Origin of the sequence: Borreliella californiensis (genome assembly GCF_014205885.1) — a bacterium.
Taxonomy (GTDB): Bacteria; Spirochaetota; Spirochaetia; order Borreliales; family Borreliaceae; genus Borreliella; species Borreliella californiensis.
The window spans coordinates 1-57,671 of the sequence record NZ_JACHFB010000004.1 but is presented as its reverse complement, the minus strand read 5'-3'; the positions used below and the strand labels follow the sequence as shown (position 1 = coordinate 57,671).

Below are 57,671 nucleotides of genomic sequence, written 5' to 3'. Positions count from 1 at the left end.
TAAAGCCAATAAACTCCGTGTTTAAATTTATTATTTTGCTCATTTTTTAACCTACTAAACAACTTAATCAGTTCTTTAGATCGCTCAGAGCCTAAATCTAAAAAGAATTTATTCAAATACACCTCATTATAGTCAGGCACTGGAGGTACATCGTGATAATTAGGATCTTTTAAACTAATTATAGTATTTTTTATATCGACTAACAAACGATGTTCAGCCGCATATAATCTTAAATTAGAAAATACACCTTCAGTAATAATCTCATCAGGCTCTTTATCATAACTTTCCATTTCCAAATTTTCAATCTCAAAAAAAGTTTGAACAGCTTGTTCCTGCTTATCAGGCAAATAACAACCCAATAAAGCTAATGTTATTATGCAAACGCCAACCAAAATCCCCATATATGCTTCTCCTCCATCTTACTGCTAAGGTAATCTATAAATATATAAGTTAACCCAAATACTATTTTACTAAACTCAAAAAGCTCTACTAAAATAGATTTTTCTAAAAAAACAAGCATATACCAATTTTATCTTTTCTCAAGAATTGTTAAATAACAAATCATTATATTGATTTATGAAAAATAAATATTTAAATAATCTCCTTATAAAATATATTTATAAATAAATATATACATAAAAATTAAATTATATGATTCTCACAAACTTAATGTTTATATTAAAAAATTATATAGATGTAATGGCGCTTGCTTTCAAGCATACTTATTGATTAGATTCTCAATTAATTGAAAAAGCTTTAAAGTAAACTTGCTTTAAAATACTATTCTTGGTATACCGCCATTTATTAATGCCTTATTTATATTCAACAAGCTTTCAAGTTTCATTAATTAACTAAAGAGATTTGCTCTTTTCTGTTTTAATTTCTTGGTTAAAAAAATCCCAAAGAGCATCTATGTATAACTGGTAGATAGTACTATTTCATAAAATAGTTTAAATAACCTCCTATATTTGTCCAGCTCATTTAAGAATCTTTTTTGTGCTTAAAATTATTAACTTGCCTTTCAATCTCGGGTTTGGCTTTTTAAAGGTCTTCTTTTGATTTTAATTAATCTTCATTTAGCTAAATCAGAACAATTACTAAAATCATTTTAGACTCAAACTTATATAAATCTAAGTAACTTTAAAACCTAATTTATCTTTAAACCCTTCAATATATTAAATATTAAAATTTGAGCTTCAAAACAAAAAATTATTAAGTGCTTACTTACAACTTAAAAAATTAATTTCTATAAAAATAGAATCTTTTTTTGATTACAACAAGCTAATATTAATTTATTATTAATTGCACGAATATTTTACTTATCAAAACTTATTATTAAGAGATAACAAAAAATATGATATTAATATTAATTTTTGGTTTGACAATTCAAATTTTTGCCACAAAAGATAAGCAAGATAGAATTGAAAAAGTATTGTAAGTTCTCTTCAATACGATAAATATATTAGAAAAAGAATAAATCCACTCGTACCGTTACTTTTAAATTCATTTTTGTTTTTAGGAATAGAATCCTTTATACAAGAAGATTATATTGGTAGTGACACAGTGCTTAGATCTTCAGTTATTGGAAAGGAATCCTTTGGCTAACTGGAAATATTATTGGTAATACTGCACAAAACGCAACAACAATAACCGGGATTCACACTAATAGGGATAGGAGCGGAGTGGACACGATTGCAGCATCCCACATAACCTCGCTTATTATTCCATTCAAAGGCACAAATAAGTATAATGAAAATCTTAAAAAAAGACTTGGCATTGATCTTGCAGGTTTTAAACCCAATTTTGATATTGGAATAAGCGGATTTAAACTGTCGTTTAAAAAAAGTTATTAAATAAATATAAAACAATAAATTCTACGAGCTAATAATAAATAGGCTTCGCCGAAAACTTTAAATTTTAAAAATGATCAACAAAACTTATTACCGGGTTTTTAAATTGACAATTAAGGTCGTATTAGTACGAAAACACAATCACTGATAATTGTATAAAAATTGTTTAAATTTTGAGAGTAATTACTTATATGCTTTGCTTTGTTTTTTTAAAATTTAAATCAGAATATTCTTTAAACACCTTTTTTTAAACAATCTTTATCGTTCAAAAAAATCTTGTCTAATAAATTCCCTATAAATTTTTTATTATCTCCTTTAATATCCTATTTAATTAGCTCAAAATTCAAAATTCTAGTCTTAATACTTTTTTAAAAGTATGGCACCAAAAAACCAAAATAAAAAATAATATAAAGAAAAACATATTTAAAATACTTATATTTTTTTCATAATTTTTTTATTTTAAGTAATTTTTAAAGCCCTTCCCATTTCCTTGATGTCAAAAATTCATAAAATATTTTCTCATTATATCAAAAAAAGTATTTACGGCTCACAAAACAAATATTTTATAACGCTTAAGATGCTTATTAATAACTTATTTATATAATTATCAATAAAAATATATTGATGCTATCTTTTTTAAAAAAAGATTATAGAAACAGCAGTTCGCTTTATTTATTTTACAATTTATTCAATACATAAAAGAATAGACTAACCAAAATGCCTATTGCATCTTGAGAAGCTAATGCAATTCCTATCATCCAATTATTAAGTTTTAATTTGCTATCGAATTCGATTTTTAAACTTTTAATTTCTCCTTTTACAATACTAATTTCATCTCTTACAAAACCTTGAAGCTCTAGTTTAACAATCTCTGAATCTTTTATTGTTATTTCATTATGATAAAATCTAGTAGCTAAATCACTTGCTAATATTTTATTCATGCCTAATCTAACAAGCTCATTATATAGATCATTTTCATTCATTTTGTCTCTAATATATACTTATTATACCCCTATCTATAGAAATTTAGAAATAGCAGTTCACTCGGACCTAGCAGGCACAAAAAAAGCCCTTATGGGCAAATATTTTACTACTGAAAACGGAGAGAGAAAAGTTCTCTAACCTAATTTAATAATAATATATTATACAATTATTATCAAGAGTTCACTTTTTTCTTTTATCTTTTCTATGATTTTCATAATCAATCATAAGATCTGACAAAATATTTTTTTTATCTTTAATCAGCCTCTCTAGAATAAAATAGATCCTTTTAGTATCTTTTTTGCAAAAATCATAAACTTCTTTGTCTTTCATTAAAATTCTAATGGGTATATTTGGGTTATCATCCTCTTTTTCTACATTTTCTTCAATCATATCTCCTTTATATACATATGAAGAGTTGTTTTTTAGTATATCTTTATATGTAGCTACAAAACCCATTTCTTTAACTTTTTCAATAGAAATAGCCCCTTCTAAAACTTTCTCATAAATTTTCAAATACATATATGCTTGGCTTCTGGCAATTACATAAGACTTTATAAACTGTTTAAAGCTTTTAAAACCATCATATTTATAAAGTTCTTTTTGCTTAATTTCATATAGAATTTTCATTCTTTGAATTTTATTATTAATATCGGATTTTAAATTTAATTTCAACTGTTCTTTCAATTCATTGTAATTTCTCAATTCTTCATCTTGATTGTTATCTAAATTTAATTCTTCGCCAGTAGAGATTTCTACCCTTTTATATAAAGTTACTTGCTTTTTATTTTCTTTTTTCCCCATTTATATCTCCTATTTTCAGGTAATTTTTGGCAAAATTACCTGTCCGATATCGAACAACTCTAGATAAGTAATATTATGGCTAACAAAAATGTTAACTATAAAGAAAAAATATTTTTTAAAGTATCTTTTATTTCTTTATGATACATTTCTTTTGCAGAGGGTTCTAATCGTCCATTTATAAGAACTTTTATGCTATTTGAAAAATGGACCTTGCCTTTAATATATTCTCTATATTCTTTATAAAGCAAATCCTCCACTTCTTTTATAGTATTTCTATTTTTTATAAACTGATTCTCCACAATAGAAATATTGTATATTTTCTTTCTAAACTTTGTAATATCATTAACTGCATTAATCAAAATGGTAAAACTTTCTATTGACCATATTTCCACCTGAACCGGAATTACAATATAATTCGTAACATTTAAGGCATTCTTTAAGAGAAAATCTAAACTAGGAGGAGTATCTAGTAAAACATAATCAAAATTATAATTTTGAATATTTTCATTTAAATGATGTTCTAAAATAATTTCTTTATAATCAATGGCTTCCGAATTAAATTTTCCTAAAATGGGATGAGAGGGAATTATAGAGATATAATCATTAATCTTGTAAATGCATTCATTAAAATGGAAATCTCCTTTTAACATACTGTAAACATTGTATTTTTCGATATTTGAAATATATCCATTAAAATAAGAAGTTAAAGAATTTTGTGGATCTAAATCAATTAATAGTACTTTTTTGCCTAATTCTTTTAATACATAAGAAAAAAGTATAGAAAGTGCACTTTTTCCAACTCCTCCCTTAATTGAAGCCATTGTTATAATATCTGATTTTTTAATATCCATTTTTTTAAAATTCCTCCATCTGGTAATTTTTTATTGTAAAACTTATATACTTTGCTTTCCATTTTTTCTAAATGATTTAGTGTAAACTGATAGTACTCGGTGGTTTCTTTTTCTTTTTTTCTCAACAAAGTTCTTAGAGGCAATATGTAAGACTTGATAGATCCTTTTTTAAACCTAAATTCTATGTGATATAGTTTTTTTATTGCATAAATTTTATTATCTTCTTTTTTAAGAAATAAAGGTTTTTCAAGACGATCCCATCCATATTTTATTCCTAAAAATTTATCATTTTTGTCTAATGCAAAAAGATTAAAAAAATAATAACCTTTATTATTAAATTTTTGAAAAACAAGCCTAAATCTTTGTTCTTTGTTGGTAACTCTGAAATTAATTAGATGTTTAAATATTTTTGTGTAGTATGTTTTTTTGCCGTCTATTTCTTCTATTTTACTAAAAGCATCTTTCTTAATTAAAATGTCACTAATCTTTATTGAAGCTTTTTTTTGTTTTAGTTTTTCAAGTAATCTACTCAAATTTTAATCCTTTTGTCAAAATGTTAGCTAAAATATTATTGGCTACTATGGCAGCATGTCCTGAAAAGCTAGTTGTTTTATTTTTCTTCCATTTAGTAGTGTATACATCTTTAAATTCTCCTGCAAGGATGTAGAAATCAGTTTTATAGGGTGCGGTTTTTCTCATAAAATGGATTTTATCTTTATAAAGATTTAGTTTAGATAAGAAAAATTCTTTAATATCTTCAATCATATAATCATATTTTAGATAATTTTTAAAATCTTTATAGTTTAATAAAGCATTTTTTAGTGTTGCAATTGGTTTTTTAGTGTTAGAAGCTATTGATTTAATTCTTTTAAAGAAAGGGTTTTCTATAGAATTCTTATTATATATATTTATATATCGTTTATTATATACAGTGATATTTTCAGTGATATTTTGAGGTTCAAAATATCCTTTTTCTTTTTTAAAAACATCTTTTTCTTCCTTTACTTTCTTAATTAAGTCTGCTTTAGTGCTACTAAAATATGCATCAATCAATTTATGTGCAATAGGGACACTTTATATATACAAAGCTTTCCTTTAAATTCTCCAAAGTTATTTGAAAATGTTAGTATTCTTTTTTCTAATGCTTTTAGTTTAACTAAAAACCTTAAATCTGGTCTTAGAGTATTAATTGTGGTTTCTTTTTTATTTTCTTTACATATATTTGAGTTTAGTACACGAAGTATATCTCCTTGATGATGAACCCCAAGTTCTTTTACTTTTTCGGAAGTAAAGTGTTCTTTATTGATTGAGGTACTGTATTTTCTTTCAAACTCTTTATTTAAGTAAATAATAACTGAAATAATTTTTTTCAGCCTACAAATTTTACTAAGTAGTTTGTTTTTATAGGCTTGGTGTTTGTGGTTAGATATAACTGATTTCATTTTTAATCTCCATTTCCAGTGTATTATTATTAATAATTTTATTATAACCAAAATATTTGATTAATTTCAACCCATGAACTATTTATTTTTAAATCAAAAATTATAGAAATAGCTTTTTGCTTTATCCTATAATAGCTTTTTAGATTCTACAAGAACGGGTAGCCCCCATAGCATGATCCACGAGCTTTACTTCAGGCTGTTCTTGCCTTAGTTTTTATTTTTTTATAATAATAAACCTTAAGATTTAGGGATGTATTTTTGATACCATAGTTGCTATATAGTTTACTTGATGAGGAATATCTATCTACTTTATATAAAGAGGATCCATGTCACTCTGATTTATATGATAATTGTATTACAATCGCATATCGTTCGTTCTAAATCATTAATACTTTCTTTAAACATCCTTTTTGCATGCCCTGAGTTGACAAGTTTTTTATTGCTATATTTTTATATTTAGCTACAAAGTAATAAGATAATTTATGTAAAAAATCTTTTCTTTGATTTGAAATTTTCTTATATGGCTTAGTAACTTTTAATCCAGATTAATTATATTAAAGAGCCTTTTTGTTTTTTTGATAGTTTCCTTTAGTTTATTTTTATTTTTTAGCAAATGTTTAGGATTATTGGTTTTCTCCCTTCCCCCGCTACTTGCTAAAAATTGTAAATAAAGAACTTTGATTTATTTTTTAATTTTAGAAGGGGATAATTATGAACAAAAAAATGTTTATTATTTATGTTGTTTTTGTACTGATAAATTATTGCAAGGATTTTTTACATCTTTATTACTTGGATAATTCCGAACAAGATGTTTCTAAAGAATTAATTAACAAAAGACTAGATAATTATGATTTTGAAAATGAAAATGAAAATGATATAAACTTTTTTTTGCCCATGCTTCACAAATTAGAGGGTGTTTAAGAAAAATTAGGATTAAAGAAAAAAGTATTTTAGATGCCCTTGATGTCATGGGTTGCCTCATAAAAAATAAATTAATAACTCTAATATTTATTAAGCTTAAGATAATAATTTGTCTTATAGCTGGTTATTCAGATCAAATTTTTGATTATTTAATACAATTAGACTTGTATAAAATTGATTTTGCTGAGAAATATGGAGAAAAAGCTAGCAATAGGTTTGAACAATTTTATTTTAGAAATAAAGTATTTATAGTTAAACAAATATTAAAACAAATTTTGGCCAACTTGTCTAAGATTAGTTTTTTAACTTTTAAAAAAAACCAATCTTAGGATATGCTGTGAGTATTAAGAAAAGCTAAAAAAGATTTATAAATAACATAAATGGTTTCTATAAGCATAAATAATGAAAAATAATAACATTATAAAAACAAATGATCCAAACATATCTCTTTATAAAGAACTATCAAAAGATTTTATAAAAAAAGAGAATATTAATAAACTAAAAGACCTTTTTATTCTTATAAAAAACAAACTTTCTTCAATAGACGACAATTCAACAGAAGCAAATATAGAGTCTTTATTAAGATCTATATTTGAAAAACTAAATTATTCAGTAGAACAACAAAAAGTCGGGCAAATAGAAGGAGTGGATTCCAGAGTAGATATACTACTTTTTGAAAATGATAAAGACAGAGTAGATTTTAATAATAAATTAGAAGAAGCTAAAAAAAATAATGAGCCTATTTTAGCCGAAGATATCTTACTTATAGTAGAAGTTAAGCGTCCATCATTTAGTTTTGACACTAAAAATAAAGTAAAAGAAGCAGAAGATCAGCTATATAGATATATAAATCAATATCAAAAACATTATGGGATACTTTCAAGTGGAAAGATATGGAGATTATATGACAAATCAAAAGTCCTTTATGGAGAAAAAAGATATATTGAATTTAATTTTTCTAAAATTAAAGAAAAAGAAGAATACAAAGAACAAGAATGGTTTATTTTATTCATCTACCTTATAAGAAAAGCAAGATATCTAAAGACAAGCAATATAATAGAGATTGAAAAAGAACAAATATCTAAAGAAAAAGAGATAATCCAAAAAACTCTAAGAGAGATGCTTTATGAGAGGCCCGATGACTCTATAGTATTTAAAATTGCAAAAAATATATATGACAAAGAATTAAAAGTATCAGGCAAAGAAATTACTCAGCATATTTTAGCTAGCATTCTTGAAGAATCAATTATTTTTATTTTAAGAATATTTTTTATTGCATATATTGAAGATAATGACATATTTAAGAAAATATTAAAAGAAAATAAGCTATACAGATCTTCTATATCTTTTAGGTATTTTTTTTATGATAAAAATACAAAAAAGAAATTAGGATATAAAAAAATAATAACAATTTTCAATTTACTTGATAAAGGAAGTGATGCAATAAAGTTTCCTGTATTTAATGGAGGGTTATTTTCAGAAGATAAGGTTAAATATTTAAATAATGAAAGTTTGCTCAGCATTAGTGAACTTGAAGAAATACTAGTTAAAATACTTTTCTTTGAAGAAAAAAATATCAAAGATAAAAAATTTGTAGAGTATTCAAGGTTAGATCCCAAAAGTTTTGGAGAATTATACGAAACCCTGCTTGAATATGACCTAAGAATTGCAGATACTACTGTTCATCGTATTATTGAAGACGGAGTTTATCTCATTCGTACCGAAGAAGAGCTTGCAAACAAGCAGGTAAACAAAGTTGCTACATACTATCAAGGCAATATTTATCTTACATCTAGATCGCTTGATAGAAAGAAAAGTGGGGCATATTACACCCCAGATGACCTAACTGATTTTATGGTTACATCTTCAATTGAAGAACAGCTTAAAACCAAGTCTCCTTTAGATATAAAAATCATTGACAACTCTTGTGGTTCGGGGCATTTTTTAATTTCTTGTCTAGATTACTTAACAGAAAAAGTATGGTACGAGCTAGATAAATTTGAAGATGTAAAAAAAGAACTCGATAAAGAATATAGAGCTATTCTAAAAGAAAGTGAAGAATATGATGTTCAAGATAGTATAAGTAAAGAATTAGTACTTAAAAGGATGTTACTAAAGAAGTGTATTTATGGTGTTGATATTAATCCTATTTCAGTTGAAATTACTATGTTAAGTTTGTGGATTAATACCTTTATTTTTGGAACACCACTAAGCTTTATTGAACATCATATAAAAGTAGGAAATGCCTTATTAGGATATGCCAAAGACGAATTTTTTAATATTGTAAAAAAGAAATTTGAGAGCGGATTTTCTTTGTTTAAAAAAAGAATTAAAGAAATTACAACTATTTTAGAAGATATCTATCAAAAAATTAAAGGTATTAATGATACTACTAAAGAAGATATAGAAAAATCTAAAAAGATATACAAAGAATATGAAGAAAGTAAAGATATAGATAATTTAAGAATAATATTTTCTTTAATTAAACTTTATTCATTGTCTTTTGATAAATCTTTAAATATGAAATTTAGCGATATTGTGTCTGTAATTAGGTTAATTGAAAATATTTTGAGCAATAAAATTTCTAGTGAAGATAAAGAAAAAATAGAAAAAATTAAAAAATTGAGTAGCTACTATAAATTTTTTCACTATGGAATTGAGTTTCCAGATATTCAGGAAGGATTTGATATTGTAATTGGAAATCCACCATGGGAGAAAACCAAGTTTAATGAAGCAGAGTTTTTCTCAAAGCATATTCCTAACTACAGAAAGCTAAGCATAAAAGAACAAAATAAAATAAAGCAAGAAATACTTAATAAAGATAATCATCCTTTGAGCATTGAATATAATGAAGAAAAAAACAGCATAAGTACTATTAACAATATTTATAAAAGTGATTTTAAAGACTTTACCAGTGGTGGTGATCCAAATCTTTTTAGATACTTTGTTACATTTAATTTAAACCTAATAAAAGAAAAAGGCAATTTAACTTATTTGGTTCCTTCAGCTATTTGGAATGAATCTAGTTCTAGAATACTAAGAAAACATATATTTGCTCACTATAAACTTAACTATATTTATCAATTTGAAAATAAAAAAAGATTTAAAGATGTGGATTCTCGTTTTAAATTTGTAATATTTCAACTTAGCAATATTAAAGAATCTACATCAAGCTTTAAGGTAAAATTCATGATTCAGAGTAGTGATAATATTTTAAAAGAAATAACTAGGGATTTAAAAGATAGTAAAGACGATGCTTATAAGGGAGTTGAATTAAATATAAATCAAATTAAAAAACTATCTCCTATACAAGAATCAATAATTGAATTTAAAGATAATGAAGAATTTAGCTTAATTAACAAAATGTTTAGCAAATTTAGTACTCTTGGTGAAGAATATGTTGATTTTAAAAAAGGCTTAGATCCAAGCATTAAGAATCGTAAATCTTTATTAAAAGAATATAATAATAGAAATCTTATATTTCTTTATTCTGGAGCTAATATCCATCAATTTAATTCAAGATTTTTTGAAGATAAAGATGCAAAAGAAAGCTCTAAATTGTTATGGATAGATAAAGAGGATTTGGAAAAGGTATTAACTAAAGATAACCAATATCAAACTGAAAGAGTATTTTATAGAGCAATTGCAAGCAACACAAATGAAAGAACCATGATTAGTACTTTATCTCCTGGAAATTGTTATTGTGTGAATTCAATGTATATAAATTATGAGAAAACACCAATATCACTTTATAAAAAATTATTTATTATATCTATTTTCAACTCATTTGTATTTGACTTTTTGTTAAGGAGATTTGTTGATTCAAATGTGCTAAAATCATGCCTTTATCAATGCCCAATGCCTCAACCCGAAGAAAAAGAAATTTTAAGTAATCCTTTATATTTAAATCTTGCAAAAAATACTTCTTTACTAATAGCCAAAAATGATCCCGAGAACTTTAAATATTTACTTTACTTAGAATATTTTGAGTTTGATAAAGAAAAAGTTAATAAAATACTAAATCTAAATGCGGAAGATGAATTTTTTAAAGAAAAAGAAAGTGAAAATAATTTTATTGTAGCTCGTCTTTATTCACTGACCAAAGAAGATTTTAGGATTTTACTTAATGACTTTGAGGTATTAAAAAATAAAAAAGGAGAAGTCTATATTTCGTCTTTAATAAAAGGATATGAGAATTATTTAAGAATAAATAAGCTTAACAATTCAAGTTTAGTTAATTACTATAAAGAGATTTTATTTACTTAATAAAATATATGTTTTTACTAAAAATATTACTATAAAATTATGAAAAAGTTATTTTTAGCGAAGTTGTTCTTAAAGGAAGCAGTAGATAAACTAAAAAACTTTTAAAAATAGAAGAAAATAATGTTTATATATTTTAAAATGCAGAAATGTATCATTTTAGTTGTTTTTTAAAGCCAAAGAAGATTATTAGAAATAAAGAGTTTGTAATCCATATAGAAAGTCATATAGAAGTATGTATTAGTGACATTTCGTAATTTTTTTTGCGATGCGTATATGGGGCCAAAGAAGATTATTTAGTAAAAATTATTGGTAATTTATAAAAAGAGTTTTTATAGTTTTTTATATTAATTAACTAGAAATATATTTTTTTTAAAAAGCATCTTTTTTATAACATGTTTTAATAATATCTTCTTGATTTTTTTATATTAATAAATCAATTAAGTATTATTTAGGACAATATATACTAAATACTCCACATTTTATAACTTTAGAAGTTATCTCTTCTTTTTTAGAATTTTCAAGTTGTCCTTTAATTTCTTTTAAATAACTTTTTAATCTTTCTAAATTATTCCCAATATCACTAACTTCTACAGTATTTTATTTTCGTTATCATCTTTTATTTTGCTTCTTGAAGTGCTTCTAGTATTTTCTAAGAAATAAATCTATTTATTAAAAATTTCACTAGGGTATTTATTATTCATCAAATCAATAGGAAGCTTTAATTTTTCTTTTGATAAATCTGGATACTTGGCAAATATTAGCTTAACAACATCATTAAATAGCTTTAGATCTAATACAATTTCATGGGTTTTATCCTCACTAGTTTGCCTATCTTTTATAGTAAGATAGGCAAGTATATAATTACATTTACTCTTTTTTATAAAAAGAGTAAAAAAATCTGTTAAAGCATCATTAAAAACCCCAAAATTATATGAATTAATATATCCAGCCTCTCTTGAAACTTCTTTCAAAGTAATTTTAGCAAAACCATCAGTTCTATATTTCTCAAAATCAAAATTCACTCCTTCAAAAATTAACTTTAGATTTTTAACTTCATATCTTTTTTCAAACTCTTTGGTTGACTCAAATGCTATTATTTTAGCTATTGGAACCTTTATACCCATTATTTTATAGTTATCATCATTGATATGATAAGTGTAGCCACTAAACAATGACCAAGAAAAAGTTTTAAGTCGAATGGGCGAAAAAATATACGAATATTTAAGCCCTTTAAGATCTTCAATTAAATTATTATATCTGTCTTTTATAGCCCTTAAATTATTAGGTTTTATCCATGTAACACTTTTTGCGAATAGTCCACCCTGAACTTCTCCTTCTTTTATTTCGCTTGACCCAAATTCTTCATTAATACAGGAAATATTTTTAATATCTTCTTCATTATCTTCTTTAATATCTTTTTCATTATTCTCTTCACTTAGCTCAAAGTCCAAACCTTCAGTTTTGATGTTTTTTAAAGAATTTGATCCTACAACACAAGAATAAAAAAATGATATAATGAAAAATATATTCAAAATACTTATACTCTTTTTCATAAAATTCTTCTTGTTTTAATTAATTTCTAAAGCATTACTCCATTAATTTAATATTAAAAATTCATAAAACATTTTTTTATTATACCCAGAAGAGAGTTGGCTAAAAAAAATGAACTACTTATTCTATAATCTTTAATTTAGAAATAGTAGCTCATCTAAGTAATTTTACTAGTATTAAAATGAAAAATTAATCATATATTTATTATTTCTATTTTTAGGTTAAAAATATTTACAAATATTTATACTTAAAGCTTGATTTTTTGCCAAAAACGAATCTTGGTTTTATTCAATAACTAGGAAGAAACTTTTTAATAAACTCGATTAAGAATAGAATAATTTTTGACACCTTGGGTGTCAAAAATTAAAAAAATATATTTTTAAATACTAATCAGGATAAAAATCTAGTAATCTAAAGCGAATTAAAAGAACAATTAAAATTAAAGTTATAAGATGCTATTAATAATAAAGTTAAAGAAAAAGACCTTTATAAATATGATGGTTTCAAAAGTTTTGAACAGTTTATAAAATCTTTTGTAGTAGTAAAAACTCAGGCCTATATGTATTTAAAAGTTTATGAAAAAGTTTTAAAAAGTGCTATTTCTATTGATAATATTAAATAAATAGCATTTATCAACTTTTATCAATATTTACAAAAAAATGATTTTATTGATATCCATAAAGCTACGCAAGAAAAAATAATTTAAATGGTGTAAAGATTTAAAAAAAACAAGTTAAAGGATTTCTATATACAAAGGATAAGATAAAAGAAGAAGAGTGGCCTGGAGTTTTTGGAAAATTTGGATCAGGAATTTATCTAAAAATAGGAATTAATGTAAGCTTTATGGACATCTATAAGGGCAAGTTGAAGATCTAATAAAATTAAAAGAGATTGATAAAAAATCAAGAATTAGAGGATAAAATAGAGAAAATGATCCCAAACCTCTCTTTTAGAATATATTCTAAGTATGAAAAAGAAATAAAAGAATTTAAGAAAAAACTTAAAAGATAGATAATGGCGACAAGGCAATAAGCCAAGGGCAAGTTGCAGCCAAAGTGTTTATTTTTTAGAAGATACACTCAGCTCTAGGCTTCTTTCTATCAATTCTTTTATTGTCCTTATTATATTTGAAGAAAAACTAGCAAGCTTTTCTGTATTTTAAATTTGCTGAGGTACAACACTAAAAAATTCCTAAAAACGCCTATAACATTATTTATTTTAGTATTATTAATAATAAGTTTTAGTTTTTCAAGACCAGATTTAAATAAGGTTTGTTAATTTTCTTAATTTCAATATAGCCTGCTTTTATTTGTTTTAAATACATAATCATGTGATTCAGTCTCCTATTTTTATTTCACTTTGACTCATGTTGATTACTAATACTTTAATTTTGATTAATTTTATTAAAGTCATTAAGTAGATTTTTAAATTTAGTTCTATTGGTATGCTTAGTTTTTACATCTTGTGAGGGTTTTTCAAGATTATCTATATTTTTTTAAATAAAGAGCCCATCTTTAAAGAATATATCATTAATAATATTAAATCTATTGAATTAATATTATTAAATTAAAGATTGTAGAAATAGCAGTTTGATTATTACTAGAATTTAATCATAATATTGGCTTTTAAATTTATTAACAATCTAAAATAGCATCTTCAAGGCATCTTATTTCTGCTAGAAGGGAGTTTCTATAAACATCATAAAGGAGCATATTTATAAAACTAATAAATCAATTTGACAAAGCTTGTTTCCACCTAAAGTTTATGTAAATTATAGATGGAAAATTCTTTGTAATCTTTAGTTAAAATATTAAGTCTGCCTTTTGTTGAAGATAGTTTTTTGCATTATAACAATTTCAATACATAACCTTTAAGGTATGTATTGAAAATATGTCGCTTTTTATCTTTTCTGATTCTTCCCTTTTTTTTATAAGTTGTTTGTAAAGTTCAATTACATGAGATTTGAGCTTAGTGGAATTTGTTTTTATAAAATTTTTATTATTTTGATAATCTAATAAAAGTTGGTTTAACATTTCTGAAACGATTGTTTTTGTAGATAATAATTCCTCAAATGAATTTTTAAGCTTCTCTAAGTCTAAAGTGTCTAGTTTATCTATAGTGTTTTTTTTGGAATATAGATAAACAATCACGTCGTCAATAGCACTTCCAAATCCGTTAAAGATACTAAATAGGCTTTGTGTTTGTTCTGATAATATTATAATTTCTGAAAGTTCCTTTAATTTATTAGTGTCAATAGCATTTAAGGTGGCATAAATATATTTTCTATATTTTTTAGATTTCTCGCTATTATTGGCTATCTTTTCACCTGATAAATTTTCCATCCAAACTAATTTTTTGAAAGCCAATATTCCATATTGGTCTGAAGGTTCTTTTTCTAATTTTTTTACATATTTTTCTCTATCTATATTAGCTATTTCTATTAAATTTCTTAGATCGTCAATCGGTGTGTTTTTTATTCTTTTATTAGGGACTTCTTCTTGATTTAGATTTACTTCTTGATTTAGATTTACTTCTTGATTTAGGTTTACTGCTGTTTTAGTTTCTAATCCCTCTTTATTGGATTTTAGTTTTTTTTTATTAGATTGATCCTTCATATCTTTTTGATTGGTGTTAAAATCTGGATTGCAAGCATTTAAAAATAAAAAAACAAATATGCTTACAATTATATTATATTTCACAAATATTCTCCTTATTTATAATCTTACATTTAATATAATAAAATAATCAATATAAGATTATAATATAATTATATTACAATCTTATATTGATTATTTTAGTATTCATAATAATATTTTCATTACCAGAAGTTTTATATTATTTTGAGCTTTTTTAAAAAATTTATTTTGATATAAATTTAATTAAATTTGTTTATTTTAATAATAGTATGTGTTATTTGTGAATAGATTTTAATAATTATTGTGTTAAAGATTTAAAAACTTTGAAATTGTAAATAATTTGTAGAGTATTTTAAGGTATTATCGAATGGTTCTGTGAAGTTATTCTAATGAAAGTATTTAAACAAATAAACCGAAAGGTAACTACCATGTTGATGTAATATGAATTTATTTGTAGATTTAGTATCTATGGTCGTTGTTTAGTATAGATCTATTGAAAAATAAGTGAATTCTAGTTTTTAAAAGGTATAGCAACATTAAAATGATCAAATAATCCACCCAGGTGCTTTATTAAAGATCTTGAAGGACGGTCATCTTTAGTACATTTTTAGTAAATAAAAGGGAATAATTTCTGGACTAAATAAGGTTTTTAGCAATACTTGTCTAAATAAGTAAAATATTTTTTTGTTATAAATCTTAAAGTTACTGTTTTTAGAGTATTAATAAATTTAGAAGGGTGTATATCGGGAGCAAATTCTAGTAATAAATGAATATGATCTTTATCATTGTTGAATTTATTGAAAGTTATTTTGTCAACCGATTTATCTAGAAATTAAGTTTTTAATTAAAAACTTAATTTTTTTAGAATATATTGTTAGTATTAATAATATATGGAAAAGATTTGTAAACAATGTAAATGGATTTTTTATAAAGCATAGATAATGAAAACTAATGATATCGTAAAAACAAACAATCCTAATGTATCTCTTTATAAACAATTATCAAAGGACTTTATTAAAAGGGAAAATACTAATAAACTAAAAGACCTTTTTATTCTTATAAAAAACAAACTTTCTTCAATAGACGACAATTCAACAGAAGCAAATATAGAGTCTTTGCTAAAGTCTATATTTGAAGAGCTAAATTATTCAGTAGAACAACAAAAAGCTGGGCAAATAGAAGGAGTAGAGTCTAGAATAGATATACTACTTTTTGAAAATGATAAAGACAAAGTAGATTTTAATAATAAAGTAAAAGAAGCTAAAAAAAATAATGAACCCATTCCTGTTGAAAATATCTTGCTTATAGCAGAAATTAAGCGTCCAGCATTTAGTTTTTATACTAAAGATAAAGTAAAAGAAGCAGAAGATCAGCTATATAGATATCTAAATCAATATCAAAAACATTATGGAATACTTTCTAATGGAAAGGTATGGAGATTGTATGACAAATCAAAAGTACTTTATGGAGAAAAAAGATATATTGAGTTTAATTTTTCTAAAATTGAAGAAAAAGAAGAATATAAGGAACAAGAATGGTTTGTTTTATTCATCTACCTTATAAGAAAAGAAAGATTCTTAAAAAAAAGTAACATAATAGAAGTTGAAAAAGAACAAATAAACAAAGAAAAAGAGATAATTCAAAAAACCTTAAGAGAGATACTTTATGAGAGACCCGACGATTCTATAGTATTTAAAATTGCAAAAAATATATATGACAAAGAATTTAAAGTGTCAGGCAAAGAAATTACCGGGCATATTTTAGCTAGCATACTTGAAGAGTCAATTATTTTTATTTTAAGAATATTTTTTATTGCATATATTGAAGATAATGAAATTTTTAAGAAAATTTTAGAAGAAAACAAGTTATACAGATCTTCTATATCTTTTAGGTATTTTTTTTATGATGAAAATACAAAAAAGAAATTAGGATATAAAAAAATAATAACAATTTTCAATTTACTTGATAAAGGAAGTGATGCAATAAAGTTTCCTATATTTAATGGAGGGTTGTTTTCAGAAGATAAGGTTAAATATTTAAATAATGAAAGTTTGCTTAGCATTAGTGAACTTGAAGAAATACTAGTTAAAATACTTTTCTTTGAAGAAAAAAACATTAAAGATGAAAAATTTGTAGAGTATTCAAGGTTAGATCCCAAAAGTTTTGGAGAATTATATGAAACTCTACTTGAATATGACCTTAGAATTGCAGATACTACCGTTCATCGTATTATTGAAGACGGAGTTTATCTCATTCGTACCGAAGAAGAGCTTGTAAACAAAAAAGCAAACAAAGTTGCTACATACTATAAAGGCAATATTTATCTTACATCTAGATCACTTGATAGAAAAAAGAGTGGAGCATATTATACCCCAGATGATTTAACTGATTTTATGGTTATATCATCAATTGAAGAGCAGCTTAAAACCAAATCTCCTTTAGATATAAAAATTATTGACAATTCTTGTGGATCAGGGCATTTTTTGATTTCTTGTCTAGATTACTTAACAGAAAAAGTATGGCACGAGCTAGATAAATTTGAAGATGTAAGAAAAGAGCTTGATAAAGAATATAGAGCTATTTTGAAAGAAAGTGAAGAGTATGGTGTTCAGGATAGTATAAGTAAAGAATTAGTACTTAAAAGGATGTTGCTAAAGAAGTGTATTTATGGTGTTGATATTAATCCTATTTCGGTTGAAATTACTATGCTAAGTTTATGGATTAATACCTTTGTTTTTGGAACACCACTAAGCTTTATTGAACATCACATAAAAGTAGGAAATGCTCTCTTGGGATATACCAAAGATGAATTTTTTGATATTACAAAAAAGAAATTTGAAAGTGGATTTTCTTTATTTAGGAAAAGAATTAAAGAAATTACAACTATTTTAGAAGATAACTATCAAAAAATTAAAGGGATTAACGATACTACTAAAGAAGATATAGAAAAATCTAAAAAGATATACAAAGAATATGAAGAAAGTGAATATATAGATAATTTAAAAATAATATTTTCTTTAATCAAACTTTATTCATTATCTTTTGACAAATCTTTGAATATAGAATTTAGTGATATTACAGATGTAATTAGTTTAATTGAAAATATTTTGGGCAGTAAGACTTCTAGTGAAGATAAAGAGAAAATGGAGAAAATTAGGAAATTAAGTAGCTACTATAAATTTTTTCACTATGGAATTGAGTTTCCAGATATTCAGAAAGGCTTTGATATTGTAATTGGAAATCCACCATGGGAGAAAACCAAGTTTAATGAAGCAGAGTTTTTCTCAAAACATATTCCCGGCTATAGGAAATTAAGCATAAAAGAACAAAATGAAATAAAGCAAGAAATACTTAATAAAGATAATCATCCTTTGAGCATTGAATATAATGAAGAAAAAAACAGCATAAGTACTATTAACAATATTTATAAAAGTGATTTTAAAAACTTTACCAGTGGTGGTGATCCAAATCTTTTTAGATACTTTGTTACATTTAATTTAAAACTAATAAAAGAAAAAGGCAATTTAACTTATTTGGTTCCTTCAAGTCTTTGGAGTGAATTTAGCTCAAAAACATTAAGAAAGCATATATTTGCTAACTATAGACTTAATTATATTTATCAATTTGAAAATAAAAAAAGATTTAAAGATGTGGATTCTCGTTTTAAATTTGTAATATTTCAACTTAGCAATACTAAAACCCCCACATCAAGCTTTAAGGCAAAATTCATGATTCAAAACGATGATAATATTATTAAAGAAATAACTGGTGATTTAAAAGATAATAAATACGATCCTTATAGAGGAATTGAGTTAAGTATAGATCAAATTAAAGAACTATCTCCTATACAAGAATCAATAATTGAATTTAAAGATAATGAAGAATTTAGCTTAATTAACAAAATATTTAGTCAATTTAGTACTCTGAGTGAAGAGTATATTGATTTTAAACAAGGACTAAATTTAACAATTTATAAAGCATTCTATAAAGAATATAATAATGAAAACTTTATATTTCTTTATTCTGGAGCTAATATTTATCAGTTTAATTCAAGATTTTTTGAAGATAAAGATGCAAAAGAAAGCTCTAAATTGTTATGGATATATAAAGAAGATTTAGAAAACATATTAACCAAAGACGAGCAGTATCAATCTGAAAGAATATTATATAGAGATATTGCAAGAAATACAGACATAAGAACTATGATTAGTACACTTTCTCCTAAAAATTGTTATTGTGTGAATTCAATGTATATAAATTGTGAGAAAACACCAATATCCATTTATAAAAAATTATTTATTATATCGATTTTTAATTCATTTGTATTTGATTTTATGATTAGAAGATTTGTTAATATACATGTTCAAAAATCATGTTTATATCAATGTTCAATACCTCAACCCGAAGAAAAAGAAATTTTAAGCAATTCTTTATATTTAAATCTTATAAAAAACACTTCTCTATTGATAGTTAAAAATGATCCCGAGAACTTTAAATATTTACTTTATTTAGAACATTTTGAGTTTAATAAAGAAAAAGTTGATAAAATACTAAATTTAAATGTGGAAGATGAATTTTTTAAAGAAAAAGAAAATGAAAATAACTTTATTGTAGCCAGTCTTTACTCATTAACCAAAGAAGATTTTATCACATTGCTTAGAGATTTTAAGGTATTGAAAAACAAAAAAGGGGAAGAGTATATTTCTTCTTTAATAAAAGGATATGAGAATTATTTACTAAATAATAAAATTTTTTAGCATAAATAAGTTAATACAAAAAATAAAAAATAAGATTTAAATTTGAGAAATTATTTAGAAAAATAAAAGAATTAAGGTATTGCTTAAGATTTTTAAAATAAGATAATTTGGATAAAAAGAGTGTTGTAATATTTAAACCAATTAGAATAAATTCAAATGAATTTATTCTAAAAAAAATTTTCTGTTTGGCAGGGTTGCTTTTTTAAAAAAAGTTGCATACTAACATATTAGTATATGTATTTATTTTTTAGAAAAGTCAAAAAAAATTTTAGTTTGAGATTTTCAGGTTAAAGTTTACTATTTTTGAAAAATACAAGTTAAAAATTTCAATTTTTGTATTAAAATTTAGGATTTTTGAGTTAAATGTTGAGTTATTAGAGTTATTTAGAGTCAGTCCAAAATGTATTTGTACTATTAAAAAATTAAATATTTAATTTTTTAATAGTACAAATACATTTTGGACTGACTCTAAATAACTCTAATAACTCAACATTTAACTCAAAAATCCTAAATTTTAATACAAAAATTGAAATTTTTAACTTGTATTTTTCAAAAATAGTAAACTTTAACCTGAAAATCTCAAACTAAAATTTTTTTTGACTTTTCTAAAAAATAAATACATATACTAATATGTTAGTATGCAACTTTTTTTAAAAAAGCAACCCTGCCAAACAGAAAATTTTTTTTAGAATAAATTCATTTGAATTTATTCTAATTGGTTTAAATATTACAACACTCTTTTTATCCAAATTATCTTATTTTAAAAATCTTAAGCAATACCTTAATTCTTTTATTTTTCTAAATAATTTCTCAAATTTAAATCTTATTTTTTATTTTTTGTATTAACTTATTTATGCTAAAAAATTTTATTATTTAGTAAATAATTCTCATATCCTTTTATTAAAGAAGAAATATACTCTTCCCCTTTTTTGTTTTTCAATACCTTAAAATCTCTAAGCAATGTGATAAAATCTTCTTTGGTTAATGAGTAAAGACTGGCTACAATAAAGTTATTTTCATTTTCTTTTTCTTTAAAAAATTCATCTTCCACATTTAAATTTAGTATTTTATCAACTTTTTCTTTATTAAACTCAAAATGTTCTAAATAAAGTAAATATTTAAAGTTCTCGGGATCATTTTTAACTATCAATAGAGAAGTGTTTTTTATAAGATTTAAATATAAAGAATTGCTTAAAATTTCTTTTTCTTCGGGTTGAGGTATTGAACATTGATATAAACATGATTTTTGAACATGTATATTAACAAATCTTCTAATCATAAAATCAAATACAAATGAATTAAAAATCGATATAATAAATAATTTTTTATAAATGGATATTGGTGTTTTCTCACAATTTATATACATTGAATTCACACAATAACAATTTTTAGGAGAAAGTGTACTAATCATAGTTCTTATGTCTGTATTTCTTGCAATATCTCTATATAATATTCTTTCAGATTGATACTGCTCGTCTTTGGTTAATATGTTTTCTAAATCTTCTTTATATATCCATAACAATTTAGAGCTTTCTTTTGCATCTTTATCTTCAAAAAATCTTGAATTAAACTGATAAATATTAGCTCCAGAATAAAGAAATATAAAGTTTTCATTATTATATTCTTTATAGAATGCTTTATAAATTGTTAAATTTAGTCCTTGTTTAAAATCAATATACTCTTCACTCAGAGTACTAAATTGACTAAATATTTTGTTAATTAAGCTAAATTCTTCATTATCTTTAAATTCAATTATTGATTCTTGTATAGGAGATAGTTCTTTAATTTGATCTATACTTAACTCAATTCCTCTATAAGGATCGTATTTATTATCTTTTAAATCACCAGTTATTTCTTTAATAATATTATCATCGTTTTGAATCATGAATTTTGCCTTAAAGCTTGATGTGGGGGTTTTAGTATTGCTAAGTTGAAATATTACAAATTTAAAACGAGAATCCACATCTTTAAATCTTTTTTTATTTTCAAATTGATAAATATAATTAAGTCTATAGTTAGCAAATATATGCTTTCTTAATGTTTTTGAGCTAAATTCACTCCAAAGACTTGAAGGAACCAAATAAGTTAAATTGCCTTTTTCTTTTATTAGTTTTAAATTAAATGTAACAAAGTATCTAAAAAGATTTGGATCACCACCACTGGTAAAGTTTTTAAAATCACTTTTATAAATATTGTTAATAGTACTTATGCTGTTTTTTTCTTCATTATATTCAATGCTCAAAGGATGATTATCTTTATTAAGTATTTCTTGCTTTATTTCATTTTGTTCTTTTATGCTTAATTTCCTATAGCCGGGAATATGTTTTGAGAAAAACTCTGCTTCATTAAACTTGGTTTTCTCCCATGGTGGATTTCCAATTACAATATCAAAGCCTTTCTGAATATCTGGAAACTCAATTCCATAGTGAAAAAATTTATAGTAGCTACTTAATTTCCTAATTTTCTCCATTTTCTCTTTATCTTCACTAGAAGTCTTACTGCCCAAAATATTTTCAATTAAACTAATTACATCTGTAATATCACTAAATTCTATATTCAAAGATTTGTCAAAAGATAATGAATAAAGTTTGATTAAAGAAAATATTATTTTTAAATTATCTATATATTCACTTTCTTCATATTCTTTGTATATCTTTTTAGATTTTTCTATATCTTCTTTAGTAGTATCGTTAATCCCTTTAATTTTTTGATAGTTATCTTCTAAAATAGTTGTAATTTCTTTAATTCTTTTCCTAAATAAAGAAAATCCACTTTCAAATTTCTTTTTTGTAATATCAAAAAATTCATCTTTGGTATATCCCAAGAGAGCATTTCCTACTTTTATGTGATGTTCAATAAAGCTTAGTGGTGTTCCAAAAACAAAGGTATTAATCCATAAACTTAGCATAGTAATTTCAACCGAAATAGGATTAATATCAACACCATAAATACACTTCTTTAGCAACATCCTTTTAAGTACTAATTCTTTACTTATACTATCCTGAACACCATACTCTTCACTTTCTTTCAAAATAGCTCTATATTCTTTATCAAGCTCTTTTCTTACATCTTCAAATTTATCTAGCTCGTGCCATACTTTTTCTGTTAAGTAATCTAGACAAGAAATCAAAAAATGCCCTGATCCACAAGAATTGTCAATAATTTTTATATCTAAAGGAGATTTGGTTTTAAGCTGCTCTTCAATTGATGATATAACCATAAAATCAGTTAAATCATCTGGGGTATAATATGCTCCACTCTTTTTTCTATCAAGTGATCTAGATGTAAGATAAATATTGCCTTTATAGTATGTAGCAACTTTGTTTGCTTTTTTGTTTACAAGCTCTTCTTCGGTACGAATGAGATAAACTCCGTCTTCAATAATACGATGAACGGTAGTATCTGCAATTCTAAGGTCATATTCAAGTAGAGTTTCATATAATTCTCCAAAACTTTTGGGATCTAACCTTGAATACTCTACAAATTTTTCATCTTTAATGTTTTTTTCTTCAAAGAAAAGTATTTTAACTAGTATTTCTTCAAGTTCACTAATGCTAAGCAAACTTTCATTATTTAAATATTTAACCTTATCTTCTGAAAACAACCCTCCATTAAATATAGGAAACTTTATTGCATCACTTCCTTTATCAAGTAAATTGAAAATTGTTATTATTTTTTTATATCCTAATTTCTTTTTTGTATTTTCATCATAAAAAAAATACCTAAAAGATATAGAAGATCTGTATAACTTGTTTTCTTCTAAAATTTTCTTAAAAATTTCATTATCTTCAATATATGCAATAAAAAATATTCTTAAAATAAAAATAATTGACTCTTCAAGTATGCTAGCTAAAATATGCCCGGTAATTTCTTTGCCTGACACTTTAAATTCTTTGTCATATATATTTTTTGCAATTTTAAATACTATAGAATCGTCGGGTCTCTCATAAAGTATCTCTCTTAAGGTTTTTTGAATTATCTCTTTTTCTTTGTTTATTTGTTCTTTTTCAACTTCTATTATGTTACTTTTTTTTAAGAATCTTTCTTTTCTTATAAGGTAGATGAATAAAACAAACCATTCTTGTTCCTTATATTCTTCTTTTTCTTCAATTTTAGAAAAATTAAACTCAATATATCTTTTTTCTCCATAAAGTACTTTTGATTTGTCATACAATCTCCATACCTTTCCATTAGAAAGTATTCCATAATGTTTTTGATATTGATTTAGATATCTATATAGCTGATCTTCTGCTTCTTTTACTTTATCTTTAGTATAAAAACTAAATGCTGGACGCTTAATTTCTGCTATAAGCAAGATATTTTCAACAGGAATGGGTTCATTATTTTTTTTAGCTTCTTTTACTTTATTATTAAAATCTACTTTGTCTTTATCATTTTCAAAAAGTAGTATATCTATTCTAGACTCTACTCCTTCTATTTGCCCAGCTTTTTGTTGTTCTACTGAATAATTTAGCTCTTCAAATATAGACTTTAGCAAAGACTCTATATTTGCTTCTGTTGAATTGTCGTCTATTGAAGAAAGTTTGTTTTTTATAAGAATAAAAAGGTCTTTTAGTTTATTAGTATTTTCCCTTTTAATAAAGTCCTTTGATAATTGTTTATAAAGAGATACATTAGGATTGTTTGTTTTTACGATATCATTAGTTTTCATTATCTATGCTTTATAAAAAATCCATTTACATTGTTTACAAATCTTTTCCATATATTATTAATACTAACAATATATTCTAAAAAAATTAAGTTTTTAATTAAAAACTTAATTTCTAGATAAATCGGTTGACAAAATAACTTTCAATAAATTCAACAATGATAAAGATCATATTCATTTATTACTAGAATTTGCTCCCGATATACACCCTTCTAAATTTATTAATACTCTAAAAACAGTAACTTTAAGATTTATAACAAAAAAATATTTTACTTATTTAGACAAGTATTGCTAAAAACCTTATTTAGTCCAGAAATTATTCCCTTTTATTTACTAAAAATGTACTAAAGATGACCGTCCTTCAAGATCTTTAATAAAGCACCTGGGTGGATTATTTGATCATTTTAATGTTGCTATACCTTTTAAAAACTAGAATTCACTTATTTTTCAATAGATCTATACTAAACAACGACCATAGATACTAAATCTACAAATAAATTCATATTACATCAACATGGTAGTTACCTTTCGGTTTATTTGTTTAAATACTTTCATTAGAATAACTTCACAGAACCATTCGATAATACCTTAAAATACTCTACAAATTATTTACAATTTCAAAGTTTTTAAATCTTTAACACAATAATTATTAAAATCTATTCACAAATAACACATACTATTATTAAAATAAACAAATTTAATTAAATTTATATCAAAATAAATTTTTTAAAAAAGCTCAAAATAATATAAAACTTCTGGTAATGAAAATATTATTATGAATACTAAAATAATCAATATAAGATTGTAATATAATTATATTATAATCTTATATTGATTATTTTATTATATTAAATGTAAGATTATAAATAAGGAGAATATTTGTGAAATATAATATAATTGTAAGCATATTTGTTTTTTTATTTTTAAATGCTTGCAATCCAGATTTTAACACCAATCAAAAAGATATGAAGGATCAATCTAATAAAAAAAAACTAAAATCCAATAAAGAGGGATTAGAAACTAAAACAGCAGTAAACCTAAATCAAGAAGTAAATCTAAATCAAGAAGTAAATCTAAATCAAGAAGAAGTCCCTAATAAAAGAATAAAAAACACACCGATTGACGATCTAAGAAATTTAATAGAAATAGCTAATATAGATAGAGAAAAATATGTAAAAAAATTAGAAAAAGAACCTTCAGACCAATATGGAATATTGGCTTTCAAAAAATTAGTTTGGATGGAAAATTTATCAGGTGAAAAGATAGCCAATAATAGCGAGAAATCTAAAAAATATAGAAAATATATTTATGCCACCTTAAATGCTATTGACACTAATAAATTAAAGGAACTTTCAGAAATTATAATATTATCAGAACAAACACAAAGCCTATTTAGTATCTTTAACGGATTTGGAAGTGCTATTGACGACGTGATTGTTTATCTATATTCCAAAAAAAACACTATAGATAAACTAGACACTTTAGACTTAGAGAAGCTTAAAAATTCATTTGAGGAATTATTATCTACAAAAACAATCGTTTCAGAAATGTTAAACCAACTTTTATTAGATTATCAAAATAATAAAAATTTTATAAAAACAAATTCCACTAAGCTCAAATCTCATGTAATTGAACTTTACAAACAACTTATAAAAAAAAGGGAAGAATCAGAAAAGATAAAAAGCGACATATTTTCAATACATACCTTAAAGGTTATGTATTGAAATTGTTATAATGCAAAAAACTATCTTCAACAAAAGGCAGACTTAATATTTTAACTAAAGATTACAAAGAATTTTCCATCTATAATTTACATAAACTTTAGGTGGAAACAAGCTTTGTCAAATTGATTTATTAGTTTTATAAATATGCTCCTTTATGATGTTTATAGAAACTCCCTTCTAGCAGAAATAAGATGCCTTGAAGATGCTATTTTAGATTGTTAATAAATTTAAAAGCCAATATTATGATTAAATTCTAGTAATAATCAAACTGCTATTTCTACAATCTTTAATTTAATAATATTAATTCAATAGATTTAATATTATTAATGATATATTCTTTAAAGATGGGCTCTTTATTTAAAAAAATATAGATAATCTTGAAAAACCCTCACAAGATGTAAAAACTAAGCATACCAATAGAACTAAATTTAAAAATCTACTTAATGACTTTAATAAAATTAATCAAAATTAAAGTATTAGTAATCAACATGAGTCAAAGTGAAATAAAAATAGGAGACTGAATCACATGATTATGTATTTAAAACAAATAAAAGCAGGCTATATTGAAATTAAGAAAATTAACAAACCTTATTTAAATCTGGTCTTGAAAAACTAAAACTTATTATTAATAATACTAAAATAAATAATGTTATAGGCGTTTTTAGGAATTTTTTAGTGTTGTACCTCAGCAAATTTAAAATACAGAAAAGCTTGCTAGTTTTTCTTCAAATATAATAAGGACAATAAAAGAATTGATAGAAAGAAGCCTAGAGCTGAGTGTATCTTCTAAAAAATAAACACTTTGGCTGCAACTTGCCCTTGGCTTATTGCCTTGTCGCCATTATCTATCTTTTAAGTTTTTTCTTAAATTCTTTTATTTCTTTTTCATACTTAGAATATATTCTAAAAGAGAGGTTTGGGATCATTTTCTCTATTTTATCCTCTAATTCTTGATTTTTTATCAATCTCTTTTAATTTTATTAGATCTTCAACTTGCCCTTATAGATGTCCATAAAGCTTACATTAATTCCTATTTTTAGATAAATTCCTGATCCAAATTTTCCAAAAACTCCAGGCCACTCTTCTTCTTTTATCTTATCCTTTGTATATAGAAATCCTTTAACTTGTTTTTTTTAAATCTTTACACCATTTAAATTATTTTTTCTTGCGTAGCTTTATGGATATCAATAAAATCATTTTTTTGTAAATATTGATAAAAGTTGATAAATGCTATTTATTTAATATTATCAATAGAAATAGCACTTTTTAAAACTTTTTCATAAACTTTTAAATACATATAGGCCTGAGTTTTTACTACTACAAAAGATTTTATAAACTGTTCAAAACTTTTGAAACCATCATATTTATAAAGGTCTTTTTCTTTAACTTTATTATTAATAGCATCTTATAACTTTAATTTTAATTGTTCTTTTAATTCGCTTTAGATTACTAGATTTTTATCCTGATTAGTATTTAAAAATATATTTTTTTAATTTTTGACACCCAAGGTGTCAAAAATTATTCTATTCTTAATCGAGTTTATTAAAAAGTTTCTTCCTAGTTATTGAATAAAACCAAGATTCGTTTTTGGCAAAAAATCAAGCTTTAAGTATAAATATTTGTAAATATTTTTAACCTAAAAATAGAAATAATAAATATATGATTAATTTTTCATTTTAATACTAGTAAAATTACTTAGATGAGCTACTATTTCTAAATTAAAGATTATAGAATAAGTAGTTCATTTTTTTTAGCCAACTCTCTTCTGGGTATAATAAAAAAATGTTTTATGAATTTTTAATATTAAATTAATGGAGTAATGCTTTAGAAATTAATTAAAACAAGAAGAATTTTATGAAAAAGAGTATAAGTATTTTGAATATATTTTTCATTATATCATTTTTTTATTCTTGTGTTGTAGGATCAAATTCTTTAAAAAACATCAAAACTGAAGGTTTGGACTTTGAGCTAAGTGAAGAGAATAATGAAAAAGATATTAAAGAAGATAATGAAGAAGATATTAAAAATATTTCCTGTATTAATGAAGAATTTGGGTCAAGCGAAATAAAAGAAGGAGAAGTTCAGGGTGGACTATTCGCAAAAAGTGTTACATGGATAAAACCTAATAATTTAAGGGCTATAAAAGACAGATATAATAATTTAATTGAAGATCTTAAAGGGCTTAAATATTCGTATATTTTTTCGCCCATTCGACTTAAAACTTTTTCTTGGTCATTGTTTAGTGGCTACACTTATCATATCAATGATGATAACTATAAAATAATGGGTATAAAGGTTCCAATAGCTAAAATAATAGCATTTGAGTCAACCAAAGAGTTTGAAAAAAGATATGAAGTTAAAAATCTAAAGTTAATTTTTGAAGGAGTGAATTTTGATTTTGAGAAATATAGAACTGATGGTTTTGCTAAAATTACTTTGAAAGAAGTTTCAAGAGAGGCTGGATATATTAATTCATATAATTTTGGGGTTTTTAATGATGCTTTAACAGATTTTTTTACTCTTTTTATAAAAAAGAGTAAATGTAATTATATACTTGCCTATCTTACTATAAAAGATAGGCAAACTAGTGAGGATAAAACCCATGAAATTGTATTAGATCTAAAGCTATTTAATGATGTTGTTAAGCTAATATTTGCCAAGTATCCAGATTTATCAAAAGAAAAATTAAAGCTTCCTATTGATTTGATGAATAATAAATACCCTAGTGAAATTTTTAATAAATAGATTTATTTCTTAGAAAATACTAGAAGCACTTCAAGAAGCAAAATAAAAGATGATAACGAAAATAAAATACTGTAGAAGTTAGTGATATTGGGAATAATTTAGAAAGATTAAAAAGTTATTTAAAAGAAATTAAAGGACAACTTGAAAATTCTAAAAAAGAAGAGATAACTTCTAAAGTTATAAAATGTGGAGTATTTAGTATATATTGTCCTAAATAATACTTAATTGATTTATTAATATAAAAAAATCAAGAAGATATTATTAAAACATGTTATAAAAAAGATGCTTTTTAAAAAAAATATATTTCTAGTTAATTAATATAAAAAACTATAAAAACTCTTTTTATAAATTACCAATAATTTTTACTAAATAATCTTCTTTGGCCCCATATACGCATCGCAAAAAAAATTACGAAATGTCACTAATACATACTTCTATATGACTTTCTATATGGATTACAAACTCTTTATTTCTAATAATCTTCTTTGGCTTTAAAAAACAACTAAAATGATACATTTCTGCATTTTAAAATATATAAACATTATTTTCTTCTATTTTTAAAAGTTTTTTAGTTTATCTACTGCTTCCTTTAAGAACAACTTCGCTAAAAATAACTTTTTCATAATTTTATAGTAATATTTTTAGTAAAAACATATATTTTATTAAGTAAATAAAATCTCTTTATAGTAATTAACTAAACTTGAATTGTTAAGCTTATTTATTCTTAAATAATTCTCATATCCTTTTATTAAAGACGAAATATAGACTTCTCCTTTTTTATTTTTTAATACCTCAAAGTCATTAAGTAAAATCCTAAAATCTTCTTTGGTCAGTGAATAAAGACGAGCTACAATAAAATTATTTTCACTTTCTTTTTCTTTAAAAAATTCATCTTCCGCATTTAGATTTAGTATTTTATTAACTTTTTCTTTATCAAACTCAAAATATTCTAAGTAAAGTAAATATTTAAAGTTCTCGGGATCATTTTTGGCTATTAGTAAAGAAGTATTTTTTGCAAGATTTAAATATAAAGGATTACTTAAAATTTCTTTTTCTTCGGGTTGAGGCATTGGGCATTGATAAAGGCATGATTTTAGCACATTTGAATCAACAAATCTCCTTAACAAAAAGTCAAATACAAATGAGTTGAAAATAGATATAATAAATAATTTTTTATAAAGTGATATTGGTGTTTTCTCATAATTTATATACATTGAATTCACACAATAACAATTTCCAGGAGATAAAGTACTAATCATGGTTCTTTCATTTGTGTTGCTTGCAATTGCTCTATAAAATACTCTTTCAGTTTGATATTGGTTATCTTTAGTTAATACCTTTTCCAAATCCTCTTTATCTATCCATAACAATTTAGAGCTTTCTTTTGCATCTTTATCTTCAAAAAATCTTGAATTAAATTGATGGATATTAGCTCCAGAATAAAGAAATATAAGATTTCTATTATTATATTCTTTTAATAAAGATTTACGATTCTTAATGCTTGGATCTAAGCCTTTTTTAAAATCAACATATTCTTCACCAAGAGTACTAAATTTGCTAAACATTTTGTTAATTAAGCTAAATTCTTCATTATCTTTAAATTCAATTATTGATTCTTGTATAGGAGATAGTTTTTTAATTTGATTTATATTTAATTCAACTCCCTTATAAGCATCGTCTTTACTATCTTTTAAATCCCTAGTTATTTCTTTTAAAATATTATCACTACTCTGAATCATGAATTTTACCTTAAAGCTTGATGTAGATTCTTTAATATTGCTAAGTTGAAATATTACAAATTTAAAACGAGAATCCACATCTTTAAATCTTTTTTTATTTTCAAATTGATAAATATAGTTAAGTTTATAGTGAGCAAATATATGTTTTCTTAGTATTCTAGAACTAGATTCATTCCAAATAGCTGAAGGAACCAAATAAGTTAAATTGCCTTTTTCTTTTATTAGGTTTAAATTAAATGTAACAAAGTATCTAAAAAGATTTGGATCACCACCACTGGTAAAGTCTTTAAAATCACTTTTATAAATATTGTTAATAGTACTTATGCTGTTTTTTTCTTCATTATATTCAATGCTCAAAGGATGATTATCTTTATTAAGTATTTCTTGCTTTATTTTATTTTGTTCTTTTATGCTTAGCTTTCTGTAGTTAGGAATATGCTTTGAGAAAAACTCTGCTTCATTAAACTTGGTTTTCTCCCATGGTGGATTTCCAATTACAATATCAAATCCTTCCTGAATATCTGGAAACTCAATTCCATAGTGAAAAAATTTATAGTAGCTACTCAATTTTTTAATTTTTTCTATTTTTTCTTTATCTTCACTAGAAATTTTATTGCTCAAAATATTTTCAATTAACCTAATTACAGACACAATATCGCTAAATTTCATATTTAAAGATTTATCAAAAGACAATGAATAAAGTTTAATTAAAGAAAATATTATTCTTAAATTATCTATATCTTTACTTTCTTCATATTCTTTGTATATCTTTTTAGATTTTTCTATATCTTCTTTAGTAGTATCATTAATACCTTTAATTTTTTGATAGATATCTTCTAAAATAGTTGTAATTTCTTTAATTCTTTTTTTAAACAAAGAAAATCCGCTCTCAAATTTCTTTTTTACAATATTAAAAAATTCGTCTTTGGCATATCCTAATAAGGCATTTCCTACTTTTATATGATGTTCAATAAAGCTTAGTGGTGTTCCAAAAATAAAGGTATTAATCCACAAACTTAACATAGTAATTTCAACTGAAATAGGATTAATATCAACACCATAAATACACTTCTTTAGTAACATCCTTTTAAGTACTAATTCTTTACTTATACTATCTTGAACATCATATTCTTCACTTTCTTTTAGAATAGCTCTATATTCTTTATCGAGTTCTTTTTTTACATCTTCAAATTTATCTAGCTCGTACCATACTTTTTCTGTTAAGTAATCTAGACAAGAAATTAAAAAATGCCCCGAACCACAAGAGTTGTCAATGATTTTTATATCTAAAGGAGACTTGGTTTTAAGCTGTTCTTCAATTGAAGATGTAACCATAAAATCAGTTAGGTCATCTGGGGTGTAATATGCCCCACTTTTCTTTCTATCAAGCGATCTAGATGTAAGATAAATATTGCCTTGATAGTATGTAGCAACTTTGTTTACCTGCTTGTTTGCAAGCTCTTCTTCGGTACGAATGAGATAAACTCCGTCTTCAATAATACGATGAACAGTAGTATCTGCAATTCTTAGGTCATATTCAAGCAGGGTTTCGTATAATTCTCCAAAACTTTTGGGATCTAACCTTGAATACTCTACAAATTTTTTATCTTTGATATTTTTTTCTTCAAAGAAAAGTATTTTAACTAGTATTTCTTCAAGTTCACTAATGCTGAGCAAACTTTCATTATTTAAATATTTAACCTTATCTTCTGAAAATAACCCTCCATTAAATACAGGAAACTTTATTGCATCACTTCCTTTATCAAGTAAATTGAAAATTGTTATTATTTTTTTATATCCTAATTTCTTTTTTGTATTTTTATCATAAAAAAAATACCTAAAAGATATAGAAGATCTGTATAGCTTATTTTCTTTTAATATTTTCTTAAATATGTCATTATCTTCAATATATGCAATAAAAAATATTCTTAAAATAAAAATAATTGATTCTTCAAGAATGCTAGCTAAAATATGCTGAGTAATTTCTTTGCCTGATACTTTTAATTCTTTGTCATATATATTTTTTGCAATTTTAAATACTATAGAGTCATCGGGCCTCTCATAAAGCATCTCTCTTAGAGTTTTTTGGATTATCTCTTTTTCTTTAGATATTTGTTCTTTTTCAATCTCTATTATATTGCTTGTCTTTAGATATCTTGCTTTTCTTATAAGGTAGATGAATAAAATAAACCATTCTTGTTCTTTGTATTCTTCTTTTTCTTTAATTTTAGAAAAATTAAATTCAATATATCTTTTTTCTCCATAAAGGACTTTTGATTTGTCATATAATCTCCATATCTTTCCACTTGAAAGTATCCCATAATGTTTTTGATATTGATTTATATATCTATATAGCTGATCTTCTGCTTCTTTTACTTTATTTTTAGTGTCAAAACTAAATGATGGACGCTTAACTTCTACTATAAGTAAGATATCTTCGGCTAAAATAGGCTCATTATTTTTTTTAGCTTCTTCTAATTTATTATTAAAATCTACTCTGTCTTTATCATTTTCAAAAAGTAGTATATCTACTCTGGAATCCACTCCTTCTATTTGCCCGACTTTTTGTTGTTCTACTGAATAATTTAGTTTTTCAAATATAGATCTTAATAAAGACTCTATATTTGCTTCTGTTGAATTGTCGTCTATTGAAGAAAGTTTGTTTTTTATAAGAATAAAAAGGTCTTTTAGTTTATTAATATTCTCTTTTTTTATAAAATCTTTTGATAGTTCTTTATAAAGAGATATGTTTGGATCATTTGTTTTTATAATGTTATTATTTTTCATTATTTATGCTTATAGAAACCATTTATGTTATTTATAAATCTTTTTTAGCTTTTCTTAATACTCACAGCATATCCTAAGATTGGTTTTTTTTAAAAGTTAAAAAACTAATCTTAGACAAGTTGGCCAAAATTTGTTTTAATATTTGTTTAACTATAAATACTTTATTTCTAAAATAAAATTGTTCAAACCTATTGCTAGCTTTTTCTCCATATTTCTCAGCAAAATCAATTTTATACAAGTCTAATTGTATTAAATAATCAAAAATTTGATCTGAATAACCAGCTATAAGACAAATTATTATCTTAAGCTTAATAAATATTAGAGTTATTAATTTATTTTTTATGAGGCAACCCATGACATCAAGGGCATCTAAAATACTTTTTTCTTTAATCCTAATTTTTCTTAAACACCCTCTAATTTGTGAAGCATGGGCAAAAAAAAGTTTATATCATTTTCATTTTCATTTTCAAAATCATAATTATCTAGTCTTTTGTTAATTAATTCTTTAGAAACATCTTGTTCGGAATTATCCAAGTAATAAAGATGTAAAAAATCCTTGCAATAATTTATCAGTACAAAAACAACATAAATAATAAACATTTTTTTGTTCATAATTATCCCCTTCTAAAATTAAAAAATAAATCAAAGTTCTTTATTTACAATTTTTAGCAAGTAGCGGGGGAAGGGAGAAAACCAATAATCCTAAACATTTGCTAAAAAATAAAAATAAACTAAAGGAAACTATCAAAAAAACAAAAAGGCTCTTTAATATAATTAATCTGGATTAAAAGTTACTAAGCCATATAAGAAAATTTCAAATCAAAGAAAAGATTTTTTACATAAATTATCTTATTACTTTGTAGCTAAATATAAAAATATAGCAATAAAAAACTTGTCAACTCAGGGCATGCAAAAAGGATGTTTAAAGAAAGTATTAATGATTTAGAACGAACGATATGCGATTGTAATACAATTATCATATAAATCAGAGTGACATGGATCCTCTTTATATAAAGTAGATAGATATTCCTCATCAAGTAAACTATATAGCAACTATGGTATCAAAAATACATCCCTAAATCTTAAGGTTTATTATTATAAAAAAATAAAAACTAAGGCAAGAACAGCCTGAAGTAAAGCTCGTGGATCATGCTATGGGGGCTACCCGTTCTTGTAGAATCTAAAAAGCTATTATAGGATAAAGCAAAAAGCTATTTCTATAATTTTTGATTTAAAAATAAATAGTTCATGGGTTGAAATTAATCAAATATTTTGGTTATAATAAAATTATTAATAATAATACACTGGAAATGGAGATTAAAAATGAAATCAGTTATATCTAACCACAAACACCAAGCCTATAAAAACAAACTACTTAGTAAAATTTGTAGGCTGAAAAAAATTATTTCAGTTATTATTTACTTAAATAAAGAGTTTGAAAGAAAATACAGTACCTCAATCAATAAAGAACACTTTACTTCCGAAAAAGTAAAAGAACTTGGGGTTCATCATCAAGGAGATATACTTCGTGTACTAAACTCAAATATATGTAAAGAAAATAAAAAAGAAACCACAATTAATACTCTAAGACCAGATTTAAGGTTTTTAGTTAAACTAAAAGCATTAGAAAAAAGAATACTAACATTTTCAAATAACTTTGGAGAATTTAAAGGAAAGCTTTGTATATATAAAGTGTCCCTATTGCACATAAATTGATTGATGCATATTTTAGTAGCACTAAAGCAGACTTAATTAAGAAAGTAAAGGAAGAAAAAGATGTTTTTAAAAAAGAAAAAGGATATTTTGAACCTCAAAATATCACTGAAAATATCACTGTATATAATAAACGATATATAAATATATATAATAAGAATTCTATAGAAAACCCTTTCTTTAAAAGAATTAAATCAATAGCTTCTAACACTAAAAAACCAATTGCAACACTAAAAAATGCTTTATTAAACTATAAAGATTTTAAAAATTATCTAAAATATGATTATATGATTGAAGATATTAAAGAATTTTTCTTATCTAAACTAAATCTTTATAAAGATAAAATCCATTTTATGAGAAAAACCGCACCCTATAAAACTGATTTCTACATCCTTGCAGGAGAATTTAAAGATGTATACACTACTAAATGGAAGAAAAATAAAACAACTAGCTTTTCAGGACATGCTGCCATAGTAGCCAATAATATTTTAGCTAACATTTTGACAAAAGGATTAAAATTTGAGTAGATTACTTGAAAAACTAAAACAAAAAAAAGCTTCAATAAAGATTAGTGACATTTTAATTAAGAAAGATGCTTTTAGTAAAATAGAAGAAATAGACGGCAAAAAAACATACTACACAAAAATATTTAAACATCTAATTAATTTCAGAGTTACCAACAAAGAACAAAGATTTAGGCTTGTTTTTCAAAAATTTAATAATAAAGGTTATTATTTTTTTAATCTTTTTGCATTAGACAAAAATGATAAATTTTTAGGAATAAAATATGGATGGGATCGTCTTGAAAAACCTTTATTTCTTAAAAAAGAAGATAATAAAATTTATGCAATAAAAAAACTATATCACATAGAATTTAGGTTTAAAAAAGGATCTATCAAGTCTTACATATTGCCTCTAAGAACTTTGTTGAGAAAAAAAGAAAAAGAAACCACCGAGTACTATCAGTTTACACTAAATCATTTAGAAAAAATGGAAAGCAAAGTATATAAGTTTTACAATAAAAAATTACCAGATGGAGGAATTTTAAAAAAATGGATATTAAAAAATCAGATATTATAACAATGGCTTCAATTAAGGGAGGAGTTGGAAAAAGTGCACTTTCTATACTTTTTTCTTATGTATTAAAAGAATTAGGCAAAAAAGTACTATTAATTGATTTAGATCCACAAAATTCTTTAACTTCTTATTTTAATGGATATATTTCAAATATCGAAAAATACAATGTTTACAGTATGTTAAAAGGAGATTTCCATTTTAATGAATGCATTTACAAGATTAATGATTATATCTCTATAATTCCCTCTCATCCCATTTTAGGAAAATTTAATTCGGAAGCCATTGATTATAAAGAAATTATTTTAGAACATCATTTAAATGAAAATATTCAAAATTATAATTTTGATTATGTTTTACTAGATACTCCTCCTAGTTTAGATTTTCTCTTAAAGAATGCCTTAAATGTTACGAATTATATTGTAATTCCGGTTCAGGTGGAAATATGGTCAATAGAAAGTTTTACCATTTTGATTAATGCAGTTAATGATATTACAAAGTTTAGAAAGAAAATATACAATATTTCTATTGTGGAGAATCAGTTTATAAAAAATAGAAATACTATAAAAGAAGTGGAGGATTTGCTTTATAAAGAATATAGAGAATATATTAAAGGCAAGGTCCATTTTTCAAATAGCATAAAAGTTCTTATAAATGGACGATTAGAACCCTCTGCAAAAGAAATGTATCATAAAGAAATAAAAGATACTTTAAAAAATATTTTTTCTTTATAGTTAACATTTTTGTTAGCCATAATATTACTTATCTAGAGTTGTTCGATATCGGACAGGTAATTTTGCCAAAAATTACCTGAAAATAGGAGATATAAATGGGGAAAAAAGAAAATAAAAAGCAAGTAACTTTATATAAAAGGGTAGAAATCTCTACTGGCGAAGAATTAAATTTAGATAACAATCAAGATGAAGAATTGAGAAATTACAATGAATTGAAAGAACAGTTGAAATTAAATTTAAAATCCGATATTAATAATAAAATTCAAAGAATGAAAATTCTATATGAAATTAAGCAAAAAGAACTTTATAAATATGATGGTTTTAAAAGCTTTAAACAGTTTATAAAGTCTTATGTAATTGCCAGAAGCCAAGCATATATGTATTTGAAAATTTATGAGAAAGTTTTAGAAGGGGCTATTTCTATTGAAAAAGTTAAAGAAATGGGTTTTGTAGCTACATATAAAGATATACTAAAAAACAACTCTTCATATGTATATAAAGGAGATATGATTGAAGAAAATGTAGAAAAAGAGGATGATAACCCAAATATACCCATTAGAATTTTAATGAAAGACAAAGAAGTTTATGATTTTTGCAAAAAAGATACTAAAAGGATCTATTTTATTCTAGAGAGGCTGATTAAAGATAAAAAAAATATTTTGTCAGATCTTATGATTGATTATGAAAATCATAGAAAAGATAAAAGAAAAAAGTGAACTCTTGATAATAATTGTATAATATATTATTATTAAATTAGGTTAGAGAACTTTTCTCTCTCCGTTTTCAGTAGTAAAATATTTGCCCATAAGGGCTTTTTTTGTGCCTGCTAGGTCCGAGTGAACTGCTATTTCTAAATTTCTATAGATAGGGGTATAATAAGTATATATTAGAGACAAAATGAATGAAAATGATCTATATAATGAGCTTGTTAGATTAGGCATGAATAAAATATTAGCAAGTGATTTAGCTACTAGATTTTATCATAATGAAATAACAATAAAAGATTCAGAGATTGTTAAACTAGAGCTTCAAGGTTTTGTAAGAGATGAAATTAGTATTGTAAAAGGAGAAATTAAAAGTTTAAAAATCGAATTCGATAGCAAATTAAAACTTAATAATTGGATGATAGGAATTGCATTAGCTTCTCAAGATGCAATAGGCATTTTGGTTAGTCTATTCTTTTATGTATTGAATAAATTGTAAAATAAATAAAGCGAACTGCTGTTTCTATAATCTTTTTTTAAAAAAGATAGCATCAATATATTTTTATTGATAATTATATAAATAAGTTATTAATAAGCATCTTAAGCGTTATAAAATATTTGTTTTGTGAGCCGTAAATACTTTTTTTGATATAATGAGAAAATATTTTATGAATTTTTGACATCAAGGAAATGGGAAGGGCTTTAAAAATTACTTAAAATAAAAAAATTATGAAAAAAATATAAGTATTTTAAATATGTTTTTCTTTATATTATTTTTTATTTTGGTTTTTTGGTGCCATACTTTTAAAAAAGTATTAAGACTAGAATTTTGAATTTTGAGCTAATTAAATAGGATATTAAAGGAGATAATAAAAAATTTATAGGGAATTTATTAGACAAGATTTTTTTGAACGATAAAGATTGTTTAAAAAAAGGTGTTTAAAGAATATTCTGATTTAAATTTTAAAAAAACAAAGCAAAGCATATAAGTAATTACTCTCAAAATTTAAACAATTTTTATACAATTATCAGTGATTGTGTTTTCGTACTAATACGACCTTAATTGTCAATTTAAAAACCCGGTAATAAGTTTTGTTGATCATTTTTAAAATTTAAAGTTTTCGGCGAAGCCTATTTATTATTAGCTCGTAGAATTTATTGTTTTATATTTATTTAATAACTTTTTTTAAACGACAGTTTAAATCCGCTTATTCCAATATCAAAATTGGGTTTAAAACCTGCAAGATCAATGCCAAGTCTTTTTTTAAGATTTTCATTATACTTATTTGTGCCTTTGAATGGAATAATAAGCGAGGTTATGTGGGATGCTGCAATCGTGTCCACTCCGCTCCTATCCCTATTAGTGTGAATCCCGGTTATTGTTGTTGCGTTTTGTGCAGTATTACCAATAATATTTCCAGTTAGCCAAAGGATTCCTTTCCAATAACTGAAGATCTAAGCACTGTGTCACTACCAATATAATCTTCTTGTATAAAGGATTCTATTCCTAAAAACAAAAATGAATTTAAAAGTAACGGTACGAGTGGATTTATTCTTTTTCTAATATATTTATCGTATTGAAGAGAACTTACAATACTTTTTCAATTCTATCTTGCTTATCTTTTGTGGCAAAAATTTGAATTGTCAAACCAAAAATTAATATTAATATCATATTTTTTGTTATCTCTTAATAATAAGTTTTGATAAGTAAAATATTCGTGCAATTAATAATAAATTAATATTAGCTTGTTGTAATCAAAAAAAGATTCTATTTTTATAGAAATTAATTTTTTAAGTTGTAAGTAAGCACTTAATAATTTTTTGTTTTGAAGCTCAAATTTTAATATTTAATATATTGAAGGGTTTAAAGATAAATTAGGTTTTAAAGTTACTTAGATTTATATAAGTTTGAGTCTAAAATGATTTTAGTAATTGTTCTGATTTAGCTAAATGAAGATTAATTAAAATCAAAAGAAGACCTTTAAAAAGCCAAACCCGAGATTGAAAGGCAAGTTAATAATTTTAAGCACAAAAAAGATTCTTAAATGAGCTGGACAAATATAGGAGGTTATTTAAACTATTTTATGAAATAGTACTATCTACCAGTTATACATAGATGCTCTTTGGGATTTTTTTAACCAAGAAATTAAAACAGAAAAGAGCAAATCTCTTTAGTTAATTAATGAAACTTGAAAGCTTGTTGAATATAAATAAGGCATTAATAAATGGCGGTATACCAAGAATAGTATTTTAAAGCAAGTTTACTTTAAAGCTTTTTCAATTAATTGAGAATCTAATCAATAAGTATGCTTGAAAGCAAGCGCCATTACATCTATATAATTTTTTAATATAAACATTAAGTTTGTGAGAATCATATAATTTAATTTTTATGTATATATTTATTTATAAATATATTTTATAAGGAGATTATTTAAATATTTATTTTTCATAAATCAATATAATGATTTGTTATTTAACAATTCTTGAGAAAAGATAAAATTGGTATATGCTTGTTTTTTTAGAAAAATCTATTTTAGTAGAGCTTTTTGAGTTTAGTAAAATAGTATTTGGGTTAACTTATATATTTATAGATTACCTTAGCAGTAAGATGGAGGAGAAGCATATATGGGGATTTTGGTTGGCGTTTGCATAATAACATTAGCTTTATTGGGTTGTTATTTGCCTGATAAGCAGGAACAAGCTGTTCAAACTTTTTTTGAGATTGAAAATTTGGAAATGGAAAGTTATGATAAAGAGCCTGATGAGATTATTACTGAAGGTGTATTTTCTAATTTAAGATTATATGCGGCTGAACATCGTTTGTTAGTCGATATAAAAAATACTATAATTAGTTTAAAAGATCCTAATTATCACGATGTACCTCCAGTGCCTGACTATAATGAGGTGTATTTGAATAAATTCTTTTTAGATTTAGGCTCTGAGCGATCTAAAGAACTGATTAAGTTGTTTAGTAGGTTAAAAAATGAGCAAAATAATAAATTTAAACACGGAGTTTATTGGCTTTATTCATGTGTAAGGGATTTATATTCTCCAGGTATTAAGTATTCTGGTGAAGGAAGACATGAATATTATAACGATGGGAGGGGGGAGGTTTTTATGCCTAGGCCCACTATTGATGAACAATATTTTAAAGTGAAGAAAGTAGTGGAACAGTAGCTTTAAAGATGATTTTAGGCTCTTAATTGTAAGGTAATTTTTATTTTTAGTATATTAGTAAAAAAACTCACAAAAATATTTTTAATAATTTCAATTTGTTCCTCCTAAATTAGATAAAAATGAATTACATTATCAAATAATAAGGAAAAAGCAGTATAAGTTGATATATAGATTACCTAAAGATAAGTTTATAAGTAAAAGAAAATATCCCAATAGATTGATTATGGATTTGTCTTGTATTACGTTATGGTTGATGATTATTTTTCTGTATCATTAGAAATGAGGATTAATAATAAAAAAAGTAACAAGTTTAGCATTTATTCTGCTGTTGTTTGTTCTGATTGCTTGTAAAAACACAGTGCCCGATGAAGTCATAAAAACCCAATTGTTAAATTCAATTGAAGCATTGGGCAAGGATTTTTCTGATGCCTTTATTTATTCCCCTTTTGGTGATTCTTTGGGTGTGAAGGCAATCGCAGTCGACTTGAAAAAATCTGAAGTTAGAAATTATTTTGAAACGATAATTAAAGAGTTTAGAAAAATTCAAGAAGGTTTTAAAAAAATATCTTTTAATTTTTCTGAATATTACGGGGCAGGTTATCTTGTCATTAATGCTGCAAAAAATATTTATTGATAGGTATTTGATGGATTTTATTAATGGTGCGGATGAGACTGCTAAAGCGGCAGATATTGGGAGCGATTTAGTTGGGAAAGTTGTGACAGGAGGAAATCTTAAGATAGCTGATTCGTCAAGTGTAAAGGGATTTGTCAAGGGGATATCAACGATTTTACATGTTGCAAGAAGTTTTGGTATTAATGATAAAATATTCTTCAATTATAAGAGGGAGTTTAATGCAAAACATAGACAGGTTGGTAGTGTTGATTGTATTGGTAATTTTTTTTTATTAAAAAAGAAAAGCGCAATGATTGTAAGGATGAGAATGATCCTGCCAGTGCAGCGAGTAAAGCAAAGGATTTAGTTAATTCGGTTAGTGGGGAGGAGATATTGCTTGCTATTGAAAGGAATGGTTTAGACGCAGAACGAGAGCAGGGTAGAACTCCTAATATTGCTTCCATCCCTATTGAGGCAGCTATTGGTGGCAATGATGATGTTTATGGACATGGGGGTTGGCCATTTTAATGTTTCTAATCCAATAATTATTGCTACAGCAATTATTTTGAGAGGAATGGCCAAAGATGGACAGTTTGCTGTTGCTAGCAGTGGAGAGAGTGACACGGTTAAAACTGCTGTTGAAATTGGAGTTACTAAAACTTTGGTAGTATTGACAAATATATTGAAACACGCTGTTGGTGAAATTATTGAAGATTTGCTAGATAGGGCAAGAAAAAGCCCACTCCGGCTTGAAATAAATGTAGAAGAATATGGATATCAATGATTTGTTTTTTCTTGAAAATTTTTCATTACTTGTCAAGTAATAAATTTAGTAAATTGTAAATTTGATGGTCTTAACAAGAAATTTGATTGATTTAATTTTGAAAGGCAATAATTATGACTAGAAAAATGTTTGCTGTTTGTGCTATTCTTGCACTAACAAGTTCTTGTAAAAATTATGAAAGTAATGCAGAGTTAAAAAACCAAGTTGAAGAATTTTTAGATACAAAAGAAATAGTTCAGAACATTGTTGAAGATTCGAGATTAGAAGAGATTGAAAAAAAAATCAAGAATTAACGAATAAAATAGATGAAAAAGATAAAGAACAATTTAGGCACGAATTAGAAGAAAGTAAAGATAGATCGGAAAAGAACCAAGAAAATATAGAACAAAAATCAGAAACAATTAACGAAAAATCAAAGGACCTATTTAAATATTATTATTTTGATCATAGAACTATATCTGTACCAATTCCTAAATTATCTAAAGATAATCTTGAAGCTGGACTTAAGTCTATATCAAACCTTATTGACATATTTTCTAAATTTGAAGATGAATTTGATGAAATTGCACATAAAGGATTCTTTTTGGTTTATGAACTATATGCTCACTACAAAATTAATCTATAAAACAAATATAGAAAGACTTGAGAGTGCATTAACCCCAACAATAACTAATACACTCGCTCCAATAAATGAGAAAATCAATCACTGTATTGATTTAGTTAATTCTGATGAAAAAAATCTAAAAATATCTAATGATCTGAAATTCAATAAGGAAGATATGTTATGTATCTTGTAACATTTTTAGCCAAAACAAAAGTAAAAGTTAATGATCCAAATTATCCAGAATATCCTTATCCCGACTTATCAACACTAAAAGACGAACACTCTATGACTTCAATAAAATATAATATCAACATATTTTTAAAGTACATCAAGGAAGCAAAACCAATAGCAAAAAAAGTTTATAATAAGTATTCTCAATTAAAAATGTAAATTACAAAAAGGTTTGTCTTGCAAAAAATTTTACTTTATAATTAAATTGGCTTTTAGAATAGCAGAAAAATCTAGATATTAAATTAAAGTAAATTTAATACCTAGATTTAAACATTTTTAATATGAATATTTACTAATCAATTAGTACCCTCTTTAAGAAACTTTATTATTTTATCTATCTGTTTTACAGCTTCTTCAGACATTTTTTTTCCATTACCAGCAGTATTGCTTCCGCTAAACTTTATAGTTACTCCAACCAGCTTTGATTCTGCCCATATCTTGCTTTTTGCAGTATTATTGTCAGTATCTGTAATCCCCTCAATTTTTTGTTTAGCTGCTTTTAAAGCTGATAATTTAGCTGCCAATTTATCTTGGAAGAGACTTTCTAAAGCCAATAGTTTTTCTTTAAGCTCTGCATTACTTACATCCTTTAAACTTTCTTTTAATTTATTTATTTCTTGTTTATAATGATTAAATTTCTCATGATCAATCTTATTATTAAGAGTTGAAACGTCTGTACTTAATGAACCTATTTGTTTCTTTTCTTCTACGTATGCTTTACAAGCCATTATAAATAACATTGATACAAAAAATATTTTAACTATGTTTTTATTTTTCATTAGTTACTCCTATATTTAATAATAATGAAATAAAAGCTAGCACAACATTCAAAAAATATTAATCTCTCAATTAATATTTTTAAAAATAGACTCTATAATTACAAGAATAAATTTTATTTTTACTCAACATATTGGACTAGAGATAAAGGAAGGAAATAATAATGAAAATCATCAATATATTAATTTGTTTATTTTTACTAATGCTAAACGGCTGTAATTCTAATGATACAACTACCAAGCAGACAAAAAACCGGGGAAAGCGTGATTTAACCCAAAAAGAAGTAACACAAGAAAAACCAAAATCTAAAGAAAAACTGCTTAGAGAAAAGCTATCTGATGATCAAAAAATACACCTTGACTGGTTAAAAACTGCTTTAACTAGTGGTGGAGAATTTGATAAATTCTTAGAAAACAATGAAGATAAAATAAAATCTGCACTTGATCATATAAAAAGTGAACTTGCTAAATGTACTGGGAAACAGAGTGGTGATGAACAGAAAACCACTTTTAAAACCGTAGTTAAAGAATATCTTAAAGAGGAAAATATAGATGATTTTGCAACCAATGCAACTACTACATGCAAAAATTCCTAATAGCTAATATCAGCCCCCAAATAGGGGGTATTAATATTGCTATGCTACAAATATATAATCAAATTGTTTATCTCTTTTTAAGACACTAAAGAATATTAGTGGGCTAGCACCATAAATAGCCTTCTTAAACGACATAAACTTTTCAAAATCCTTTAAATCCTGCAATTTATTGTTTTTCTTGAAATAGTCTTTTTATAATCTCCGCTCAATAGTTTAATCCTCTTAAAGTCGCTATTTTTCTCAAAATACGCGATCAGATCTGCTTCAATTTTCTTAATATCATCACCATTATTAGGGGCTATATCCTGTATAAAACTTATTTTTTGAATAATTGAGTTTATATTATCTTTTATTGTAAGGTCATTTACCTAATTTGTCATATTAGACACCGCTTCTTTAAAAACACCATAATAATAAAACTTATCTTTTTTTTGTTCTTGCTTTTGATTAACACTAGCTTGTTTGCTAGTCATAGAATTTCCATTTTCATAATTATTGTAAATAGGCGCTGCATCAGTATCCATTTCACTTTTTATGTTAAGACATGCAACTAAAGCGTACCTTTTGAAATAAATAATAGCTAAACCAACAAATTATGGCAATGTATTTACATTTTTAGAGCCATTTTCACTGTTCCATTACAAATTTTCTGTAAGAATTGAGGTATTAAATAACTCTCTGTGCCCACTGATTGTGCTGTAGAATGTAGTTCTAATAACATAAATTCTACCATATGGATCATGTGTAAAAGTTGGAAATCGCCTAAACATAAGATCCAAATTGCGCTTTTCAATAACGTTTTTAATTCCTTCTAATATGCCATTGAAATCCTGATACTTATATCCGTCCCCTTTAAGACTTTTGTCAATACGCGACAAGTTCCTAATTAGAGTTTTCACATCTCTTATAAAGTCAATTTCTGCTTGAATATTATCTTGTGGATTATTTTTGTTTGAAAGATTTTCCATCTTTTTTTCTCCTAACTTAGTAATAAATAATTATGTAGCAAAAACTATTTTTGACAAGTTTTTAACATAAATTTCTACAAAAAATTAGGGCTTAGCTAAATCCTCTATTAAAAGAACTTCGCTAAACCCTTATATCATTTTTTGCAAATTACTAAGTTAGGTAGTCACAAATGTCAATATTTCAACAACTACACTACTTGTAGTATAGTCTAACTTAGAACTAAAATCAATGAATCTTTTTACCAAATTACATAAGGCATAATAATTTAACAAAATTAATAATTAAAATTTAATATTTTTTTAGAAAAGTATTTACTTTTAAATCAAAATTATGCATAATGTTACTTATAATTATTTATTACTAAGTCAGGAGGTTGACTGTTATGTCAATATCAGCCAATAAAAAAAGTTCACATTGCTACAATAAGCATCAATACAAATTGATAGTTCTTGCCTCAACACTAGATTACCTAAACAAAAAAGATAAGAAATACACTCAAAAAAACATACTCTATTACTTTAATGAAAATCTAAAAAGAAATAGCCTAGCTCCCACTACTCTAAGAACTATGCAAAATTATCTTTACAAATTAGAAAAAGTATTTAAAGTCACAACTAACTACTACCAACATTTAGGGGTAAATTGTGGGACTGAAATTTACTATAAGCTTAATTATCCTAAAAAAGAGTGTTACCTTAAAATCAACAATTACTTTAAAGAAAAAAAAGACTCTAGATTTAGGTCTAGAGTAAATAACTATTTTAAAGACAATGTTAATAAACATAGTAGTGTAGAATTAGTTGAGTGTTTAAGTAATAAAAATAATAATATAAAAGAAGAAAAAAGAATTATCCAAATAAAAGAATATCAAGTAAAAAACTATTACAATAAAAGTGAAATTAAGTCCAAAAGTTCTCTTTCTATTTTTAATCTAGACATTAATCAAAAAACAAAAATTGACGTAATTAAAATTATAAAACGAGTTGAAATTGAACTAATAAAAAGTTTTAATGCAAATTCAAATAGATCTTGTTTTAAAAATAAGCAAAAAAAATTAAGAGAAATTCTAAAAAATGCTCAAAAAGAATTAGAAAAAAACGGATACAACAACGAACAATTAGAAATAAATTTCCAAAAAGTATATCAAACTTACAAATTTAAGCCACATTTCATCATTGAAAGTCATAAATATAGTGATTTAAACAATATAAAACGTAAATTAGAAAAATCGATTGAAAGAAAAAAAGAAAATTCTCAACAAAATTACCAAAATCTAAAAATAAACATTTTTAATATACTTGTTGAGCAACTAAAAAAAGAGACAAATATTGAAATTGTAAAGCCTATTATAAAAGAATATTTGAATAAACAAAAGAAAATAGAATACAATAAAGTATTTGATACATATTATTCTGAATTATCAGAGCTAATAAAAAATCAAAAAAATTCTTTAACTGTAGGAGAATTTAACATAAAGGTTGTATGAGGATTTAAATATGGAAAGTACACCCGAACCTATTGAAACTACAAGAAAAGAAAAATGTAAAGTTGAATGCCAAAATAAAGAACGCTTTATTTTGATTGAAAAAGAAAATGGCAAAGCAATGTACCATACAAAAATAATGATGGACATTTATAAATTTGGAGTTTATGAGAAAAAACATGAATTTAGATTATCATTGCGAGCATTATTTAATGGGGAAAGAATTGTTGAAGAAACTCATTTGTATCCTATTAAAGAAGGGGATAAGTTTATTGGCATTTTCTATGGATACAGAAAACCAATAAAAAAGCCCTTAATAAAGTATCAATTAAACGGCATTAGAAAAGCGTATGCATTAGCAAGGGCATATTATATGGAGTTTAGATTTAAGCACGGAAGCGTTTTTTGCTACTTTAAGGGGCTATATCGTTTATTAGATAAAAAAAGAACAAACAATCACTACAATAAAATATTATTTAGTATGTTTACGGATTTAGAACAACAAGTATATAAATTTTATGGGAAAAAATACCCAGAACAAGGACCGTTAATAAAATGGATAATAAAAAACCTAAAATAATAACAATTGCCAGCCTTAAAGGTGGTGTAGGGAAAAGCACAACTTCAATAATTCTTGCCACTCTTTTATCAACATCAAAAAAGATTCTTTTGATAGATATAGATACGCAAGCATCAATAACTAGTTTTTATTTTAATAATATACAAAATAAAAATGTTAATTTGGAAAATTTTAATATATATGAAATCTTAAAAGAAGGTGCTTTAGAAATAAGAGATGTAATTATCAATATTGATAACAATTTAGATTTAATACCCAGTTATCTAAGTTTACATAAATTTAATCAAGAAGCAATTCCATTTAAAGAATTAAGGCTAAAAAAGAAGTTAGAATCTATACAAGACAATTATGATTATATAATAATAGATACTCCACCAAGTTTAGACTTTGCTTTGACAAATGCTCTGGTAAGTAGTCAATATGTTTTAGTCCCCATAACTGCTGAAAAATGGGCAGTTGAGAGTTTGGATCTTTTAGAGTTTTATTTAAAAAAAATAGGAACAAATGCACCTATTTTTGTATTAGTAACGCGATTTAAAAAAAATAATACTCATAAACAATTGCTGGATATTTTACAATTAAGAGAGGATTATTTAGGGATTATATCTGAAAGAGAAGATTTAAATAGGAGAATAGCAGAAAATGATAAATTTGATTTAGATAAGGACTATGTGTGTGAGTATAAAAAAATTCTTGAATGTTTTTTAAATAAGATGCAAGTTACTCCATCTTTTGGATGGAGCATATAAAAGGTATTTTTTGTAGTAAAATAATTCCGGTGCCGGAAAAAATGTGAGGTGATTTATATATGAATATACAATTAAATAAAAGAAATTTATCTACTGATAATGATGTTATGGTTAGGTATAAATCTTTAAAATCTCAATTAACGATAAACGTTAAATCTGAAATTTGTTCTAGATTAGAGACAATGAAAATCTTAAAAGAGATTAAAGATAATGAATATTACAAATTAGATGGATATAAAAGCTTTGAAGATTTTACAAAAAACTATAAATTGGCAAAAACTCAAGCCTATGATTATCTAAGAATTGCTAATGCTATAGAAGAGGGGATAATAGAGGAAGAATTTTTAGTGCAAAATGGATTTAGACAAACTATTTTTGTGCTAAGAAATAAAGAAAGCGTAACAATAAAGAAATCTAAACAAAATTGGATAAAACCCCTAAGATTTCAGCTTAAAAAACAAGAAAGCTATGATTTTTATAAAAAGCATGCTAAATTTACAAGTTTTATGATGGATGAGATTTTTGCAAATCAAAAAGATTTTCTTAATAAACTTTTTAAAAAATATAAAGAATTAAAAGGATAATAAAGGAGATTTTATGAGTAATTTGGCCTACAATGCTCTTAAGATAGAAAATATAAGGTTAGAATTTTTAAATAAGGGGTTTAGTGAAGAGGTAATAGATTTTGTTTTGCTTCAGAATGACAATTACAACTTTGAAGTTCTAAAAGAGAAAATGAATTCTTTAGAACAATAAATAATTAATGTGGAAAAGAACTTTCAAAAGGATATAGATAGTTTAAAAAATGAACTTAATGCAAGTAATAGGACAATACAAGTAATGCTAATAGCAGGAATAACGCTTGCTCCAATTATTTACTCTATATTCAATAAGTATTTTTTTAATTAAGAATGATTAAAATATTTTAAAATATTGGGGGGAGTATATAGCTTATTTTTTAAATAGAATAATATAATCTTAGTTTAAATTCTTAAAAAGAAATATTTTATTTTTAAGAATTTAAATAGGTTCTTTTATTTTAACAAATATAAACTGATTTTAATTTGAAGTTAGACTATACTAAAAACAGCGTAGTTATTAAAACATTTCCATGTATTTGAACTACCTATATGTTAATTTGCAAAAAAATAATATAAGGGTTTAGCGAAGTTCTTTTAATAGAGGATTTAGCTAAACCCTAATTTTTTGTAAAAATTTTTGTAAAAAAGTTGGCAAAAATAGTTTTTGTTAAAAATTTATATTCATTGAAAATGAAGGAGGAAAACATGACAAATGTTTCAAACAAAAATAATAACCCATAAGAAAATATTCAAAATAATATTTAAGGAGATCTCAAAATGATAAGTGTTAATCAACAAAGTTTTACTGGTTGTAAAATATTTGAGGAAAAATCTTCTTCCATTAAAGAAAAAAGTAAGTTAAGCAAGATAGGCAAAAAAATACCAGGAATAAGCAGCCAAGAATGCTTTAGATTTAATCGCAATATTGATTTTAGCGTACAAAGAAGCAAGCTTGATAAATGCGGTGCTAGTGAAGTAGGTAGTATTCTTATTGGTGGTGCAGGGCTAAAAGACTTAATGATGAATAGAGTGCTTAAATATTTTGGTATTAGCAGGCCTTTTGAAGAGAATTTATATATGCTCAAGGGCAAAGAGTTAGAAAATTTAGGATTTAGAGAATTTGTTAAATCACAAGGAGATAATATTTCTGTTTTGTACAAAAACAAATATGCTAATGGTGTTGATAAGTATAATTATTTCAAAAAAATGGGTAGTGCAGAAACTTTAGTTTGCTCAACAATTGATGGATGGTTTATTAATAATGCTGGAGATTTAGAACTTTTATAGATTAAGAGTAGTGATTCTAATTATATGAGTAGTGCTATTGCGGAGTACAACAAAAATGGTACTTTTTAAGTAGTAAATATTTTTTCAAATACTATGTGCAAGCACAAATGCAGCTAGCATGTACTGCTCTTGAGCATTGTAATTTATTCTTTTTAATCGACGCCGCACCAGTTAACTGCAGAATAAAGAGAAATGAGGCTTTAATATCAAAAGTGCTTGAATTTGTTGAGAAATGCGAAATGGAAGTTTTCAATTTGAGAAACGATATTTTTAGTAACTATAGAGACGAATATTTAATGACACATAATTTTAACAAAGATACGTTTATAAAGCTTGTTGAAGATTTAGTAGAAAAGAGTAATCAATATAATCTGGAGTTGAGTTTGATTGGGCAAGCGAATTTGTAGGATATGTTGATTGCGTAGACCTTGAAATTAAGGATGATCAAATTGCTAAAAATCTTGCGTGTGATTTAATGAAGATTGATAGTCTACAAGAAGAATTAAATAGAATTCAAAACGAAAATAAAAAAAGAGAAAAGCCTCTTAAAGATTTCATCAAAATGCTAACTTACAATATTGCGAATAAATATCCACTAATTAATCAGATAAATTATCGGTTTAGAGGAGAATTTATGTTCAATTTTGACCCTAAGAAAAGAGCAATATCAGATAGATTTAAGGGACTATTGTCGATAAGTGGTAAAGTATTTATCCTAAATAATATAGCATTTGCAAATAGCGCCAGTGCTCCCATTCACATGGGAGCACTGAAAAGTTAAAAGAAGCAATTTAACATCGGAGGTTTAAACAATGCTTATTAATAAAATAAAACAAAGTAATAAAGCTTTACGTCCAGAAATACAAAAATGGGGCTGTTACTTTTTGTGTCTGCATTACTATACAAGTGTATTTAAGAAACTTGAATTTAATGCTTATGATATAAATGTAGTGTATTACAGATTTATAGCACTTGGATACATTAAGAGTAATTGTTTTATTAAAAATCTATGTATGATACTTAATTGCTATGGAATTAAAAGTAGTGTGAGATATGAATCTTTAAATTATTTGTGTGCTTTAAATGAATTTGAAATAAGTGAAGTTAAAATCGATAAAGTTAATGGATTTCACTTTATAGCAACAAAAAATGAAGAAATATTATATGATTCACTTGATTTAAAACCTCGTGGGAAAGTATTTAAAGTAACTTCAAAGCGTATATTTAAACTAAAGTAGTTTTACTAAAGTTTAAGGGTATTTTTAATACTTTCATAAGCTTGAATTTTGTTTGCAGCAGAGAGTCCATAGATATTGTCAATTTCGGAAGTTGAAGAATATTTCATAAGTTCTTTAATTTGGAAAGAATTGTATCCATTAGATTTTAAATTTGAAATAAATAAATTTCTACATAAGTGAAGTGATTTATTTGCACGAAATCCTGATTCTTTAAGAAGATTTTTAAATTTATTAGAAAGAAATATGTATAATGCTAATTTGATTATCTTTAAACTTATGTTTGGATTTTTTAAAAAAATAAGTGCGTCTTGTATCAAGATTTTTCTAATTAAAATGATTTTTGTGTGTCGTTTGGATAGCTTCAAACTCTTTGGAGCTTATGACAATTTCTTCTAATACAAGCAACATTTCTTTTTTTTGATATTTACTTTTATATTGTATAAAGTCTCTCCAGTTTTATTGAATAATGGGGTAATATCTTGCATTTCAGTGTCCCCGCATCCGCTTATTGTCAGTAGATGTAGAAACCAACCAGATATTGGATCAGTTTGTGTTAGAGTTTTGATACATTTTTTAATTATGTTGCTAATTTTTGGGGGCAAATAAAATTTAGGAGTTAGTTTTAAAGATTCTTTTTTAAGTTTAGTTGAACTTTTGAGTGAATTTTTAAGAATTTTGTTTTCATTTGCAAGATTTTGATAATCTTATGGTTTTTTGAGTATGAAATCTATACTGATATTATTTAAATTAAAATAATTATTAATGTCTATAAGACAAGTTACTTATAAGTGTTACTTTTAAATTAAGTAAAAGTAATAAAAATAGATATAAATTGTAATTTATTTTTTAACAAAAATCGAAAATTTTAGTCAAATTGCGGAGGTTCTTGTTGCAAGCGAAATTTGGGTTTTATGGTAGCTATAATAAGCAGAAGTGGCAATTTCTAAGGAGTATACTTAAGAAAAGTATACTTTATCTAACATATAGCAAAGACTTTGAAATTTAATTTGTATGTGTTTTATAATCTTTTGTAGTGAGTAGGCCATTTGCAATGGAGAGATTTTTAAGAGTTGGTTCAAATTACATTTGAGTTTTGTTAATATATAATTTAAAATGTAACAAAATCAAATATTTAAATCTTTAAAAAGATTGTAATTGTTAGGTGTTGCGTTAAGCTTAAGACTTATGGAGTATCTTATGAATAAGAAAAGGAAAATGTTTGCTATTTGTGTTGTTTTTGTGATTATAATTTCTTGTAAGAATTACGCAAGTGGTGAAGATGTAAAAAAAAGTTTAGAACAAGATTTAAAAGGAAAAGTTAAGGGATTTTTAGATACAAAAAAAGAAGAGTTGGTTGGCGGTTTAAAAAAGCTTGGATCAGAAGCTTATTCAAAAGTTGAAGAATTAATGCAAGTCGATAGACCACAAGTACAAGCTGAAGAGCAAGTGGCTCAAGGTGTTTTTGAAGATCTAGGATTAAAAGAGAAAGGTCTTGAAGAAAAGATAGAAGGAAGAATTAAAGGAGCTTAAAGATAGCTCAAAAAAGACAAAAGAGGATAGAAAAAAAGAATTAGAAGAGGCTAAACAGAAATTGGAAGAGTTTAAAAAAAGACAAGTTGAATCAGTAACTGAAAATACTGATAAAGTTAAAAATCAAGGCAAGATTGGACGAGAAGCTTTTCTATATGCTAAAAAATTAGGTGTAAATGGAAGTTATTCTGCTAATGATAGTACTGATACTGATAAGTTTGCAAAAAAAGTTATAGATGATGCGCTTTAAAATATTAAAGAAGAGCTTGAAAAGCTAACAGAGCCTCAAAATTCAGAAGATAAAAATAATAAAAAATGGTTTTTGGTAGTAAAAATTATAAACAACAAGACTAACAACAAGTCTTATTGTTTATTCGCATTTACATTGTTGAAATTTAGGCAATAAAGCTAGGAAGAGGGATATGAAAAAAATTAATCTGTTAATATTTTTGTTTTTATTTGTAGTAAGTTTAAGTGCAAATATAGAAGAAAATTATATAGAAACCAAAAGAGCTTTTTCTGAAGAAGATTTTAATTTAATAAATAAAAGACTAGATAATTATGATTTTAAAAATGAGTATGAAAAAAGTCATGTTTTTTCCGATGCTCCTAGAATTAGAGGAGATTTAAGAAAAATTGGAATTAAAGAAAAAAGGGTTTTTTTAGATGCTCTTGAGGTTATTGAATATCTTATAAAAATTAAGATAAGTACTGATAGTATTTTCCTGTCTGAGGATATGATTAGACTTATAGGTGGTTATCCAGATTCGATTTTCAATTATTTGATACAACTAAATTCGGATAAAATTGATTATGCTGAGAAATATGGAGATAATGCCAGAAATAATTTTAAAAAAGATTATTCTGAAGATAAAGCAAATACAGTTAAACAAATTTTAAAACAAATTTTGGCGGATTTGCCCAAAAATTAGATTTTAATTTGAAAAAAGAATCTTATACGCTTTTCTTAAAGAAAAGCTAAAAAAGATTTCGAAATAAAATAAATGGTTTTTATAAGCATAAATTATGAATAACAAGACTAGCAACTAGTCTTGTTATCTTATTAATATTGGAGAATTATGATAAATGAAAAGAATTTATATCATTTTATATTTGTTATTTGCTTTATTTTCTTTAAATGCTAGCGAATTTTTGAGAGGACTCATTAATGGTAACGAGGATGATATTAATTTTGAAGATTTTAAACTGCAATAAAATAGTGCGTATTGGGAATTAAGAAATGAAAAAAATGAAAATGAGATTGCATATGTTATTGCATCGGCCGATAAAAATGTTTTTAACTTAATGTATATATTTGGGACTGCTATTGGTGACGCTATTAACAATACTAAGAAAACTAAAGCAAGAAAAAAGGATATGTTAATGTTTGAAGGCATTAATGGGTTGGCATTTGGGTGTAGAGCCCTAAAAAAGGGGCAAAGATTGCTCTTTTTTTTAAAAAAAGAAGTATTTTAAAAAACTAACAACATAAAAAATATGATTATTAGTTATTCTTTTGATAAAGAAGATCCCATTATGAAGTCAATAAGTAATCAATGGATTGTAGAAAGCAATAAATTGCTAGCTTTAAAAGAAAATTAGAGATCTAATTTTTTAAAAAAAAATATTTTCAAGCAGGGTTTTAAAAGTAAGAATATTGATAATCAAAAAATAAATGAGGCTTTCGGTATTAGACTTAGTAACTTTCAAGATTTATATGATATGTATGAACATAATTTTAATTAAGAAACTAAAAAGATTGAAGAATGGCTTAAAAGTTATATTATTAACAAATATAAGCTGAAAAATTGCAATAAATAATTTTAGAAGCATAAATTATAAAAAATAAGACTAGTTTATTAGTCTTATTTTTTATTGTTCATTTTTAATAAATCTTGTAAAGATAGATCGGCGGTTAATGGATATTAAAAAATTAGCAGTTTATGTTAACAAATAATAAATTGCTTTACTGTTTAGAGTAACAATTTGTTAATTTTGTTAATTTAGGAGAATTCTTTTGAAAAGAGCCAAAAGGTCTTTTGATGATTATGCTGTATATTTTAGAGAAGAATCGTTAGATTATAGAGAAATAGCGGTTAAATTGGGAGTTTTTAAAGTAAATGTATGGAAAATGAGACAAAAATGGGAAAGAGGAGAAACTTATATAAACGAGTGATCTAGAGTAACAATTAGTGAAGATACTTTTGAACATCTTTTAGCACAAACTTTTAAATCAGAAGTTAAAGCTAGGAAAATTAGGGGGGAATTAGATTTAGAGCGCGCTAATTTAGAATTAGGATTTATACGTGAATTCAATCAATACCTCTAGTGTTGAGCTTGCTAGTGTGCTTTCCAAAATAGAAGATTTAAAATGTAAAATTGATTCTTTATCTAAAGAATGTGATAAAAAAAATGCAAATTGTGTGAATGAAAATATTGAATCTTTAAAAAGTGAGCTTAATGACCTTGTAAAGGAGTATTCAATAAGGAAAATGGAGCTTTACTATGAATGTATGAAAAGACTTGCTACTGTTAATGAAGCTGAAAGCAAAAGCAACTACAAAAATAGTAAAGGGCACAAGTGAACTTATATCAAACAAAATTTTTTACAACACTTCAAAAGCAATATAAAAATCAGTTTGAAGTTAACATATCTAAATTTTTAAAGCCTACAAGCTCTACGGTTAATTTTGATCGATTTGAAGATAAGCATTTAACTTTAAAACAAAAGAATGTGATAAAAAGTATTCAAAAGAATAATGAAAAGAAGATTATACTTAGTGGCGGTATAGCTAGCGGCAAAACGTATCTTGCATGTTATCTTTTTCTTAAAAGTTTAATTAAAAATAAGAAGCTATACTCTAGTGATACTAATAATTTCATTATGGGTAATTCGCAGCGTTCAGTTGAAGTTAATGTTTTAGGACAATTTGAAAAGCTATGCAAACTTCTTAAAGTTCCTTATATCCCAAGACATACAAATAATTCATATATTCTGATTGATTCACTGCGTATTAATTTATATGGAGGAGATAAGGTAAGTGATTTTGAAAGATTTAGGGGTAGTAATTCGGCACTTATTTTTGTTAATGAAGCCACTACTTTACACAAGCAAACTTTAGAGGAAGTCTTAAAAAGACTTGGGTGTGGACAAGAAACTATTATTTTTGATACTAATCTGGACCATCCAGAGCACTATTTTAAAACCGATTATATTGATAATATAGCGACTTTTAAGACATATAAGTTTGCAACTTATGATAATGTTCTACTTAGTAAAGAATTTATCGAAACTCAAGAAAAATTATATAAAGATATACCAGCATATAAAGCAAGAGTGTTATTAGGTGAATGGATAGCAAGCAGCGATTCAATTTTTACACAAATAATGAGAACTCTACCAATAGGAATAATTCCCTTTATAAAAGCATAAATTGAATGATCATAGCCCTTAGGAAGTGAGTTAAATACCAAAGCCTTTTTAGATGCAGCGCATCCCGGGTTTTTTTCTCTAATTAGAATCTTTTTAAGCCGTTTTCCTTTTTCAGTGCTAGGGGAAATAAATTTAGTAAAGTTTGTTTTTATTACCCCTTTTAGGGAGATGTCAATAACACCAGCTTCAGGAGTGCTAACTTCAATGTCTACATTTAAAAAGGCCTTGAAAATTAGTCTAAATAACTTATCAGTGCCAATATGACTTAAAGCAAAAATAACACTATTAATATTACTTGTAATGCTTTGTAAAGTTTGAGTTTTTGAATAAAAAATAGATAGAGCTTGAGATATTCATATTGTAATATATCTTAATTTTATATTTTCTTTTGCATTAATGGATATGAAGTTGGAATTAAGAAACTTAAGCTCATTAAGTAGTGCTTGTGCATATTCTGTTTCTGTACGTATAAATTTATGAATTTCGGTATTTTTGAAAAAAATTAGGTATTTTCATGTTTGTTAACTATCAATATCAATAAGCAATCTATCTGTAGTATTGAAAAGTAGCATTGTGTCATCATTAATGGCAATATCTTTTTATTTGTTTGAAAATCGCTATCACTGATTTTTGAAATACTTTCAGTGTCTACATCTTTAACACAAACTTTAATTTCCATAAACTTAATCTCTTTTACTTCATTAACTGGAGCAAAAAAGTCTTGATATTCAAAGCTAATTCCCATATCAGAATAGTTATTTGAAATAATCCTAGAATATATGTCCCTAATTTGAGAGCCTATGTTTAAGTAGAGATAGTTTTTAAGATCAAGTTTATACTTTACTTTCATATAAGTTCTCTACGTTGTGCTTGCATAATATCTTTTAGAGTGTACCCCTTTGCAAGCAGTGCTTCTTTATTGAAATGGCTGCTAAGATGCGCTTTTGCAAGTGTATCAATTTCATTTATACGATCAGCTTCTAGTAACAATTATTTCTCAACACGCTCTCGCTCCTCAACTTCTGCAAGTTCTTTTGTTATTCGCTCATTTATACTTAAATCACGACTTGTCTCTTTAGATTTATTGCTTGA

At 24.9% G+C, this 57,671-nt stretch carries 39 protein-coding genes and 20 pseudogenes (1 of these 59 running past the window's edge); 37 read left to right on the top strand and 22 right to left on the bottom strand.

Features of this window, described 5'->3' with window-relative positions; all coding sequences use genetic code 11:
- A protein-coding gene (locus HNP67_RS04980; RefSeq protein ID WP_184125424.1) for a P52 family lipoprotein crosses the window boundary here: on the bottom strand, positions 1-401 show its 5' portion. The gene continues 151 nt to the left of window position 1, outside the view; the window shows 401 of its 552 coding nt (coding positions 1-401); it begins with the start codon at positions 399-401; the stop codon falls past the left edge of the window.
- A gap of 941 nt (positions 402-1,342) precedes the next feature.
- Between HNP67_RS04980 and HNP67_RS07170 the strand changes: the two are divergent.
- Positions 1,343-1,853: pseudogene (locus HNP67_RS07170) on the top strand (P13 family porin).
- Between the two features lie 674 nt (positions 1,854-2,527).
- On the opposite strand, the gene bdr (HNP67_RS04990) reads toward HNP67_RS07170, so the two are convergent.
- The 6 genes and pseudogenes from bdr (HNP67_RS04990) to HNP67_RS06895 all read right to left on the bottom strand — a co-directional run.
- Positions 2,528-2,833, bottom strand: coding sequence for a Bdr family repetitive protein (gene bdr / locus HNP67_RS04990; protein ID WP_184125426.1), 306 nt, complete (start codon positions 2,831-2,833; stop codon positions 2,528-2,530).
- 181 nt (positions 2,834-3,014) lie between these two features.
- Positions 3,015-3,635, bottom strand: coding sequence for a chromosome replication/partitioning protein (locus tag HNP67_RS04995; RefSeq protein ID WP_184125428.1), 621 nt, complete (start codon positions 3,633-3,635; stop codon positions 3,015-3,017).
- A gap of 95 nt (positions 3,636-3,730) precedes the next feature.
- Positions 3,731-4,486: a ParA family protein gene (locus HNP67_RS05000; RefSeq protein ID WP_184125430.1), complete on the bottom strand. Its 756-nt coding sequence runs from the start codon at positions 4,484-4,486 to the stop codon at positions 3,731-3,733.
- Positions 4,459-5,019 carry a DUF226 domain-containing protein gene (locus HNP67_RS05005; RefSeq protein ID WP_184125432.1) on the bottom strand — a complete coding sequence of 187 codons (561 nt, stop codon included), beginning with the start codon at positions 5,017-5,019 and terminating at the stop codon, positions 4,459-4,461. The genes HNP67_RS05000 and HNP67_RS05005 overlap by 28 nt, the downstream gene beginning before the upstream one ends.
- A pseudogene (locus HNP67_RS05010) lies at positions 5,012-5,928 on the bottom strand (plasmid maintenance protein). The gene HNP67_RS05005 and the pseudogene HNP67_RS05010 overlap by 8 nt, the downstream one beginning before the upstream one ends.
- A gap of 191 nt (positions 5,929-6,119) precedes the next feature.
- A pseudogene (locus HNP67_RS06895) lies at positions 6,120-6,589 on the bottom strand (transposase); the annotation flags it as partial.
- A gap of 50 nt (positions 6,590-6,639) precedes the next feature.
- Here HNP67_RS06895 and HNP67_RS06900 point away from each other — a divergent pair.
- The 3 genes from HNP67_RS06900 (at position 6,640) to HNP67_RS05025 (ending at position 11,115) form a co-directional block, all read left to right on the top strand.
- Positions 6,640-6,849: a hypothetical protein gene (locus HNP67_RS06900; protein WP_184125434.1), complete on the top strand. Its 210-nt coding sequence runs from the start codon at positions 6,640-6,642 to the stop codon at positions 6,847-6,849.
- Positions 6,834-7,178 carry an exported protein A EppA gene (gene eppA, locus HNP67_RS06905; protein WP_184125443.1) on the top strand — a complete coding sequence of 115 codons (345 nt, stop codon included), beginning with the start codon at positions 6,834-6,836 and terminating at the stop codon, positions 7,176-7,178. Before HNP67_RS06900 ends, eppA (HNP67_RS06905) begins: the two co-directional genes overlap by 16 nt.
- A 73-nt stretch (positions 7,179-7,251) precedes the next feature.
- Complete coding sequence (locus tag HNP67_RS05025) at positions 7,252-11,115, top strand: class I SAM-dependent DNA methyltransferase (protein WP_184125436.1); 3,864 nt, start codon at positions 7,252-7,254, stop codon at positions 11,113-11,115.
- A gap of 662 nt (positions 11,116-11,777) precedes the next feature.
- Here the strand turns inward: HNP67_RS05025 and HNP67_RS05030 are convergent.
- Positions 11,778-12,668 carry a S2/P23 family protein gene (locus tag HNP67_RS05030; RefSeq protein ID WP_184125438.1) on the bottom strand — a complete coding sequence of 297 codons (891 nt, stop codon included), beginning with the start codon at positions 12,666-12,668 and terminating at the stop codon, positions 11,778-11,780.
- 380 nt (positions 12,669-13,048) lie between these two features.
- Between HNP67_RS05030 and HNP67_RS06910 the strand changes: the two are divergent.
- A pseudogene (locus tag HNP67_RS06910) lies at positions 13,049-13,285 on the top strand (chromosome replication/partitioning protein); the annotation flags it as partial.
- A gap of 1,237 nt (positions 13,286-14,522) precedes the next feature.
- Here the strand turns inward: HNP67_RS06910 and HNP67_RS05040 are convergent.
- On the bottom strand, positions 14,523-15,365 hold the full coding sequence (locus HNP67_RS05040; RefSeq protein WP_184125440.1) for a CRASP family complement regulator-acquiring lipoprotein: 843 nt from the start codon (positions 15,363-15,365) through the stop codon (positions 14,523-14,525).
- Between the two features lie 586 nt (positions 15,366-15,951).
- The gene (locus HNP67_RS07175) at positions 15,952-16,110 is read right to left on the bottom strand and encodes a transposase (protein WP_184125444.1); all 159 of its coding nucleotides are present in this window, start codon (positions 16,108-16,110) and stop codon (positions 15,952-15,954) included.
- Between the two features lie 133 nt (positions 16,111-16,243).
- On the opposite strand from HNP67_RS07175, the gene HNP67_RS05050 reads away from it, so the two are divergent.
- On the top strand, positions 16,244-20,059 hold the full coding sequence (locus tag HNP67_RS05050) for an Eco57I restriction-modification methylase domain-containing protein (protein ID WP_184125441.1): 3,816 nt from the start codon (positions 16,244-16,246) through the stop codon (positions 20,057-20,059).
- A gap of 856 nt (positions 20,060-20,915) precedes the next feature.
- On the opposite strand, the gene HNP67_RS05055 is transcribed toward HNP67_RS05050, so the two are convergent.
- The gene (locus HNP67_RS05055; RefSeq protein WP_184125441.1) at positions 20,916-24,731 is read right to left on the bottom strand and encodes an Eco57I restriction-modification methylase domain-containing protein; all 3,816 of its coding nucleotides are present in this window, start codon (positions 24,729-24,731) and stop codon (positions 20,916-20,918) included.
- Between the two features lie 133 nt (positions 24,732-24,864).
- On the opposite strand from HNP67_RS05055, the gene HNP67_RS07180 reads away from it, so the two are divergent.
- Both HNP67_RS07180 and HNP67_RS05065 read left to right on the top strand, forming a co-directional pair.
- Positions 24,865-25,023, top strand: coding sequence for a transposase (locus HNP67_RS07180; RefSeq protein WP_184125444.1), 159 nt, complete (start codon positions 24,865-24,867; stop codon positions 25,021-25,023).
- 586 nt (positions 25,024-25,609) lie between these two features.
- Positions 25,610-26,452 carry a CRASP family complement regulator-acquiring lipoprotein gene (locus HNP67_RS05065; RefSeq protein WP_184125440.1) on the top strand — a complete coding sequence of 281 codons (843 nt, stop codon included), beginning with the start codon at positions 25,610-25,612 and terminating at the stop codon, positions 26,450-26,452.
- A gap of 1,237 nt (positions 26,453-27,689) precedes the next feature.
- Here HNP67_RS05065 and HNP67_RS06915 read toward each other — a convergent pair.
- A pseudogene (locus HNP67_RS06915) lies at positions 27,690-27,926 on the bottom strand (chromosome replication/partitioning protein); the annotation flags it as partial.
- A 380-nt stretch (positions 27,927-28,306) separates the two neighbouring features.
- Here HNP67_RS06915 and HNP67_RS05075 point away from each other — a divergent pair.
- Entirely contained in the window at positions 28,307-29,197 is an 891-nt protein-coding gene (locus tag HNP67_RS05075; RefSeq protein WP_184125438.1) for a S2/P23 family protein, read from the top strand.
- A 662-nt stretch (positions 29,198-29,859) separates the two neighbouring features.
- Here the strand turns inward: HNP67_RS05075 and HNP67_RS05080 are convergent.
- The 3 genes from HNP67_RS05080 to HNP67_RS06925 all read right to left on the bottom strand — a co-directional run bounded on the left by HNP67_RS05080 (position 29,860) and on the right by HNP67_RS06925 (position 34,335).
- Entirely contained in the window at positions 29,860-33,723 is a 3,864-nt protein-coding gene (locus HNP67_RS05080; protein WP_184125436.1) for a class I SAM-dependent DNA methyltransferase, read from the bottom strand.
- 73 nt (positions 33,724-33,796) lie between these two features.
- Complete coding sequence (gene eppA, locus HNP67_RS06920; RefSeq protein ID WP_336509678.1) at positions 33,797-34,114, bottom strand: exported protein A EppA; 318 nt, start codon at positions 34,112-34,114, stop codon at positions 33,797-33,799.
- An 11-nt stretch (positions 34,115-34,125) separates the two neighbouring features.
- Positions 34,126-34,335, bottom strand: a complete 210-nt coding sequence (locus tag HNP67_RS06925; RefSeq protein WP_184125434.1) for a hypothetical protein — start codon at positions 34,333-34,335, stop codon at positions 34,126-34,128.
- Between the two features lie 50 nt (positions 34,336-34,385).
- Between HNP67_RS06925 and HNP67_RS06930 the strand changes: the two are divergent.
- The 6 genes and pseudogenes from HNP67_RS06930 to bdr (HNP67_RS05115) form a co-directional block, all read left to right on the top strand.
- A pseudogene (locus HNP67_RS06930) lies at positions 34,386-34,855 on the top strand (transposase); the annotation flags it as partial.
- Between the two features lie 191 nt (positions 34,856-35,046).
- Positions 35,047-35,963, top strand: a pseudogene (locus HNP67_RS05095) (plasmid maintenance protein).
- The gene (locus HNP67_RS05100; RefSeq protein WP_184125432.1) at positions 35,956-36,516 is read left to right on the top strand and encodes a DUF226 domain-containing protein; all 561 of its coding nucleotides are present in this window, start codon (positions 35,956-35,958) and stop codon (positions 36,514-36,516) included. The pseudogene HNP67_RS05095 and the gene HNP67_RS05100 overlap by 8 nt, the downstream one beginning before the upstream one ends.
- On the top strand, positions 36,489-37,244 hold the full coding sequence (locus HNP67_RS05105; RefSeq protein WP_184125430.1) for a ParA family protein: 756 nt from the start codon (positions 36,489-36,491) through the stop codon (positions 37,242-37,244). The genes HNP67_RS05100 and HNP67_RS05105 overlap by 28 nt, the downstream gene beginning before the upstream one ends.
- A gap of 95 nt (positions 37,245-37,339) precedes the next feature.
- The gene (locus HNP67_RS05110) at positions 37,340-37,960 is read left to right on the top strand and encodes a chromosome replication/partitioning protein (protein ID WP_184125428.1); all 621 of its coding nucleotides are present in this window, start codon (positions 37,340-37,342) and stop codon (positions 37,958-37,960) included.
- 181 nt (positions 37,961-38,141) lie between these two features.
- Positions 38,142-38,447, top strand: coding sequence for a Bdr family repetitive protein (gene bdr, locus HNP67_RS05115; protein ID WP_184125426.1), 306 nt, complete (start codon positions 38,142-38,144; stop codon positions 38,445-38,447).
- 674 nt (positions 38,448-39,121) lie between these two features.
- Here the strand turns inward: bdr (HNP67_RS05115) and HNP67_RS07185 are convergent.
- Positions 39,122-39,632, bottom strand: a pseudogene (locus tag HNP67_RS07185) (P13 family porin).
- Between the two features lie 941 nt (positions 39,633-40,573).
- Between HNP67_RS07185 and HNP67_RS05125 the strand changes: the two are divergent.
- The 8 genes and pseudogenes from HNP67_RS05125 to HNP67_RS05160 all read left to right on the top strand — a co-directional run.
- Positions 40,574-41,125, top strand: a complete 552-nt coding sequence (locus HNP67_RS05125; protein ID WP_184125424.1) for a P52 family lipoprotein — start codon at positions 40,574-40,576, stop codon at positions 41,123-41,125.
- A 358-nt stretch (positions 41,126-41,483) separates the two neighbouring features.
- Positions 41,484-41,759 (top strand): hypothetical protein, encoded by a 276-nt coding sequence (locus HNP67_RS05130; RefSeq protein ID WP_184125422.1) that lies wholly within the window; start codon positions 41,484-41,486, stop codon positions 41,757-41,759.
- Positions 41,737-42,105, top strand: a complete 369-nt coding sequence (locus tag HNP67_RS05135) for a hypothetical protein (RefSeq protein WP_184125420.1) — start codon at positions 41,737-41,739, stop codon at positions 42,103-42,105. The genes HNP67_RS05130 and HNP67_RS05135 overlap by 23 nt, the downstream gene beginning before the upstream one ends.
- A complete protein-coding gene (locus HNP67_RS07190) occupies positions 42,030-42,266 on the top strand; it encodes a variable large family protein (protein WP_184125442.1) in 237 nt (78 codons plus the stop codon). Before HNP67_RS05135 ends, HNP67_RS07190 begins: the two co-directional genes overlap by 76 nt.
- Positions 42,229-42,522, top strand: a complete 294-nt coding sequence (locus HNP67_RS05145; protein ID WP_272872307.1) for a variable large family protein — start codon at positions 42,229-42,231, stop codon at positions 42,520-42,522. Before HNP67_RS07190 ends, HNP67_RS05145 begins: the two co-directional genes overlap by 38 nt.
- 113 nt (positions 42,523-42,635) lie before the next feature.
- Positions 42,636-42,815, top strand: coding sequence for a hypothetical protein (locus HNP67_RS05150; protein WP_184125416.1), 180 nt, complete (start codon positions 42,636-42,638; stop codon positions 42,813-42,815).
- Between the two features lie 173 nt (positions 42,816-42,988).
- Positions 42,989-43,319 (top strand): annotated as a pseudogene (locus HNP67_RS05155) (BlyB family putative holin accessory protein).
- Positions 43,301-43,516: pseudogene (locus tag HNP67_RS05160) on the top strand (BBA14 family lipoprotein); the annotation flags it as partial. The pseudogenes HNP67_RS05155 and HNP67_RS05160, both read left to right, overlap by 19 nt.
- Positions 43,517-43,653: 137 nt before the next feature.
- On the opposite strand, the gene revA reads toward HNP67_RS05160, so the two are convergent.
- On the bottom strand, positions 43,654-44,136 hold the full coding sequence (gene revA, locus HNP67_RS05165; protein ID WP_184125412.1) for a fibronectin-binding protein RevA: 483 nt from the start codon (positions 44,134-44,136) through the stop codon (positions 43,654-43,656).
- Positions 44,137-44,297: 161 nt separating this feature from the next.
- Here revA and HNP67_RS05170 point away from each other — a divergent pair, with 161 nt between their 5' ends.
- Positions 44,298-44,729, top strand: a complete 432-nt coding sequence (locus tag HNP67_RS05170) for an Mlp family lipoprotein (RefSeq protein WP_184125410.1) — start codon at positions 44,298-44,300, stop codon at positions 44,727-44,729.
- A gap of 39 nt (positions 44,730-44,768) precedes the next feature.
- Here HNP67_RS05170 and HNP67_RS05175 read toward each other — a convergent pair.
- Positions 44,769-45,697: pseudogene (locus tag HNP67_RS05175) on the bottom strand (ERF family protein).
- Between the two features lie 383 nt (positions 45,698-46,080).
- Here HNP67_RS05175 and HNP67_RS05180 point away from each other — a divergent pair.
- From HNP67_RS05180 to HNP67_RS05210, 7 genes and pseudogenes are all read left to right on the top strand, one after another.
- Complete coding sequence (locus tag HNP67_RS05180) at positions 46,081-47,184, top strand: plasmid maintenance protein (protein WP_184125408.1); 1,104 nt, start codon at positions 46,081-46,083, stop codon at positions 47,182-47,184.
- 10 nt (positions 47,185-47,194) lie between these two features.
- Positions 47,195-47,761 carry a DUF226 domain-containing protein gene (locus tag HNP67_RS05185; RefSeq protein WP_184125405.1) on the top strand — a complete coding sequence of 189 codons (567 nt, stop codon included), beginning with the start codon at positions 47,195-47,197 and terminating at the stop codon, positions 47,759-47,761.
- On the top strand, positions 47,737-48,510 hold the full coding sequence (locus HNP67_RS05190; RefSeq protein ID WP_184125403.1) for a ParA family protein: 774 nt from the start codon (positions 47,737-47,739) through the stop codon (positions 48,508-48,510). The genes HNP67_RS05185 and HNP67_RS05190 overlap by 25 nt, the downstream gene beginning before the upstream one ends.
- Before the next feature lie 59 nt (positions 48,511-48,569).
- A complete protein-coding gene (locus HNP67_RS05195) occupies positions 48,570-49,094 on the top strand; it encodes a chromosome replication/partitioning protein (RefSeq protein ID WP_184125401.1) in 525 nt (174 codons plus the stop codon).
- A 13-nt stretch (positions 49,095-49,107) separates the two neighbouring features.
- Positions 49,108-49,419: pseudogene (bdr, locus tag HNP67_RS05200) on the top strand (Bdr family repetitive protein).
- 449 nt (positions 49,420-49,868) lie between these two features.
- Positions 49,869-51,159: pseudogene (locus tag HNP67_RS05205) on the top strand (DUF244 domain-containing protein).
- A gap of 31 nt (positions 51,160-51,190) precedes the next feature.
- Positions 51,191-51,616, top strand: coding sequence for a DUF261 domain-containing protein (locus tag HNP67_RS05210; protein WP_184125399.1), 426 nt, complete (start codon positions 51,191-51,193; stop codon positions 51,614-51,616).
- Positions 51,617-51,621: 5 nt separating this feature from the next.
- Here HNP67_RS05210 and HNP67_RS05215 read toward each other — a convergent pair.
- Positions 51,622-52,386 (bottom strand): annotated as a pseudogene (locus tag HNP67_RS05215) (site-specific integrase).
- A gap of 427 nt (positions 52,387-52,813) precedes the next feature.
- Here HNP67_RS05215 and HNP67_RS05220 point away from each other — a divergent pair.
- The 6 genes and pseudogenes from HNP67_RS05220 to HNP67_RS05240 all read left to right on the top strand — a co-directional run.
- A pseudogene (locus tag HNP67_RS05220) lies at positions 52,814-53,393 on the top strand (outer surface protein ErpG); the annotation flags it as partial.
- A 175-nt stretch (positions 53,394-53,568) separates the two neighbouring features.
- Positions 53,569-54,078, top strand: coding sequence for an exported protein A EppA (eppA, locus tag HNP67_RS05225; RefSeq protein WP_184125397.1), 510 nt, complete (start codon positions 53,569-53,571; stop codon positions 54,076-54,078).
- Positions 54,079-54,232: 154 nt separating this feature from the next.
- The gene (locus HNP67_RS07085) at positions 54,233-54,361 is read left to right on the top strand and encodes a hypothetical protein (protein WP_272872305.1); all 129 of its coding nucleotides are present in this window, start codon (positions 54,233-54,235) and stop codon (positions 54,359-54,361) included.
- Positions 54,362-54,451: 90 nt separating this feature from the next.
- Positions 54,452-54,622 (top strand): hypothetical protein, encoded by a 171-nt coding sequence (locus HNP67_RS06940; RefSeq protein WP_236845736.1) that lies wholly within the window; start codon positions 54,452-54,454, stop codon positions 54,620-54,622.
- A gap of 541 nt (positions 54,623-55,163) precedes the next feature.
- Positions 55,164-55,731, top strand: a pseudogene (locus tag HNP67_RS05235) (DUF603 domain-containing protein).
- Positions 55,728-56,534: pseudogene (locus HNP67_RS05240) on the top strand (PBSX family phage terminase large subunit); the annotation flags it as partial. The pseudogenes HNP67_RS05235 and HNP67_RS05240, both read left to right, overlap by 4 nt.
- On the opposite strand, the pseudogene HNP67_RS05245 reads toward HNP67_RS05240, so the two are convergent.
- The 3 pseudogenes from HNP67_RS05245 to HNP67_RS05255 form a co-directional block, all read right to left on the bottom strand.
- Positions 56,441-57,095, bottom strand: a pseudogene (locus tag HNP67_RS05245) (DUF735 family protein). The pseudogenes HNP67_RS05240 and HNP67_RS05245 sit on opposite strands and share 94 nt — an antisense overlap.
- Positions 57,096-57,100: 5 nt before the next feature.
- A pseudogene (locus HNP67_RS05250) lies at positions 57,101-57,432 on the bottom strand (DUF276 domain-containing protein); the annotation flags it as partial.
- Positions 57,429-57,671 (bottom strand): annotated as a pseudogene (locus tag HNP67_RS05255) (DUF1357 family protein); the annotation flags it as partial. The pseudogenes HNP67_RS05255 and HNP67_RS05250, both read right to left, overlap by 4 nt.

Coding starts and splice junctions, on each gene's coding strand:
- bdr (WP_184125426.1), bottom strand. CDS start 2,833: ATGAATGAAAATGATCTATATAATGAGCTTGTTAGATTAGGCATGAAT.
- HNP67_RS04995 (WP_184125428.1), bottom strand. CDS start 3,635: ATGGGGAAAAAAGAAAATAAAAAGCAAGTAACTTTATATAAAAGGGTA.
- HNP67_RS05000 (WP_184125430.1), bottom strand. CDS start 4,486: ATGGATATTAAAAAATCAGATATTATAACAATGGCTTCAATTAAGGGA.
- HNP67_RS06900 (WP_184125434.1), top strand. CDS start 6,640: ATGAACAAAAAAATGTTTATTATTTATGTTGTTTTTGTACTGATAAAT.
- HNP67_RS05025 (WP_184125436.1), top strand. CDS start 7,252: ATGAAAAATAATAACATTATAAAAACAAATGATCCAAACATATCTCTT.
- HNP67_RS05030 (WP_184125438.1), bottom strand. CDS start 12,668: ATGAAAAAGAGTATAAGTATTTTGAATATATTTTTCATTATATCATTT.
- HNP67_RS05050 (WP_184125441.1), top strand. CDS start 16,244: ATGAAAACTAATGATATCGTAAAAACAAACAATCCTAATGTATCTCTT.
- HNP67_RS05055 (WP_184125441.1), bottom strand. CDS start 24,731: ATGAAAACTAATGATATCGTAAAAACAAACAATCCTAATGTATCTCTT.
- HNP67_RS05075 (WP_184125438.1), top strand. CDS start 28,307: ATGAAAAAGAGTATAAGTATTTTGAATATATTTTTCATTATATCATTT.
- HNP67_RS05080 (WP_184125436.1), bottom strand. CDS start 33,723: ATGAAAAATAATAACATTATAAAAACAAATGATCCAAACATATCTCTT.
- HNP67_RS06925 (WP_184125434.1), bottom strand. CDS start 34,335: ATGAACAAAAAAATGTTTATTATTTATGTTGTTTTTGTACTGATAAAT.
- HNP67_RS05105 (WP_184125430.1), top strand. CDS start 36,489: ATGGATATTAAAAAATCAGATATTATAACAATGGCTTCAATTAAGGGA.
- HNP67_RS05110 (WP_184125428.1), top strand. CDS start 37,340: ATGGGGAAAAAAGAAAATAAAAAGCAAGTAACTTTATATAAAAGGGTA.
- bdr (WP_184125426.1), top strand. CDS start 38,142: ATGAATGAAAATGATCTATATAATGAGCTTGTTAGATTAGGCATGAAT.
- HNP67_RS05125 (WP_184125424.1), top strand. CDS start 40,574: ATGGGGATTTTGGTTGGCGTTTGCATAATAACATTAGCTTTATTGGGT.
- HNP67_RS05135 (WP_184125420.1), top strand. CDS start 41,737: ATGCTGCAAAAAATATTTATTGATAGGTATTTGATGGATTTTATTAAT.
- HNP67_RS05145 (WP_272872307.1), top strand. CDS start 42,229: ATGATGATGTTTATGGACATGGGGGTTGGCCATTTTAATGTTTCTAAT.
- HNP67_RS05150 (WP_184125416.1), top strand. CDS start 42,636: ATGACTAGAAAAATGTTTGCTGTTTGTGCTATTCTTGCACTAACAAGT.
- revA (WP_184125412.1), bottom strand. CDS start 44,136: ATGAAAAATAAAAACATAGTTAAAATATTTTTTGTATCAATGTTATTT.
- HNP67_RS05170 (WP_184125410.1), top strand. CDS start 44,298: ATGAAAATCATCAATATATTAATTTGTTTATTTTTACTAATGCTAAAC.
- HNP67_RS05180 (WP_184125408.1), top strand. CDS start 46,081: ATGTCAATATCAGCCAATAAAAAAAGTTCACATTGCTACAATAAGCAT.
- HNP67_RS05185 (WP_184125405.1), top strand. CDS start 47,195: ATGGAAAGTACACCCGAACCTATTGAAACTACAAGAAAAGAAAAATGT.
- HNP67_RS05190 (WP_184125403.1), top strand. CDS start 47,737: ATGGATAATAAAAAACCTAAAATAATAACAATTGCCAGCCTTAAAGGT.
- HNP67_RS05195 (WP_184125401.1), top strand. CDS start 48,570: ATGAATATACAATTAAATAAAAGAAATTTATCTACTGATAATGATGTT.
- HNP67_RS05210 (WP_184125399.1), top strand. CDS start 51,191: ATGCTTATTAATAAAATAAAACAAAGTAATAAAGCTTTACGTCCAGAA.
- eppA (WP_184125397.1), top strand. CDS start 53,569: ATGAAAAAAATTAATCTGTTAATATTTTTGTTTTTATTTGTAGTAAGT.
- HNP67_RS07085 (WP_272872305.1), top strand. CDS start 54,233: ATGAAAAGAATTTATATCATTTTATATTTGTTATTTGCTTTATTTTCT.
- HNP67_RS06940 (WP_236845736.1), top strand. CDS start 54,452: ATGTATATATTTGGGACTGCTATTGGTGACGCTATTAACAATACTAAG.